Below are 57119 nucleotides of genomic sequence, written 5' to 3'. Positions count from 1 at the left end.
CACGCCGGGGCTGCGCGCGCTGCAGGGGCGGGCGCAACTGGCCGCGCTGCTCGAACGCCTGTCGGAGGCGCGCCGTGGACTGATCGCGCAGGGCCGGCGCCGCGTGCCGATCTTCGTCAAGATCGCGCCCGATCTGGAGGAGGGTGCGCTCGACGACATCGCCGCCGAGGTCGCCGCCAAGGACATGGACGGCATGATCGTCTCCAACACGACGCTGGCGCGCACCGGGCTCGCACGTGATCCGGGCCAGGCGGGCGGGCTGTCGGGCCGGCCGCTGTTCGAGCGCGCGACGATCATGCTCGCAAGGACGCGGCAGCGGGTCGGCCCCAGGATGACGCTGATCGGCGTGGGCGGGGTCGACAGCGCCGCGGCCGCCCTTGCCAAGATCGAGGCGGGTGCCGATCTCGTCGAGCTCTATACGGGCATGATCTATCAGGGCCCGCAGCTTGCCGCGCGCATCCTGGGCGGGCTGTCCGACAGGCTGGACCGGGAAGGCGTTTCGTCGATCGCGGCGCTGCGCGACCGCAAGGTCGAGGAGTGGGCGGCGCGGCCCCTGCCGGGCGCCTGATCAGGCACCGAAGATCGTTCGCGCGCGGCGCGGCAGGAGGGCGGCGAGCGTCAGCCCGCGCAGGCCTAGGAACAGGTTGAGCGAGAACCACAGCGCGTGGTTGCCGAAGACCGGGATCAGCGCGAACGCGCTTGCCAGATAGATCGCCAGCGAAACCAGCATCATGTTGCGCATGTCGGCCGACCAGGACGCGCCGACATAGACCCCGTCCATCTGGAAGGCGAGCACGCCGGCAATCGCGGTGACCGCCGCCCAGACGAGGTAGGCTCGCGCCTCGGCGCGCACATCGCCGGCCGTGGTCATGATGTCGATGAAGACCGCGCCGGCGACCAGCACGACCAGCGTCGTGAAGCCGGCGAGCACGAAGCCCCAGACGGCGGTCAGCCGCACCGCGCGCCAGAACGCCGGCCGGTAGCGCGCGCCGACCGCGCGCCCGACCAGTTGCTCGGCGGCGACGGCGAAGCCATCCAGATAATAGCCGGCGATGAAGAAGAAGTTCATCAGGATGGCGTTGGCGGCGAGCGTGACCGCGCCGAACTGCGCGCCAAAGCGCGTGAACATGGCAAAGGCCGCCAGCAGCGCAAACGAGCGTATCATGATGTCCCGATTGACCGCGATCAGGCGCAGGAACAGCGTCTTGTCCATGACGCGCCCGAGCGAGGGCGCGGCCTGCCTGTCAAAGCCGCGCCACAACCAGACGAGCGCGCCGATGGCCACGCTCGTCTCGCCGATCACCGTCGCCCAGGCGACGCCGGCGACGTCCCAGCCTAGATGAAGCCCCAGAAGGATCGAAAGGGCGATGTTGATGCCGTTGATCAACGTCTGCAGCACGAGACCGGCAATGGCCCGCGCCTGTCCCAGCAGCAGGCCCAGGATCGCGTAGTTGATCAGCGTGAAGGGAGCGGCCAGAAAGCGGATCGCGACATAGGTGCTCGCCGCCGCGGCCACATCCTCGCCCGGCGCCATGAACCACAGGCCAAGACCGCCGATCAGCGGCGCGATCGGCACGAGGACCGCGCCGGCGATGGCGGCGATGATCACCGCGCGCCAGAACACGGCCTGCTGCTCGGCCTGGTCGGCGCGACCGACCGCCTGGGCGACGAAGCCGGTCGTGCCCATGCGCAGGAAATTGAAGGTGGTGAAGACGATGTCGAACAGGATCGCGCCGATGGCGAGCCCGCCGATCAGCGCCGCATCGCCGAACTGGCCGACCACGGCGGTATCGACGATGCCGAGCAGCGGCGTCGTCAGATAGGCCAGCGTCATCGGCACCGCGATGGCGAAGACCATGCGGTTGGTCACCTCGAAGGGGCGCGGACCGGTCTCGGCGGCGGTGCTCGTGTCCATGGCGCTGCCCTGCCCGATCGGCGCGGCCCCGGCAAGCCATGGCAGGGCGGGCGCGATTGCATTTGCGGTGGTCGGGCCTACCTTTTGCGGCGATGCCGCTGCCCATCGTGCACAACCCTTCCTATGACGCCCGCTTCCCGGCCGGGCACCGCTTTCCGATGCGCAAATATGCGCGCCTGGCCGAGGTGCTGATCGAGGAAGGGCTTGCCGCGCCCGGCACGTTCATCGTGCCGGGGCCGGCGCCGGCCGCATGGGTCAAGCTCGCCCATGAGGCGGCCTATGTCGACCAGGTCTTCGCCGCCGCCGTGCCCGAACAGGTCGGCCGCGAAATCGGCTTCGAGGTGAACGAACGCACGGCGCTGCGGGCCCGTTGCGCGACGACCGGCACGGTAATGGCCGCCCGCCTGGCGCTCGAGTGCGGCATTGCCTGCAACACGGCCGGCGGCAGCCACCATGCGCGCCGCGCGCAAGGGGCCGGTTTCTGCACCTTCAACGACGTCGCCGTGGCGGCGCTGGTGCTGCTGGCGGCCGGAGAGATCGCGAACGCGCTGGTCGTCGATCTCGACGTGCATCAGGGCGACGGCACCGCGGAGATCTTCGCCGGCGACGATCGCGTCTTCACCGCCTCGCTGCATGCCCAGAAGAACTATCCCGTGCGCAAGCAGGTCTCCGACTTCGACCTCGGCCTGCCAGACGCCATGGAGGATGCGGCCTATCTGAAGACGCTGGCGCTGGCGCTCGAGGAGCTGCGCGGGCGCGTACCGGCGCCGGACATCGTCTTTTACAATGCCGGCGTCGATGTGCATCGCGACGACCGGCTCGGCCGGCTGTCGCTGACCGATCACGGGCTGGAAGCGCGCGAGCGCATGGTGATCGCTCATTTCCGCGCGCGCGGCGTGCCGGTGTGCGGCGTCATCGGGGGTGGCTATGACCGCGATATCGACGCGCTGGCGCGCCGCCACGCCACGCTGCATCGCGTCGCCGCCGAATTCGCCTGGTGACCGGTCAGGTCGTCAGCACCATCGCCCAGTAGGGTCGGTTGTCGGTGTCCGGATTGCGCGCCACGGCGACGCCCAGCCCGGAAAAGTCGCCGAGCATGTTCCTGCGGTGACCGGACGAGCGGATCCAAACGGTCATCACCGTCTCGACATCGGGCTGGCCGCGCGCGATGTTCTCGGCCGCCCCGCCATCGACGCCGTTGCGGCGCACGCGGGTGAGGAAATCGCCATGCTCCATGCGCCCGCGCCGGGCCATGGTGCGCGCCGCATCGAGCGCGGCACGCTCGGCCGCCCGGTCCGGCCGCACCGGATCGAGGCCCTGGCTCCTGCGCAGATCGTTGATCTGACCGAGCGCCTTGCGCGTGACGACGTCGGCCGGCAGGTCGAGCGAGCCGAACAGTGCATCCAGCGAGGTGCAGCCGGCGAGCAGCGTCGCCCCGCCGCCGAGGACCAGCGCGCGCCGTGCGATCATCTCAGCTCCTTCGGTAGTTCAGAATGCGGATGACGATGAAGATCGGAATGACGACGCTCGCGCCCAGAATCAACCAGTCGCCGAACCGGCCGAGCGCTGCCCAGCCGCTTTCCCACAGATTGACGACGAAATCGCGCACCGCTACGAACACGTCGAGCGGGGCGATCTCGAACACGCTCATCACCATGCCGACGAGCAGCGATATCACCAGCAGCTTGATGATGGTGCGGCCAAGGCTGTCGCCGAGCAGGCGATTGGTGTTCATGGCATGCGGCTCCATTGTCCTCGCGCCGCCGAGCTAGGCCGAAAATGCGGCGATGACAAGAAGCTCAATCGAGCATCGCCTCGAGCGTTTCGAGCCGGTCGGCCTCGTGCGGCGGCTTGTCCCATCTGAGCCGCGCAATGCGCGGAAAGCGCATGGCGACGCCCGATTTGTGCCGCGCCGACCGGTTCAGCCCCTCGAAGGCAACCTCCAGCACCAGGCCATGGTCGGGCTCGGCGCGCACCGAGCGCACCGGGCCGAACCGCTCGATCGTATTGTCGCGCACATATTTGTCGATCTGTCTGAGCTCGGCGTCGGTGAAGCCGAAATAGGCCTTGCCGACCGGCACCAGGGCCGGATCGTCCGCCGCGCCGGTCCAGACGCCGAAGGTGTAGTCCGAATAGAAGGACGATCGCTTGCCGTGCCCGCGCTGGGCGTACATCAGCACCGCGTCGATCAGGAACGGGTCGCGCTTGTACTTGAACCAGGGCCCCTTGGGCCGGCCGGGCACATAGGCGCTGTCGCGCCGCTTGAGCATCAGCCCCTCGATCACCGGTTCGGGCGCGGCGTTGCGCATCCGGCCGATCTCGTCCCAGGTGGAGAACGGCACCAGCGCCGACAGGTCGAACCGGTCGGCCGGCAGGTCGGCGACGAACGCCTCGAGCCGGGCGCGGCGGGCTTCGAAGGGCAGTGGGCGGAGGTCGTCTTCGCCCTCCTGCAAAAGATCGTAAGCGCGCACGAGGGCGGGGAACTTCGCCTGCTGCTTGGCTGAGACCGTCTTGCGGTTCAGCCTTTGCTGCAGGTCGCCGAAGGCGCCGACGCGGATCGCGCCGTCCTCGTAATGGCCGACCAGCAGTTCGCCGTCGATCGCGCCGTCGAAATCCATCGCGGCAAGAAGGTCCGGAAAGGCGTGCGAGATGTCATCGCCCGTGCGCGAATAAATCCGCGCGACGCCGCGCTCGGCGGTCGCCTGCACGCGGATGCCGTCCCATTTCCATTCGGCGAGATAATCGGCCGGATCGTAGCGGGCCAGTTCATCGAGATCGGTCGGATTGGCCAGCATGACCGGCCGGAACGGCGCGGCCGCCGCGCTTTCGGGCTTGGGACCGGTGCCGTCGAGCCAGGCGAACAGGTCGGCATAGGGGATCTGAAGCCCGTGCCAGAGTTCCTCGATCTCGGTGACGTCCTTTTGCCCGTAATCGGCCAGCGCCTGCTTGACCAGGCGCGAGGACACGCCGACGCGCATGCCGCCGGTGATCAGCTTCAAAAGCGCGTAGCGGCCGGGCGGATCGAGCGCATCGAGCATCGCCGCGACCAGCTTCGGTGCGTCTGAACGGGAGGTCTTCTGCAGGGTTTCGACGATGGTGGCGAGGGAGAGGTCCGCATCCTTCACCTCCCCCTTGAGGGGAGGTCGGTGAGGATCGCGTAAGCGAGCCGAACCGGGTGGGGGTTCTTCACCATCGCTCACCCCCACCCCGACGCTGCGCGTCGACCCTCCCCTCAAGGGGGAGGGTGACGGGGGCTCTCGCTCGCCCGGCCAGATCAGGCTCACCGTCTCCGCCAGATCGCCGACGAAATCATACGAATAGCCGAACAGCACCGGATCGACGCGCTCGGCGACCAGTGCGCGGATCATCGCCGGCTTGACCGAGGGAATGTCGAGATCGCGGGTGATCGCGGCGATGGCATAGCCGCGGTCGGGATCGGGCGTCGCGGCGACATAGTCGACCAGCAGACGCAGCTTGGCGTTGCGCGACGGGGTGAGGACCAACCGGTCGAGCAGTTCGGCGAAGGGTTTCATGCCGCCAGCCATCGTGCCGACACGACGACACCCCCCTCTGTCGGCATAGCCGACATCTCCCCCACAAGGGGGGAGAGCAGGCGGGTGTTGCGGACCCCGGCTCCCACTCTCCCCCCTTGTGGGGGAGATGTCCCGTCAGGGACAGAGGGGGGTGTTGCCGCCGCGCAAACCATCACTCCGCCTCGTCCTCATAACCGACCAGATTTAGCGGCCGGGCCCGGATCTGGTGCAGTTCGCACCAGCGCACCAGCGCCTCCTCGCGGCCGTGCGTGACCCAGACCTCGGACGCGCCGGTGTCGCGGATGGTCTCGGTCAGCTCGTCCCAGTCCGAATGGTCCGAGATGATCAGCGGCAGTTCGACGCCCCTTTGCCTGGCGCGCTGGCGCACGCGCATCCAGCCCGAGGCGAAACAGGCGACCGGATCGGGAAAGCGCCGTGCCCAGCGGTCGGCAAAGGCAGAAGGCGGGCCGACGATCACTTTGCCGGCAAACTGGTCCTTTGCGCCCTTTTCGATCGTCGCCGGCGCCAGCGGACCCAGATCGATGCCGCGGTCCCGGTAGTAGGCGCAGAGCTTTTCCATCGCGCCGTGGATGAAGATGGTCTCGGCGTAACCGGCCTGGCGGATCAGCGCGATGACCCGCTGCGCCTTGCCGAGCGCATAGGCGCCGACCAGATGGGCGCGCTCGGGAAACCGGGCAAGGCTTTCCATCAGACGGGCGATTTCGCCGGCATCGTCGGGATGGGTGAAGACCGGCAGGCCGAACGTCGCCTCGGTGATGAAGACATCGCACGGCACGAGGTCGAACCCCGTGCAGGTCGGATCGGGCCGCCGCTTGTAGTCGCCCGAGGCGACGATGCGCGTGCCACCCTTCTCGACGGCGATCTGCGCCGAGCCGAGCACGTGGCCGGCCGGGTGCCAGGAAACGGTCACGCCATTGATCGTGACCACCTCGCCATAGGCGGCTTCCTGCGTGGCGCCGGCGAAATTTTCGCCATAGCGGATACCCATGATGTCGAGCGTCTCGCGCGTCGCCATCACATGGCCGTGGCCGGCGCGCGCATGGTCGGCATGGCCGTGCGTGATCAGCGCCCGGTCGACCGGCCTGACCGGATCGATGTAGAAATCGCCGGGCGGGCAGTAGAGCCCCTTTGCGGTCGGATGCAGAAGCGCTTCGGGTTTCATGGGCCCGAAGATAGATGCCGGCCTTTTTCACGCAAGCCGATTGCGGAACTTTTGGCGAACGCTATGGTCGGCGCCGATGCGCTCCGTCACACCCCCCAACACCGCCCAGGCGGACATGGTCTCGCTGCCCGAGCCGTTCCTTGGCTGGTTCGCCACAAGGGGCTGGCAGCCGCGCGCGCACCAGCTCGAACTGCTGGCCAAGGCCGAGGCGGGCCTTTCGACGCTGCTGATCGCGCCGACCGGGGCGGGCAAGACGCTGGCCGGGTTCCTGCCGGCGCTGGTCGATCTCGCCCGCCGCGGCAAGCCCAGGCCCGGCACGATCTGGCCCGGCGTGCACACGCTCTATGTCTCGCCGCTCAAGGCGCTGGCGGTGGATATCGCGCGCAATCTGGGCATGCCGATCTCGGACATGGATCTGCCGGTGAAGATCGAAACGCGCACCGGCGACACGCCGGCCTCCCGGCGGCAGCGCCAGAAGCTGAACCCGCCCGACATATTGCTGACGACGCCCGAGCAGGTGGCGCTGCTGTTGTCGCACAAGGATGCCGACCGGTTCTTCGCCGATCTGCGCTACGTGATCTTCGACGAATTGCACTCGCTCGTCACCTCCAAGCGCGGGCAGTTGCTGGCGCTGGGGCTGGCGCGGTTGCGCGCATTGCGGCCATCGCTGCAGACCATCGGCCTGTCGGCGACGGTCGCCGAACCGGACGAGCTGCGCCGCTGGCTGGTGGCGCAGGCGCCGGACCGGCGGCCCATGGCCGAACTGATCACGGTCTCGGGTGGCGCGAAGCCCGAGATCACGATCCTGAAATCGGTCGAGCGGGTGCCGTGGTCGGGCCATTCTGCGCGCTATGCACTGCCCGAGGTGTATGAGGCGATCAGGGCGCACCGGACGACGCTGGTCTTCGTCAACACACGGTCGCAGGCCGAACTGATCTTCCAGGCGCTGTGGACGCTGAACGAGGACAGCCTGCCGATCGCGCTGCACCATGGCTCCCTCGATGTCGGCCAGCGGCGGCGGGTGGAGGCGGCGATGGCGCAGAACGCGCTGCGCGCGGTGGTCGCCACCTCGACGCTCGATCTGGGCATCGACTGGGGCGATGTCGATCTGGTCGTCCATGTCGGCTCGCCCAAGGGCGCCAGCCGTCTCGCCCAGCGCATCGGCCGCGCCAATCACCGCATGGACGAGCCGTCCAAGGCCATCCTGGTGCCGGCCAACCGGTTCGAGGTGATGGAATGCCAGGCCGCGCTCGACGCCAACTATCTGGGCGCCCAGGACACACCGCCCATCGGCCGGGGCGCGCTCGACGTCCTGTGCCAGCACATCCTGGGCATGGCATGTTCGGCGCCCTTTCACGCCGACGCGCTGTTCGCCGAAGTCACCAGCGCCGCGCCCTATCAGGACCTGCCGCGCGAGACCTTCGACCGGTGCGTGCATTTCGTCGCCCATGGCGGCTATGCGCTCGCCTCCTATGAGCGCTATGCACGCATCAGGCACGGCAAGGACGGTCGCTGGCGCATCGCCCACCCTTCGGTCGCCCAGCAATACCGGCTCAATGCCGGTACGATCATCGAGGCGCCCGAACTCGCCGTGCGGCTGACGCGCCCCGGCGCCGGCGGCAAGGCACGCGGCGGCCGCGTGCTCGGCAAGATCGAGGAGGTGTTCCTCGAACAGCTGACCTGGGGCGACACCTTTCTGTTCGCCGGCAAGGTGCTGCGCTTCGAGGGCATCCGCGAGAACGAATGCTACGTCTCCAACGCCGACACGCGCGATGCCAGGGTGCCAGCCTATATGGGCGGCAAGTTTCCCACGACGACCTATCTTTCGGCGCAGGTGCGCGCCATGCTCGCCGACCCCGCCCGGTGGCACCGGCTGCCCGAGCAGGTCTCCGAATGGCTCGGCTACCAGAAGCTGAAATCCGTTGTGCCCGGCGCCGACGACATGCTGGTCGAGACCTTTCCGCGCGGCGACCGGTTCTACATGGTCGCCTATCCGTTCGAGGGGCGGCTGGCGCACCAGACGCTGTGCATGCTGCTCACGCGCCGTCTGGAGCGCGCGCGGGCGCGGCCGCTCGGCTTTGTCGCCTCCGACTATGCGATCTCGATCTGGGGCCTGCGCGACATGGGCGCGATGATCGCCGACAGGAGCCTGTCGCTGACCGAGCTGTTCGCGCAGGACATGCTGGGCGACGATCTGGAGGCCTGGCTCGACGAAAGCTTCGTGTTCAAGCGCACCTTCCGCCATTGCGCGCTGATCGCCGGGCTCATCGACAAGCGCCATCCGGGCAAGGAGAAGTCGGGCCGGCAGGTGACCGTCTCCACCGACCTCGTCTACGACGTGCTGCGCAGCCACGAGCCCGACCACATCCTGCTGCAGGCGACCCGCAACGATGCGCGCGCGGGCTATCTCGATGTCGGCCGGGTCAATGACCTGCTCTCTCGCATCGAGGGGCGAATCGTGCATAAGAGGCTCGATCGCATCTCGCCGCTGGCCGTGCCGGTGATGCTGGAAATCGGCAAGGAGCCGGTGATCTCGGCTGAGACGGACGACGCGCTGCTCGCCGAAAAGGCGGCGGCGACCGAGGATCTCGTGCGCGAGGCGATGGGAGAGGACATGGTGGGCGGAACCGATGCAGCCGGCGATTGACGTTGGCCACACAATGCAGACGGCGCAGGCATTTGCGCTCGATCTGGGCGGCGAGCGCGCCCTGCTCGACCCGGCCGGCATCGCCTATTTCGTTGCGCCGCGCATGCTGGTCGTCGCCGATCTGCACCTTGAAAAGGGTGCATCGTTCGCGCGCCGGCGCATGTTCCTGCCACCCTACGACACGACCGCCACGCTGGCGCGGCTGGCCGCCCTCGTCGCCAAATACGATCCCAAGGTGATCGTCAGCCTGGGCGACGGCTTCCACGACGACCAGGCGAGCGACAGCCTCGAGGCGTCGGCAGTGCGGGCGATCGAGGCGCTCGCCGCCGGGCGAACCATGGTCTGGGTCACCGGCAATCACGATCCCTCGCCGCCGCGCAACGTGCCCGGCGAGGCCGCCAGCAGCCTGACGCTCGGCGCGCTGACCTTCCGCCATATCGCCGAGCCCGGCCATGACGGAGCGGAGGTCTCTGGCCACTACCACCCCGCCGCGATCGCGCGCGGGCGCGGCAAGTCGGTGCGCCGGTCGTGTTTCGCCTGCGATGGCACGCGGCTCGTCATGCCCGCCTTCGGCGCCTATGCGGGCGGGCTGAACGTGCGCGACCGCGCCTTTTCCGGCCTGTTCAGGCCGGCGGCGCTGCTGGCCTACATGCAGGGGGTCGACCGGATCTTTCCCATCGCGGCCCGGGATCTGATCGGATAAGGCGCCTTCACACGATTTGCGAAAGCGCCGCCGCCAGCATGGTCGGCGTCACGAGCCAGGTCAGCACGGTGCGCAGCAGGCCGAACCAGCGCGGCGCCCCGCCCTTGGCGACCAGCGCGCGGTCCCACCAGCCCATTGCGGCGAATCCTGCCGCGAACATGACGAAACCCCAGCCGGACGGCGCAAAGAACGCGGCCCAACCCCAAAGCGAGGGCATGACCGACACGAACAGCGCCGGCACCGCCGTGTCCCGCTCGGCGTGGTTGACGGCAATGCCCCAGCGAATGCCGCCCAGGAACGACAGGATGATCGCCGCATACACCTTGAGCGCGACCAGGCCGGTCGTCTGGGCGAAGGTCGCGCCCGGAACGAACTGCGCGCCGGTGAGCACCGCGAACGGCACGAAGCCCGAAAGCGCGAGCGCAAGCGGAATGCGGCTTTCCCAGGCCTGGCGGTTCTTCAGGACCACGTCAGTCCCTCCTGAACAGGATGCGCCCCAGCCAGCCGACGATCAGCGCCAGCAGAACGGCCGCAAGGCCGTAATACAGCGGCTGGTTGCGGGCGAAATCGGAGACCGCGAACTCGAAGCCCGCCTTGGCGATGCGCACGGGCGCGCCGGTCTGCGCGACCAGGACGCCGTTGCGGAACAGATAAGCCTGGGCGCGATGGGTGCCCAGCGGCACATTGGCCGGCAGGCGCAGTTCGGCCCGAAACAGCGACTGCGAAATGAACTGCACGCCCCCCGGAAACTCCTGGTACAGGCCGGCGCGCCGCTTGAGCCGCCGCAGCGCGGAGACGAACATGTCGACATCGTGCACATGGGGTTCGGCGGCGCTCGGCCTGAGGCGAACGTCATCGACATTCAGCGCCAGCCGGGACAGCGTCTCGCCGGCGGCGATGTCGCGGGCAAAGCGCGTCGAGGCGATCAGGTAGGATTGCGGCGCGGTTTCGAATGTCTGGCTTTCGACGTTCATCCAGATACCGAACACGCGCGCCTTGCGGCGGGTGACCAGATCGGCGCGCGGCCCTTCGAGAACCACGAAGATGTCGTAATGGCCCTGGCGCTGGACCCGCGTGTCGGCATTGTCGATCGCGCCAAAGATGATCAGCGCCTCGCCGGCGAAGTCCGAGGTGATCTCGACCACCTCCTTGGACAGGCCGATATCGATGCGTTCGGGCGTGCGGGCCTGCGCGGCCGCGTTGGCGCGCGCGGCCTCCTCGTCGGCCGGAGCGACGGGCTCGGCCTGCGCCGGCGGCTGTTCGGCCCCCTGCGGCTGGGCGCGGGCAGGCCCGCCGGCCATCGCGGCGATGGCGAGCAGGACGAGCATGCCGATCATCGGGCAGCGCGCGCTCATGGCAGGCCTCCCACGGTGATGCTGAACAGTTCGTTGGGCACCACGAACAACTCATAGGCAAGGCGCAGCGCGACCAGCAACACGAGAATGGCAAGCATGGCGCGCAGCTGCTCGCCGCGCAGGCGCTGGCCGGCCCGGGCGCCATATTGCGCGCCGGCAACGCCGCCGATCATCAGCAGCAGCGCCAGCACCACGTCGACGGTCTGGTTGGCCACCGCCTGCACAACCGTGGTGAAGGCGGCGACGAAGATGATCTGGAACAGCGAGGTCCCGATGACGACATTGGTCGGCACCTTGAGCAGGTAGATCATCGCCGGCACCATGATGAAGCCGCCGCCCACGCCCATGATCGCCGCCAGCATGCCGATGATCGCGCCCAGCCCCAGCACCGGGATCACGCTGACATAGAGCCGGGAGGCCTTGAAGCGCATCTTGAAGGGCAGCTTGTGGACCCAGTTGTGCTGTCCGGGCCGCCGCAGCGAGGGCGTTCGGCCGGTGCGCGCCCGGCGCAGCGCCCGAACGCTCTCGAACAGCATCAGACCGCCGACCGTGCCCAGAAAGATGACGTACAAGAGCGAGACGATCAGGTCGAGCTGGCCGACCCCGCGCAGGAGCGAATAGATGTAAACGCCCAGCGACGAGCCGGCGAGACCGCCGACCAGCAACACCGTGCCCAGCTTGAAGTCGACCCCGCCGCGCTTGAGGTGGGACAGCACGCCCGAAACCGAGGAGGCGACGATCTGGTTGGCGCCGGTCGCCACGGCCACGGCGGGGGGGATGTTGTAGAAGATCAGGAGCGGGGTGATCAGAAAGCCGCCGCCGACGCCGAACATGCCCGAAAGAAATCCGACAGCCGCACCCATGCCGAGCAGAATGAGCATGTTCACCGACATTTCGGCGATCGGCAGGTAAAGCGCCACGGTTCACTCCAGGGCGGGCGGCCACGGGTTTGCGGCCCGACACCGGATCTGACACCGAGCGCGGCAAGCGTGTTCGATGATGGCGGCCGGTTCCGGGCCAGATGCATTCGGAGCGTGACCGGGACCGTCGGGCCCGCATATCGGTCACGCAGCCGACACGCCGCCCGCAGGCCGGATCAGCCGATGGCGGACCCGATCGCGCTCAGAGGATTTCGCGCACCCTCATGCGCCGCGCGGAACGGCAAGTCAATTGCGGTGCACAAATCCACGCCAGTCTCCGGCGTTCGATGGCCGAAGGGCGCGCCGGCGCGCAGGATCGGGCGCGGGCGATCAGCCGCTGGCGCCGTTGATCGCGATGAGCTTTTGCACCAGCGCCTGGTCGACCGTGCCGGTTGGCTGCATGCCGTTCTGCCGCTGGAAGGCCATGATGGCGTTGCGCGTTCGCTGCCCCATGATGCCGTCGACCGGGCCGGCGTCGAAGCCGTTGCTGTTCAGGATCGCCTGGATGTTGCGGATCGCCTGGCGCATGTCGTCATCGCTCAGTTCGCCGGTGGCGGCGGTGCGCTGGGCGTCGGTGCGCCATGCATCGGGGACGGTGACGACATTGGCCTGCGGGTCGACCTGCCTGGGCTCCCACAGTTCGGTCGCGCCGCGCGCGGTTTCGAGCTGGTCGGGGCGCAGAACGTTGGCGATGTCGTCGCGCTTGGCCGCCGCGTCCTCGTCGCCGCTCTTGGCGGCGAGCGCGAACCACTTGTAGGACTCGATCAGGTTCTGCTCGACGCCCTGCCCCTTGGCGGCGAGAATGCCCAGATTGAACTGGCTGTCGCGGACGCCCAGTTCGGCCGCCCGCAGGAACCAGCGCGCGGCGGAATCGAAGTCGGGCTGGCCGTCGACGCCGCTGGCAAACAGCACCGCAAGATTGTGCATGGCACTGGCATTGCCCTGTTCGGCGGCAAGCTGATACCAGGCCTTTGCCGCGGCGTAGTCGCGCTCGGTCCCAAAGCCCTTTTCGTAGAAGTTGCCGGCCCGATACTGCGCCGGCGCAAAGCCCAGTTCGGCCGAACGTACATACCATTTGAGCGCCTCGGCCATGTCGCCGTCGCCGCGATCGGTGAAATGATCGCCCAGGACGTAAAGCGCCTTGGGGTCGCCGTTCGCGGCGGCCTCGCGCAGGGCGATCGGGCCGGCACTGTCGGGGATCTCGGCGATCGGGAACATGGTCCGGGCGGGCGCGGTTTCGGCCTGCGTGGCGCCGGCTGCGGGCGCGGAGACATCGACGACCGCCGGTGCCTCGGCTTCGGGCTGCCCGGTCGACTGTCCAAGCCCCGCCGCCTGCGACATGGGCGTGCTGCCATCGGCGCCCGGCAGCATCGGACCGGCCGGCCCGGGCGCGCCGCCGATGACCTGCGGTCCGACGGCAGCGTCCGCACCGGTCTGGGCCGTGGTGTCCTGAGCCTGCGGCCGATCGCCGGCGGCGGGCGTGACGTCCACCACGGCGGCCGGCTCCTGGGCAACGCGGCTTGCCTGCACTTGCGGGTCGACGAACAGGCCGCGGATCAGCGGTACCGACAGCAAGGCCAGCAGGATCGCCCCGGCACCCATCAGGAGCGGTTTGCGGCGCCTGGCCAGCATTGCGGTCAGCGATCCCCTGGCGGCGTTGCCCTTGCCTGCCGGAGGCTTGGGCGCAGCGACCGTGGCGTCGGCGGCGGCGGCCTTTGCAGCACGGCGCGCGGCGGCAATGAAGTCGGACTTGCCGGCGCCGCCCGCCGCCTTGGCCGCCGGCCCGTTCCCCGGCTCGCCCGAGCGCTCCTGGCGCACCCTCGCCATGATGTCGGCGAGCGCCATCTGGTCGTTGCTGGGCTCGATCGGCTGGTCATCGACGACATCGGGCGGTGCCGTGTCGGCCGATTGCTGCGCCTGCTCGGACCATTGCTGCGGTGCCGTTTCGCCACGGCCCTTGCCGATGGCAAGCTTGTCGGTGACGTTGCGCAGGATCGAACGCCTTTCCTCGCCCGGGGGCGGCGACGTGCGCGGCCCGGCCGCCTCGTCGAGCGCGGCTAGCGCGGCCGCCGCGGCGGCGCGGGCGGGCGAAGGCGGCCCGCCCCGCGCGCCCATGTCAGCGGCCAGCGGCGGAGCATCGTCGATCCGCATGGGCTCGAAGCCGGACGCCTCGTCATGCGGCGGCTCGGCATGGGGGTGGCGGCCATTGCCATCGACGTCGATCGGCCGGCCTTCGCGCAGATTGCTCTCGAGGCTCGCCAGGTGGTCGACGACCTTCAACAGCGTGTCGTGGATCGCCTCGAAGGTCTGGCTGTTGCGGGTGTCGGTGTCGCGCGCCAGCGTCTCGAGGGCACGCAGATCGCCGGTCAGCCGGTCCAGCGCTTCGGGCGCGGCGCCATCGCGGGCGGTGGCGCGCGCCATGGCTTCCTCGGCGGCCATGCGGGCAACGGTCAGGATGTCGCTGTCGTCGAGCGCGGTGGCGCCGCGGTCCGCGTGCAGGCCGGCGGTAAGCTGGGCGATCTGCGCTTCCAGACGCTCCGTGTCGATGGCCTGTACGGAAGCGCTGGCCGCGCCGTCGGCAAGGGCGGCGGCGATGTCCTCCAGCTGGCGCTCGATATGGGCCATGGAGGGCGGGTCCGCCGCGGTGCGCCCATTGTGCTCGATCAGCCGGGCCAACTCGTCCATGCGCGTATCCACCGAGCGCATGACGTCCTGGGCCGAACGCTCGGCGATGGCTGTCGTCGTCTGCAGCTGAGCATCAAGAGCCGACAGCCGCTGGTCGACATGATGGGCCAGATCGGGCGCGACCTGGGCATGATGAATGCCCATATGGCCGATTTCCTCGACCGCCGAAGCGATGTCCTCGACGCGGGCGGTCAACGCATCCATGGCCTCGCCGGGCACCGTGCCCACGGTCATGCCATGATGGCGGAGCGCGTCGATGCGGCTGGCGAGCGCATCGAACTGCGCCTCCAGATCGGTGCCGGCCTGGTTTTCGGCGACGCGGTCGATCTGATTGGCCAGGGCGGCGACGCGCGCCTCGATGCGGTCGATCGTATCGGCGTCGACCGAGGGGGCCGGCTGCGCAGCCGGGATCGTCGAGATGGCGCGGCTGATCTCGTCAAGACGCGCCTCGATCGCGGCGTGTCGACCATGGCCGGAATCATCGTCCTGGGCAACGAGCCGCTCCACGGCGAGAGCCAGCGCGCGAAGCTGGTCCTCGAGCGAGTCGAGCGCGGTGGAGCGCGGCAGATCCTGGATGGCGTCGTAGACGCCGTCGATCCGCCCCGCCATCGCCGCGAGATCGTCATGCGAGGCGAGCGTGTGGGGCATCGCCGCGATCTCGCGTTCGATGACGCTCCAGCGGTCGCTCAGATCGTGCATCGCGTCCTGGCGCACGACGTCGGCCAGGTCGGCCTTCAGTGCGTCGATCTGCGCACGGATCATCGAAAGATCGTCGCCAAGGGGGCGAATCGCGCGAATCTCGTGACGCAGTTCGTCGACATTGCCGGTCGCGGCCTGCAGCGAACGGATGTCCTCGCGCAAGGCCTGATGATCCCCCGACGCATGGCGCAGGGCGGCGATCTCGTCGCGCAGGGATGACAATGTGCTGCCGGACGATCGCAGCGCCCGGATGTCCTCGCGCAGTTCGTCGACGCTGCCGGCCGATGCCTGCAGCGAGCGGATGTCCTCGCGCAGGCCATCGATGTTGCCCACCGAGGCGCGCAATGCCCGGATTTCCGCCCGAAGGCCGTCCAGATTTCCGGCCGACCCGCGCTCGGACCGGAAATCCTCGCGCAGTCCTTCGGGATCGGCGGCAGGGCGGGCCTTGAAGTGCCTGTCGACGTCCTGGCGCAGACGCGCCAGTTCGTGCCGCAGCATCTCGGCACGGTCCCTTTCGGCATTGAGCGAGGAATTGCGGGCGCGAATGGCCTCCACGTCGACGTCGCGGGGACGCGGCCGCGGCGCCTGGCGGCGCGGGCGGGCCATGCCCACGCGATCCTCCAGCGCCTCGAGCGCATCGCTCAATCGATCCAGGGTCTGGCTGGATTGCTGGTTGCGCTCAAGGCGGTCATATCGATCACGCATGGATGCCCTGTTTCCCCCGGGTGTCGGACCGTGGCCGTAAAGGCCGACATCGACTGACATGCCGGACTGCCGCCAAGAAAGGTAAGCGAACCGGCCCTGAACAACTCTTTAACCAACGTGGTAAACATAGTGTTAACCATCGCCAGGATGCGTTGCCGGGCGTCGCGGCGGCCGGCGCCACCTTGCCCATCGCGCCGCCTGGGGCGCGTGTAACCTCCGCGTAACGTCCGGAAACCTGTCGCCGCGATCTGGCCTGAAGTAGGGCCAGGGATGTGCGGGCAGTCACCGCCCGCAGGGCGCAACCACGCTCCGGCCACGCCTATCGTGGCATCCGGCCCAGGTCGGCCGGCGCTGGCGCCAGACAACAAGAAGACGGGAAGGAACACGACATGACATCCATGGCACCCGCCGCCCAGGCCTCCAGATTCGACGACATCTACCGGATCGGCGAACTCGCCGCCGAGTTCGGCGTCACCCTGCGCACGCTTCGCTTTTATGAAGACAAGGGGCTGCTGGAACCACGCCGTGTCGGCAACACCCGTCTTTACACGCGCCGCGATCGCGCGCGCCTCAAGCTGATCTTGCTGGGCAAGCGCGTCGGTTTCTCGCTGCACGAGATCCGCATGCTGCTCGACATGTACGAGCCCCATGGTGACAATCGGCGGCAACTGGAGACCGCCGCCGAGATGGGCGAGAAGCAGCTTGCCCGTCTTCATGCCGAGCGCGAGGCGATCAGCAATTCGATCGATGAACTGGTGAGCACCCTGCGCATCGTCCGCCAGATGATCGCCGAGCGCCGCTGACGGGCGACCGCACCGGGCGCTGCCCGCGCCTTCGCGCCCTTCGTCCACCAACCGCGCCAGGCTTTCGGCGAATGCCCCCGACGCGCCGCGCCGGGGGCCATGCATTCGTGCGTGCCGCGCCGATGGGTTCTCGCCCCCGCACCGGTGCGCGCGCCATCGAGCGCCTTCACAATCGCGTTGACCGACACCCGTTTGACGTTTACGCAAACGTCAAAATTTGATAGTGGCTTGACGACGCCCGACCCGGCCCTGCCCAGGCGGCACCACCGGCTGCGGGCCAGCGAATGCCAGACGCCTTGGAGGCTCCCATGCCGAGCTACACCGCCCCGGTGAACGATACGCTGTTCGTCCTCAACGACGTTCTCAAATACGAGCGCTACAACAACCTGGCCGGCTTTGCCGACGCCACGCCCGAGATTGTCGAAGCAGTGCTGCGCGAAGCGGCACGCTTTTCGGAGAACGTGTTCTTTCCGCTCAACCAGGTCGGCGACCGGCAGGGTTGTACCCGGCACGACGACGGCTCGGTGACGACGCCGGACGGCTTCCGGCAGGCCTATCGGACCTGTATCGAGGGCGGCTGGAACGGGCTCGCCTTCGACCCCGATTACGGCGGCCAGGGCCTGCCCTATGTGCTGCACACCGCGGTGGGCGAGTACTTCATCTCCGCCAACATGGCGCTGACCATGTATTCGGGCCTGACGCAGGGCGCCATGGCCGCCATCCTGACCCATGGCACCGACGCGCAGAAGTCGACCTATCTGCCGCCGCTGGTCGATGGCCGCTGGACCGGCACGATGAACCTGACCGAGCCCCATTGCGGCACCGATCTGGGTCTGTTGCGCACCAAGGCCGTGCCGCAGGGCGACGGCACTTACAAGATTTCCGGCCAGAAGATCTTCATCTCGGCCGGCGAGCACGACATGAGCGAGAACATCGTCCACCTCGTGCTTGCCCGAATCGAGGGCGCGCCCCAGGGCACCAAGGGCATCTCCATGTTCATCGTGCCCAAATACCGGGTCCGGACCGACGGTTCGGTGGGCGAGGCGAACGGCGTCACCTGCGGGTCGATCGAGGACAAGATGGGCATTCACGGCAATGCCACCTGCGTGATGAACTATGACGATGCGGCGGGCGAATTGATCGGCGAGGAACACAAGGGCCTCAGAGCCATGTTCGTGATGATGAACGAGGCCCGGCTGTGGGTCGGCCTGCAGGGGCTGGCGGTCGCCGAGACGGCCTGTCAGAACGCGGCCGGCTACGCCCGCGAGCGGTTGCAGGGCCGGGCGATGTCCGGACCCAGGCACCCCGACCGGCCCGCCGACCCGATCATCGTGCACCCGGACGTGCGGCGCAATCTGATGACCATGCGCGCCTTCAACGAGGCGGGGCGCGCCCTCGTCCTGTGGGCGGCGCTCAAATCGGACATCGCCCATCGCGCGCCCGACGAGCAGGACCGCGCGCTCAGCGAGGAGATGATGGGCCTGCTGACGCCGGTGATCAAGGGCGTGCTTTCCGACAAGGGCTTCGACCATGCGGTGATGGCGCAGCAGATCTTCGGCGGGCACGGCTATGTCGAGGAATGGGGCATGAGCCAGTATGTGCGCGACGCCCGCATCACCATGATCTACGAGGGCGCCAACGGCATCCAGGCGCTCGACCTGGTCGGCCGCAAGCTGGCGATGAATGGCGGCCGCGCCGTTCAGGCGTTCTTCAGGGAAGTGAGCGATTTCTGCGAGGCCAACCGCCATGACGAGAAGATGGCCTTCTTCACCAAACATCTGAAGAAGGGGCTGAACGACCTTCAGGCGGCGACCATGTGGTTCGTGAACAACGCGATGGCCAAACCGGAAAACGCCGGCGCGGGCAGCCACGACTACATGCACCTGTTCGGGCTGGTCGCGCTGGGCTACATGTGGGGCCTTCAGGCCAAGGCGGCGCAGGAGAAGATCGGGGCCGGCGCCAATGGCGACGCGGCGTTCTACGACAACAAGCTGGTGACGGCGCGCTATTTCTTCGAACGCGTCATGCCGGAAACCTCGGCCCATGTGGCACGCATCGAGGCGGGCGCCGAAACGATGATGGCACTGCCGGAGGCGGCGTTCTAGGGTTGTGCCTTCTCCCCGCTTGGGGGGAAAGACTGGATGCGCCGGTTCGTCGAACCGGCGCAGACGGATGAGGGGCGGTCGCCGCATGACGGGTTTCGTCTACATCCTCGCCAACAAGCGGAACGGAACACTCTATGCCGGTGTCACCTCGGACCTCGAAAGCCGGATGCATGATCACAAGAACGGACTGACGCCCGGCTTCGCGACAAAATACGGCTGCGATCGTCTGGTCTGGTTGGAGCGACATCCGAACATCGTGCTGGCGATCCGTCGAGAGAAGTCTCTGAAGGACTATAAGCGGGCGTGGAAACTCGATCTGATTGCAAAGCTGAATCCGAATTGGGACGATTTGACCGACCGCATCCATGTCATCGACAATCCATACAATCCCGGAGCCGGCTCCAGATGGAGCGAATTCTATGAGTGAAGCACCGCACACACCTGCGTCATTCCGGAACTTGATTCCGCAATCCATCGTCTCGGTTGGCGCCGTGGATTCCGGAATCAAGTTCCGGAATGACGCGTCCGTGTTCGGTGAAGCGTGTTCTGCTTCTGATTTGCTGTTCACCCGTATCCCGGCAACAAGTGCCGGGATCACGGAAATGCGCGGAAACCACCCATGACCCAATTCACCCTTCATGGCTTCTGGGAGAGCGGCAATGCCTACAAGGTGGCGTTGATGCTCGAACTGAACGGAGCCGACTGGCAGTGCCGGCGCGTGGCCTTCTTCACCGGCGAGACCCGGCGCGCGCCGTTCCGGGCGCTCAACGTCATGGGGGAGGTGCCGGTGCTGATCCATCACCGCGACGATGGCGATGTTACGCTGACCCAGTCCGGTGCCTGCCTGACCTACCTGGCCAGGCATTTCGGCACCTACGGCCCGACGACCGAGGCCGAGGACTACGATGTCCTGCGCTGGCTGCTGTTCGACAGCCAGAAGGTGTCGGGCTATGCCGGCCCGCTGCGCTTCCTGCGCCATCTGAAGAAGACCGGCGAGACGCCCGAGGTCGGCTTCCTGCACGGCCGTTTCCTGGCGGCGCTGGCCGTGCTCGACGCCGCGCTCGACGGCAGGGACTGGCTCGTCGGCGAGCGGGCGACCATCGCCGATCTCGCCTGCCAGGGCTATCTGCACTGGCCCGAGCAGATCGGCGTCACCTATGACGACACGCCCCATGTGGCGGCATGGCTGGAGCGCATTCGCACCCTGCCCGGCTACAGGCGGTCGGAAGACCTGATGCCTTCGGGCCGCGAGCCGGACACGGCGACCGCCTGAAGGCCGAGCAGCAACGGAGAGACGACCATGGCACAGGCCTATGTGTATGACGCGGTGCGCACGCCGCGCGGACGCGGCAAGAAGGATGGCAGCCTGCACGAGGTGCCGACGCCGCGCCTGGGCGCGCACGTGCTCAATGCGTTGCGCGCGCGCAACGGGCTCGACACCCGAAAGGTCGACGACGTCATCTTCGGCTGCGTCGATCCGGTCTACGAGGCCGGCGGCGACATCGCCCGCGCGGCGATCTTCGAAGCCGGCTACGACACGGCAGCCCCAGGCATGCAGATCAACCGGTTCTGCGCCTCCGGCCTCGACGCGATCAATTTCGGCGCCGCCAAGATCGCGCAGGGAGCCGACGACATCGTCATCGCCGGCGGGGTCGAGAGCATGAGCCGCGTCGGCATGGGGGCATCGGGCGGGGCCTGGTACATGGACCCTTCGGTCAACATCCCCGCCTATTTCATGCCGCAGGGCGTTTCGGCGGACCTGATCGCCACCAAGTACGGCTTTTCGCGCGACGATGTGGACGCCTATGCCGTCGAAAGCCAGAGGCGCGCGGCGCAAAGCTGGGAGAAGGGGCATTTCGCGCGATCGGTCATCCCGATCCGGGACCAGAACGGGCTGACCATCCTCGAGCATGACGAGCACATGCGCCCGGGGACCGACATGCAGTCGCTCGGCCAGCTCGACCCGTCCTTCGTCATGCATGGCCAGATGGGCGGATTCGAAGCGGTCGGCATCGCCCGCCATCCGGAAATCGAGGCGATAGAGTACGTCCACCATGCCGGCAATTCGTCGGGCATCGTGGACGGCGCGGCCGGCGTGCTGCTGGGCTCGCGGAAGGGCGGAAAGACCCTCGGGATCGCCCCGCGCGCGAAGATCACCGCATTCGCCAATATCGGCTCGGACCCCACGCTGATGCTGACCGGCCCGGTGGACGTGACCGAAAAGCTGCTCAAGAAAGCGAAGATGTCGCTCGACGACATCGACCTGTTCGAGTTGAACGAGGCGTTCGCCGCCGTCGTTCTGCGCTACATGCAGGCCTTCGACATCGACCATGACAGGATCAACGTCGCCGGCGGCGCGATCGCCATGGGCCATCCGCTGGGCGCGACGGGCGCCATGGTCTTCGGCACGGTGCTCGACGAACTCGAGCGCCGCGATCTGAACACCGCGCTGGTGACGCTGTGCATCGGCGCGGGCATGGGCACGGCGACGATCATCGAGCGGGTGTGAGCGATGTTCCAGCCCGACGAACACAGGCTCGACGACCCCCGAGCCATTGCCGAAGCGGCCCGGGCCATCCAGTTCGCCTGCATCGTGACGTCGAGCGGTGGAGCCCTGCACGCCTCGCACGTGCCCTGTATCGTCAAGCACGAGGACGGGGCGACAGCCGTCGAGTTCCACCTGGCGCGTGCCAACCCGCACTGGAAGCATGCCATGGACGGGCCGACCATCGCGATCTTCCAGGGCGAGCAGGCCTACATCCATCCGGGCTGGTATCCGACCAAGGCCGAGACCGGCAAGGCGGTGCCGACATGGAACTACGTCACCGTCCACCTGCACGGCACGCTCGAGGCCATGCGGCCGGGCGAGGAGCTGCATCGGCATCTTGAGGAACTGACCGACCTGAACGAGGCGCACCGCACCGAACCGTGGGCGATCAGCGACGCCCCCGAACGATACATCGAAACCATGAAGCGCGGCATCGTCGGGCTGCGTCTGAAGGTGACCCGGGCGCATGGCGCCATCAAGCTCAGCCAGAACAAGAACGATGCCGACCATGCCGGCGTGGTTGCCGGGCTGACCGCGGCCGGCGGCGCGGCCGGATCGATGGCCGCGCAGATGGCGGACATCCGGGGCCGGCAAGACACGGGAGAAAACCAGTGACCTACACCAACTTCACGCTTGAAACCGGCGAAGACGGCATCGCGCTCGTCACCTGGGACATGCCGGAACGGTCGATGAACGTGATCACGGTCGCGGTGATGGACGAACTGGAAGCGATCGTCGACCGGGTCGCGGGCGAGGATGCGATCAGGGGCGTCGTCGTCACCTCGGGCAAGAGGGAGTCGTTTTCAGGCGGCGCGGACATCACCATGCTCAACCGGATCTTCGCGATGTTCGAGGCGGAGAAGGCGCGCAATCGGGACGGCGCGACGAAGGCGCTGTTCGACCAGGCCGGGCGGCTGAGCTGGCTGTACCGGAAGCTCGAAACCTCGGGCAAGCCGTGGGTGGCCGCGATCAACGGCACCTGCATGGGCGGGGCGACGGAACTGGCGCTCGCCTGCCATGGGCGCGTCGCCGCCGATTCCGATGCGGTCAAGATCGGCCTGCCGGAGGTCAAGATCGGCATCTTTCCGGGCGCCGGCGGCACCCAGCGGGTGCCGCGCCTGGTCAACCAGCAGGACGCGCTGCAGATGATGACCACCGGCCAGACCCTCAAGCCGGCCCGCGCGAAGGCGATGGGGCTGATCGACGAAGTCGTACCGCCCAAGAAGCTGATCGATGCGGCCAGAGCGATGATCCGCGATGGGCTCAAGCCGGTCCAGCCCTGGGACCGGCCGGACTTCAAGCTGCCGGGCGGCAAGGTCTATTCGCCCGCCGGGGCCAATGTCTGGCCCGCGGCCTCGGCCATCCTGCGCCGCGAGACGCACATGAACTATCCGGCCGCGGAGGCGATCCTCAAATGCGTCTATGAAGGCCTGCTCGTGCCCTTCGACACCGCGCTGAGGATCGAGCAACGCTATCTCGCCGAGATCCTGCAGACCAAGGAGGCAAAGGCGATGATGCGCTCGCTGTTCGTCTCGCTGCAGGAACTCAACAAGGGCGCGCGGCGGCCGGCCGACGTCAAGCCGAGCAGGTTCAAGAAGATCGGTGTCGTCGGCGCCGGTTTCATGGGCGCGGGCATCGCCTTCGTCACCGCCAAGGCCGGCATCCCGGTGGTGCTGATCGACCGCGAGCAGGAGGCGGCCGACAAGGGCAAGGCCCATTCCGCCGAGCTGATGAAGAAGGCGATGCAGAAGGGCCGCGCCACGCAGGACGACGCCGACAAGCTGCTCTCGCTGATCACGCCGACAACCGACTATGGCGCGCTGGACGGCTGCGATCTGGTCATCGAGGCGGTGTTCGAGGATTCCGGCATCAAGAAGGCGGTCACCGAACAGGCCGAAGCCAATCTCAAGCGCACGGCCGTGTTCGCCTCCAACACCTCGACCATTCCGATCACCGATCTTGCCAAGAACGCGGCCCGGCCGAAGAACTTCATCGGCATCCACTTCTTCTCGCCCGTCGACAAGATGATGCTGGTCGAGGTGATCGTCGGCAAGAAGACGTCCGACAAGGCTCTCGCCGTCGCGCTCGACTATGTGCGCGCCATCAAGAAGACGCCGATCGTCGTCAACGACACGCGCGGCTTCTACGTCAATCGCTGCGTGCTGCGCTACATGTCCGAGGCCTACAACATGCTCATCGAGGGCGTGCCGCCGGCGATGATCGAGAACGCGGCGAAGATGGCCGGCATGCCGGTCGGCCCGCTGGCGCTGAACGACGAGACGGCAATCGACCTTTCCCAGAAGATCCTCAGGCAGACGCTCAACGATCTGGGCAAGAAGGCCGTCGATCCGCGCCACGTCGCACTCGTCGACACCATGGTCGACAGGCACGGCCGGCTTGGCCGCAAGAACGGCAAGGGGTTTTACGACTATCCGCAAAAGCCGGCCCAGAAGCATCTGTGGCCGGAGCTGAAGACGCTCTATCCGCAGCAGGATCCCGATGCGATCGACTTTGCCGAACTCAAGGAGCGGTTCTTGTACGTCATCGCGCTCGAGGCGGCGCGGGTGATGGGCGAGGGCATCGTCACCGATCCGCGCGAGGCCGATGTCGGCTCGATCCTCGCCTTCGGCTTTGCGCCCTATACGGGCGGAACGCTGTCCTTCATCGACGGCATCGGCGCGGAGGCGTTCGTCGCCCGCGCCCGGCAGTTGCAGCGCAGATACGGGCCGCAGTTCAAGCCGCCGCGGGTGCTGACCGACATGGCCAGGACGGGAGAGACCTTCTACGACCGCTTCGGCGACCGGGCCGACACGGATGCGGCCGAGGCGGCGTGAACCTGCGCTTCAGGCGCAGCCGCCATCCTTGAGGGGATCGTGGCCCCAGTTCATCAGCGAATAGCGCCAATCGCTGGTCTCGACGTCATGGTCGGGACCGGTCTGGGCGCAATGACGCTTGATGTAGCCGACGACCCTGGCCATGTGATCCCACTGCTCGTCGCTGAGTTCGTCCTTGCCGGTACGCTCGATCTCGACGATGCGCCGCGCCGACTTGCGGCCGTTGGTGTCATCGCCTTCCATGATGCCGACGGACCGGCTCTGCTTGGTATCGAGCCATGCGTCGATCTCGTCGGCACTCATGTTGACCAGTTGGCGCCACTCGCGCCAGATCTGTTCGCGCGGCTTCGATGAGGTCATCATTTCCTCCGGCATCAGAGCAAACCCGTCGCGGAACGCTCTAACTGCGCAACGCCCGGCGCATTGCTGTTGTTCCATACATGGCGATGGCCGATTACTGCCGAGCCATGTCTTGAATCCGCCATCAAGCTGTGTGCATGCTTGGGTCTATCGAGAGTTTCGGCCGATCGGAAACAGCCTAACCGCCGCTTCAGAAGCGTCACGCCTAATCCCGTGTCCAGACATCGATGACCACCGGCAGGCCAGCCTGCCAGACTTGTATTGACTGTCTTGAAAGGACACGACCATGGCAAACGGAACCGTGAAGTGGTTCAATACCACGAAAGGGTACGGGTTCATTGCGCCCGAAGATGGCGGGAAGGATGTGTTCGTGCACATCTCCGCGGTGCAGCGCTCGGGGATGGAGACCCTGACCGAGGGCCAGCAGGTTTCCTACGAACTCGTCACCGACAAGCGCACCGGCAAGATGGCGGCCGGCAATCTCGCGGCCGGCTGATCGAACCGGCCATGACCACCATGCGCCGGCGCTGTCAGCGCCGGCGTCTTTCGTTCCGCGCGCCTCGCACGCGGACGCGGCCGATCACCGCCGGTGGCGGCGGCCCTGCCGATCCTTGCGATAGGCGGGCAGTCCTTCGAAATTCGGCCTGACCCGCTGCTCCCGAAGCCGGCGCTCATCCAGGGCAAGCTGGAAATGACGGGTGATCATGGCAAGGAACGTGGCGGCGCTGAAGGCGATCATCCAGTCCAGACCGGCAAGCAGCCCCAGAATGTTGAAAAGGGCGAAGTCGACAAAGAAATTGCTGCTCATCGCGCATCTCCATGGCTCCTGCACAGCGCCAATGGCCGCGATCGGGCTCGGCGCGGCGCGATATTCACCCGAAGTAGTAGGGTCGACCCGCTTGACAAGTCGGTAGCGGCCGTTTCCGGCAAACGCGCATCGCGGCTCGCGGCCGGCGCCGTCAGTTGCGAAGCTGCAACACGTCCAGCAGCAGCACAAGCAATGCGCCCATCGAGAACAGGAAGGCGGTGCGCAGCATGGCGTATTTCGACAGAAGAATGCGCGAGACAGCCGAATTGCTCAACGATACGGACTGGACGAGCTGAGAGACCTCGGCGGTCTGCATGAAGCGGATGAATTCGGCATTCATCGCGGGACTGGAGGCAAGGGCAGGCCACGACCATCGGTCCCGGCGGGCCATGTCGGCGCGCTGGTCGCGGGCGGGATAGCGCGGGATGACTGCCAGGAGGCAGAAGAAAAGGCCGGCAAAGCCGAGCACGAAAAAGCCGACATGCAGCCAGTTCGCCACGTCGAAGCTGCCCGGCGCGATGGGGCCACGAAACAGCATCACGCCGATCAGCGTGACAAGGGCAATGGCCTTGGCGTCGGCGAACTGGACCTGGGTGAGCAGCGCCTGATGCTGGGCGAACAGATACTGCGTGCGGATGCGACTGATGTAATTGACATTCAGCCCCTCATTTCCGGCGAGCGGCCTATCGAGGTCGACGTGCTCGATTTCCGGGATCACGTCAGTGCGCTGGTCCATCGCCTCGTCCCCCGACGGCAGAGCGAACGCGCTCCATATCACGCGAAATCGCACCAACGTCCAGTGGTTGAAGCGCGGCAACGGCAAATTTCCCGGCCAGGCCGACGCCCGTCGGTCTTTCGCCTTGCGAACCATTGACCGGCGAGGTATTTTTTCCTTTGAGATGTCACACATTCGCAACCGCACCGTGCTGTCGCATGAGCGCGTGTGGGCCGCCATCGACAGGCTCGCCGCTCTCAACGATCTGACACCATCGGGCCTTGCCAAGCGCGCCGGGCTGGATTCGACGACCTTCAACAAGTCCAAGCGCTTTGCCGCCGATGGGCGCGCGCGCTGGCCGTCGACGGAATCCCTCGCCAAGGCACTGGCCGCAACCGGCATGTCGTTCGACGAGTTCACCGCATTGCTGGGCACGTCCGGCAGTGAACGGCGCGCGGCGGCGCAGGCAATTGCGGGCTTTTCCGAGCCCGGCGCGACGGCCTACGCGGCGCCGGTGCGGCAGATCCCGGTGCTCGGGCTGGTCCAGGCCGGGGCGGGCGGCTATTTCGACGATGCGGGCTTTCCCGTCGGCGAGGGCTGGGATCACGTGCAGTTCCCCGACGCGGACATGGGTGAACATGTCTATGCGCTGGAGATCACCGGCGATTCCATGGAACCGCTGTATCGCGACGGCGACACGATCATCGTCGCGCCGACCGCATCGATCCGCCGCGGCGACCGCGTGGTGGTCAAGACGCGCGACGGCGAGGTGATGGCCAAGATATTGAAGCGACGCACGGCGGAGACGATCGAACTGTCCTCGGCCAACCCCGATTTCGCCGACCGCAGACTGACGCCTGCCGATATCGAGTGGATGGCACGGATCCTGTGGGCAAGCCAGTAGCGGGGCGCCATCGTCGCTCGCCTTGCCCTCGTCCCGCGCCTGTCGCAGGGAAAGGCGAGACCGGCCCGGGGATGCGCCGCGACCGCCAGCCGCCGCCCTATTTCTTGCCGGCCAGTTCGCCTGCCAGCGCCTTTTCGATGAGCGCGCGCGTTTCGTCGACGCCGTAAAGCGCGATGAACGAACCCAGCCGCGGCCCGCGTACCTGGCCCAGAAGGATGCGGTACAGCGCGTTGAACCAGTCGCCGGTGACCGCCGGGCGACCGTCCGGGCTCTTCCGGGCCGGATCCTGATAGCGCGCGAATGCCCGCCCCACATCGAGCAGCGCGTCCTGGATCACGGCAGCGTCGGCACGGGTCTGGGGCGGCAGCGCGGCCAGGTCTTCGGCGAGCCTTGACAGCGCCTGGCGCTCGGTCTCGTCGGGCGGGTGGAACACCTTGGTGGGGCGCACGAAATCCTCGTAGTAGCGGATCGCATAGCCGGCCAGGGCATCCAGATGCGGATGCGTGTCAGCGGTCACGCCGGGCGTGTAGCGCGAGATGAACCCCCACAGAACGTCGCGATTCTCCGCGTTCGACGCGCTGACCAGATTGAGCAGCATGGCAAACGGCACCGGCATGTCCACCTCGGGCGGGTTGCCCGAATGGATGTGCCAGACCGGGTTGGACAGCCGCTGGGCCGCATCCTGGCGCCGATAGGCGGCCAGGTGCGCATAGTATTCGTCGACGGCCTTGGGGATGACGTCGAAGTACAGCCTTTTTGCCGTACGCGGCTTGCCGAACATGAACAGCGCCAGGCTTTCGGTGGGCGCGTAGGTCAGCCACTCGTCGATGGTCAGCCCGTTGCCCTTGGACTTGGAGATCTTCTCGCCGTTCTCGTCCAGAAACAGCTCATAGACGAAGTGCTCGGGCGGTCGGCCGTCCAGGATCGCGCAGATGCGGTCGTAGATCGCCGCATTGGTCTGGTGGTCCTTGCCGAACATCTCGAAGTCGACACCGAGCGCCGCCCAGCGCATGCCGAAATCGGGCTTCCACTGCAACTTCACCTGCCCGCCGGTGACCGGCAGCGTTGTCTCGGCCCCATCCTCGTCGTCGAAGGTGATCGTGCCTTCGCCCGGATCGACATGCTTTAGCGGCACGTAAAGCACGCGCCCGGTCTTCGGCGAGATCGGCAGGAAGGGCGAATAGGTCGCCTGGCGCTCCTCGCCCAGCGTGGGCAGCATGACCGCCATGATCTCGTCATAGCGCTCGGCCGCGCGCCTGAGCACGGCGTCGAACCGCCCGGACCTGTAGTAGTGCGTTGCGCTCGCAAACTCGTAGTGGAAGCCGAACGCGTCCAAAAAGCGCCGCAGCATCGCGTTGTTGTGGTCGGCAAAGCTCTCGTGGTCGGTCTCGAACGGGTTGGGCACCGCCGTCAGCGGCTTGTGCAGATGCGGCCGGAGCGCCTCGGGGTCGGGCACGCTGTCGGGGATCTTGCGCATGCCGTCCATGTCGTCGGAAAAGCAGATCAGCCGGGTCTTCACCGTCCCGCCGGTCAGCACCTCGAAGGCATGGCGCACCATGGTGGTGCGCGCCACCTCGCCGAAGGTGCCGATATGGGGCAGACCCGACGGGCCATAGCCGGTCTCGAACAGCACGGCTTCGGGGTAGCCGGTCTTCTCGTAGCGCCTGACGATCTTGCGCGCTTCCTCGAACGGCCAGGCCCTGGCGGTCTGCGCCGCCGATACCAGGTCGGCGTCGAATTCGATGGCAGGCTGTGTCGCAGCGCTCATGGCGTGTCCTCGGGCATGGCTCAAGGCCGGTCAGTTAGACCATCGCCGACCGGTTGGAAAGGGTCTGGCCACGCGCCGACGCCGCGCTTGCGCGGGCGCGGTTGCCGCAATAGACAACGCCCAATACGTCGGGGCAAAGGACGATTCAATGGCAAAGCTCGATGAAGCGCGCGCGCTGATCTACATCATGGTCACCATGGCCGCCGCGGACGCGCAGCTGTCGGACCGCGAACTCAATCGGATCGGCTCGATCACCGATACGCTGCCCATCTTCGAGGGCATCGACCGCGACGTGCTGGTCGAGCAGGCGAATGCATGCTGCGCGATCCTGCGCGAGGAGGACGGGCTCGACACGATCCTGACGCTGGTGCACGACACGATCCCGCTGCGCCTTTACGAGACCGCCTATGCCGTCGCCGTCGAAGTCGCCGCAGCGGATCTGCATGTCGAGCAGGAGGAGCTTCGTTTCCTGCAGATGCTGCGCGATGCCCTCGACATCGACGCGCTGGTGATCGCGGCGATCGAGCGCTCGGCGCGGGTGCGTTTCCGGCTGCCCTCGGCGCGCTGATCCTCACGACATTGTGGCATCGTGGCACGTTGACGGTCGGGCCGGCCGGGGCCATTTGACGGGCAGCACAAAAGCGAGTGCGCGCTTGCGCGTCTTGTCATGGAATACGAACCGTTCATCCGTTTCGGCGCCTTCGTCGCCATCTTCGCCGCCATGGCGGCGTTCGAGCTCGCCTCGCCGCGGCTCGAACGGGCCGAGATGGCCGGCGCGTTGCGCACACGCCGCTGGGTCGTCAACCTGTCCATGGTCGTCATCTCGTCGGTCTGCCTGCGGATCCTCTTTCCCGCCGCGGCAGTCGGCACGGCGATCTACGCCAACGCGCAGGGCTGGGGCCTGTTCAACTGGGCCGGCGTGCCGCCGGTCCTGGGCGGGCTGATCGCCTTCGTCGTGCTCGATTTCGCGGTCTGGCTCGAACATGTGGTCAGCCACCGCTGGCCGCTTCTGTGGCGCATTCACCGCATGCACCATTCCGACCAGGGCTTCGATCTGACGACCGCGCTGCGCTTTCATCCGCTGGAGATCGTCATCTCGATGGTCTGGAAGGCAGCCGTGATCGTCGCGCTCGGGGCGCCGGTGATCGCGGTGCTGATCTTCGAGATCGTGCTCAACGGCATGGCGATGTTCAACCATGCCAATGCGCGCCTGCCCGAACGCCTCGATGCGGTGCTGCGCCGGATCATCGTCACTCCGGACATGCATCGGGTGCACCATTCCGCCGTGCGCGAGGAAACCGACAGCAATTACGGTTTCAATTTCTCGATCTGGGACCGGATGCTGGGCACCTATATCGCCCAGCCGGCGGCGGGCCATGACGGCATGCGGATCGGTCTTGAGCAATATGACGGCCCGCAGACGTCCAATCTGGGCTGGGCGCTGATCCTTCCTTTCCGCAAGTCGTAAGGGCGCTTCAACGGCCGTAGGGGTCGACGGGGAAATAGCGCGTGTAGATCTCGTCGTAAACGCCATTGCCCTCGATCGCCTTGAGCGCGGCGTTGATCGCATCCAGCAGGAGACGGTCTTCGGGGCGCGTGACCGCGACCATGCCAAGGCCCAGGAAATGGTGCGACAGATAGGGGCCCGAGACGAACTGGCAGCAGGCTTCCGAGACGGGCGCGGCCAGCCAGAACGACAGCGTGACGCCATCGCCGAAGATGAAATCGGCATCGCCGCCCGTCAGCGCGTCATAGACCTCGATGATCTCGGGCCGCGCGACCGGCTCGGCACCGGGAAAGAAGGCCGCGAGCATGGCCTGGTGCGCCGAGCCCGCCACAACGGCGACGCGGCTGCCATTGACGATCTCCGCAAAACCTTCGTCGGCAATGGCGGCGCCGCGACGGCCGACGAAACGCGCCGGAAAGCGGAAATAGGGTTCGGACACACCGAAGCGGGCGCGCAACTCCGCGCCCGGCGTGCTGCCGGCCAGGATCACGTCGCCGCGTTCGGCCTCCAGCGCGCCTTCCAGTTCGTCCCACGGCATGGCCTGGATCTCGCAGCGTTCGGTCGCGTCCAGGTGATCGCAGATGGCGCGTGCCAGATCGACATTGAAGCCGGTCGGCCGGCGGGTGGCATCGGCGAAATTGAAGGGCGGAAAGTCCAGGCTCGTCAGAAACCGCAGCCGGCCAACGCCCGACAGGTCCGGCAGCACGGTCCGGTAGCCAGGGTCCCAAAGGCGCGGCGGCTCGGCGCGCGCGCCGGGTGCGGCCGCCAGCAACAAAAGCCCTGCAAGCAGGCAAAAGCGTGCAAGTTCATCGCAAAAACGCATCATGCGCGATCGAAAGCCGGCTGCTTCGTCTTGACAGATGGCATGGTTGGCGCCCTCAATTCGGCTTGGCGTCCTGGTGCTGCCGATCTGGCACCTGCGTCAGCGGTGCTGGGTGGAGTCTTGCGTGTCATCGGTTTCTCAAAGCTCAGGCGTGCGTGGCGCCGGACCTGCCAGCAGCTTTCCGGCCGGCGATCCCGATGCCTTCGACCGGCCCGCCACTTCCGGACCTGTCTATAATCGTGCCAGCGGGCAAGGCAAGCGGGCGTTCATCGGCAGCGCGCCGATCGGCGGCACCCGGCGCAAGGCGCGCGGGGACGCGTTGCCCGATCTGTGTCCAAGCTGCGCGTTCCTGGCCGGCTACGGCTTTGCCGTCCGGCTGCTCGCGCGGGCGACACGCATGGCGGCCGAAAACGGCACCAGCGCCGGCGCGGAGCTCATGGCCCATGGCGCGATCACCGAGGATGCCTACTACTCGGCGCTGGCCGACCATCTCGGCGTGCCTTTCCTGGAGCCGGGCGACATCGCCGCGATCATGGCCGAACGATCCGGACCGCCCGATCTCAACGCGCCGCTCGTCTGGTGCCGGCTGACGAACGGTGACGCCCGCGCCGTGGCGGCGCCCGACCCGCGCGCCGTGCCGGCCATCGAGGCGATGGTCGCAAAGGGGCGCGACATGCAGCGCATCGCCATCGCCACGCCGCGGGCTCTGCGGGCGCTGACCGAGCGGCAGTTCCGCCCCGCTTTGCTCGACCAGGCCATCCATTCGCTGGCCTTCAGGAAGCCGGCCATGTCGGCCCGTTCGGGGGCGCGCTTCTGGCAGGGCTTCGCGGTCGCCGCCGGAGCGGCCGCCACCGGGCTCGCCTTCTGGCTCGCGCCCGGTCCGGCCGCGCTCGTGCTGCATCTGGCCATGTCGGCCTTCTTCTTCGGCTGCGTTGCGCTGCGGGTCGCCGCCGCGACGGGATTCGAGCCGCAGGAGCAAAGGCCGCTCGCCATGCTCCACGCGCGCGGGCGACCGCGCTATTCGGTGCTGGTGTGCCTTTACCGGGAGGCCGATGTCGTTCACGACCTGATCGTCAGCCTCAAGCGGCTGAACTGGCCCAGGTCCAAACTGCAGGTGCTGCTGATCTGCGAGGCCGACGACGAGCCGACGCTCGCCGCGCTCGAGGCGGCCGACCTGCCGCCGGTCTTCACCATCGTCAGGGTGCCGAAGGCGACGCCGCGCACCAAACCCAAGGCGCTCAACTACGCCCTGGCCTTCGCGCGCGGCGATCTGATCACCGTCTACGACGCCGAGGACCGCCCGCATCCGGACCAGCTCGAGGAGGCGTGGCAGACCTTCGATGCCAGCGAAACGCGTGTCGCCTGCCTGCAGGCGCCGCTCGTCAAGGCCAATGCGGGGCGCAACGCGCTGACCGCGCTGTTCCATCTCGAATATGCAGGGCTGTTTCACGGCATGCTGCCCTGGTTGGCGCGGAACGGCTGTCCGATCATGCTGGGCGGCACGTCCAACCATTTCAGACGCCGGGCGCTCGACCAGGTCGGCGGCTGGGACCCGTTCAACGTCACCGAGGATGCCGATCTGGGCCTGAGGCTTTGGCGGCACGGCTATCGCACCGGCGTGTTGACCCGGCCGACGCTGGAGGACGCGCCGCATACGATGAGCACCTGGCTGCCGCAGCGCACCCGCTGGCTCAAGGGCTGGATGCAGACGCTTGTCGTGCACACGCGCGAGCCGATGCAGCTTTACCGCAACATGGGGGTGAAGGCCTTCGTCGTCACCCAGGTCCTGCTGCTGGGGACGCTGGTTTCTGCGCTGCTGCATCCGCTCATCCTGGTCAACGCGATCGCGATTGGCGTGTGGATGCTCGTCCAGTCCCCGCACGATGTCTATCTCGGCGCGATGGCCTGGCTCGACTGGGGGATGATCCTTACCAGCTATCTCGCCTTCGGCACGCTTTGCTGGCGGGCGACGAACCCGCCCGAACGGGCCATCGTCGGCTGGCGCGTCGCGCTCGTGCCGCTTTACTGGCTGATCCAGTCGCTGGCGGCATGGCGCGCGGTCGGCCATCTGCTGCTCAAGCCGTTCCACTGGGAAAAGACGCCGCACGGCGCCCATCAGGGCCGCTACTGACACCGGCCCGACCGCATGGCTCCCGGTCGCCGGCGGCCACGCTTTCATTCGCCGCGGCACCGCATATATATGGCGGACGCCGCCTCGATCCGTGAACGGTGCCGCATGGAACGCCTGAAGACACTCGTGGAAAGCCAGCGCTTCGAGCGCGCGATCATCGCGCTGATCGTCATCAACGCGGTCACGCTGGGACTCGAGACCTCCAAGCCGGTCATGGAGGCCGTCGGCCCATTGCTGCTGACGATCGACACGCTGATCCTGGGCGTGTTCGTGGTCGAACTGGCGATGAAGTTCGCCGTCTATCGCCTCGACTTCTTTCGCAGTCCGTGGCGCGTCTTCGACCTGATCATCGTGTCGATCGCGCTGATCCCGGCGGCGGGTCCATTCTCGGTGCTGCGCGCGCTGCGCATCCTGCGCGTGCTGCGTCTGATCAGCGCCGTGCCCTCGATGCGGCGGGTCGTCGGCGGGCTTCTGACCGCCCTGCCCGGGCTCGGCTCGATCGTGCTGCTTCTGCTTCTGGTCTTCTATGTCTTCTCGGTGATGGCGACCAAGCTGTTCGGCGGCACGTTCCCGCAATGGTTCGGCTCGATCCCCGCTTCGGCCTATTCGCTGTTCCAGATCATGACGCTGGAAAGCTGGTCGATGGGCATCGTGCGCCCGGTCATGGACGCCTTCCCCTGGGCCTGGGCGTTCTTCATCCCGTTCATCGCGGCAACCACGTTCACGGTGCTCAACCTGTTCATCGGCGTCGTCGTTTCGGCCATGCAGGCCGAGCACGACGCGCAGGCGGCCGACGAGCGCGAGACGCTGCACAACGACCAGACGATGATCCTGGAGGAGCTGCGCGCCCTGCGCGAGGAGGTGCGCGCCCTGCGGTCCGAGCGCGAGCCGGGCGCGGTCAAGCGCGGAAGTGCTTCGACAGCTTGAGGCCCTGAGCCTGATAGTTCGACTTCAGCTCGGCCCCATAGAGCGCGCGCGGCCGCGCGGCCATGCGCTCATAAACCAGGCGACCGACGATCTGGCCGTCTTCGAGCACGAAGGGCACCTCATGGCTGCGCACCTCGAGCACGGCGCGGCTGCCCATGCCGCCGGCGGCCCAGTGGCCGAAGCCGGGGTCGAAGAAGCCGGCATAGTGCACCCGGAACTCGCCCACGAGCGGGTCGAACGGCGTCATCTCGGCGGCGTAGAGCGGGGGCACATGCACCGCCTGGCGGCTCACCAGGATGTAGAATTCGTCCGGATCGAGGATCAGTTCGGCTCTGTCGCGCACGCGCACCGGTTCCCAGAAGTCGAGCACGTCATGGGCGGCGGGCTTGTCGACATCGACGAGCCCGGTGTGGCGCTTGCCGCGATAGCCGACAAGGCCTTCGCCATCGCCGGACAGGTCGACCGACAGCGCGACGCCGCTTTCGGCGATGGACGGCGCGTCGTCGGCGACCAGCGTTTCGGCCGCGTGCAGGGCGCGCAGTTCGGCCGCATCGAGCATGGCCTGGCCGCGCCGGAAGCGGATCTGCGACAGGCGCGAGCCGGTGCGCACGACGATCGGAAAGGTGCGCGGGCTGATCTCCAGATAGAGCGGGCCGGCATAGCCGGGCGGCACATGGTCGAACTCGACCGCCTGGTCTGCGATCACGCGGGTGAAGATGTCGAGCCGGCCGGTCGAGCTCTTGGGGTTGGCCGAGGCGGCGAGATCGTCGGGCAGCGCCAGGGCCTCCAGAAGCGGCACGACATAGACGCAGCCGGTCTCCAGCACCGCGCCGCCGGTCAGGTCGATGCGGTGCAGTTCGTACCGGTCGAGCTTGGCGGACACGGCATGAGCCTTGCCGGGCATGAAGCCGGCGCGCACGCGATAGGCGGTCTCGCCCAGGCGCAGATCGAGGCTCGCCGGCTGGATCTGATCGTCGTCGAGTGAGCGCGGGGCGGCAATGGCGCCCGCAGAAAACAGCGCCTCGATCTCGTGGTCGGCCAGTATGCCGTTTTCGCACTGTTGCGCCATGGCTTCGTTGTGGCGAGCGCCCACGATTGACGCAAGCGCGCCGGCGCCTTATGGACAGGTTTGATCGTGGTGATTTGGCCGGTCGGCTTGCAGCCACGTTAAACAAGTCGCTAAAAGACCGCGGACAGGCCGAGATGCATCGATGGCGTTGACCCGGTTTCATGGCGGCATGGAACCGGGATTTTTGCGCGAGGGATGTGATGGGCAGCGAACGCGAGACATGGGGACCGGCAACGCGCATGGTGCATGAGGGCACCGCGCGCTCGGCGTTCGGCGAGACATCGGAGGCGCTGTTTCTCACCCAGGGCTTCGTCTATGACAGCGCCGAGGCGGCCGAGGCGCGCTTTCTCGGCGAGGAGCCCGGCTTCATCTATTCGCGCTATGCCAACCCGACAGTCGACATGTTCGAAAAACGCATGTGCGCGCTCGAAGGTGCCGAAGCGGCCCGCGCGACGACGTCGGGCATGGCCGCCGTCGCCGCCGCCATGCTCTGCCAACTCCGCGCGGGCGATCACGTGGTGGCCGCGCGCGCGCTGTTCGGCTCCTGCCGCTGGATCGTCGAGAAGCTGCTGCCGCGCTATGGCATCGAAACCACGCTGATCGACGGCACCGATCCGGCCGCCTGGGAGCGGGCGGTCAGGCCGAACACCCGGGTCTTCTTCTTCGAAAGCCCCACCAATCCGACGCTCGAGGTGATCGACATCGCCCATGTGGTCGCCGTGGCGCGTTCGTGCGGCGCGCGCGTGGTGCTCGACAACGTGTTCGCCACGCCGATCTATCAAAAGCCGGTCGAACTGGGTGTCGACATCGTGGTCTATTCGACGACCAAGCACATCGACGGCCAGGGGCGCTGCCTGGGCGGCGTCGTGCTCGGATCGCAGGACTGGATCGACGAGCGGTTGCACGACTATTTCCGCCATACCGGGCCGGGCATGAGCCCGTTCAACGCCTGGGTGATGCTCAAGGGGCTGGAGACGCTGCCGCTGCGCGTGGCGCGCCAGACCGAGAGCGCCGGCCGCATCGCCGATTTCCTGGCCGGGCACGGTGCCGTCTCACGGGTCAATTATCCCGGCCGGCCCGACCATCCGCAGGCCGACATCATCGGCAGGCAGATGAGCGGCGGCTCGACCCTGGTGGCCTTCGATGTCCATGGCGGAAAGCGCGCCGCCTTCGCGCTCGAGAACGCGCTTGAGGTCATCGGCATCTCCAACAATCTGGGCGATGCCAAGAGCCTGATCACCCATCCGGCGACGACCACGCACAAGAACCTTTCGGACGAGGACCGGGCGGAGCTGTCGATCGGCGGCGGCACGCTGCGCCTGTCGGTCGGCCTCGAAGATGCCGACGACCTGATTGCCGATCTGGAACAGGCGCTAGCGCAGCGTCCGTGAGGCCAGGACGATGCGCGAGAGCGCGGTGTAAAGGCAGATTGCCGCAAACACCCAGGCGATCGCCGGGAACCAGGCGGGAAACAGGCACATGAGCACGAATACGGCGATCGTCTCGGTGGCCTCGGCCAGTCCGGTGGTGAAGAAGATCGACTTGTCGCCATGGCGTTCGGACGTCAGTCCGTGCCGCTCGGCCATGATGGCATAGGCTAGAAAGCTTGCCCCGTTGACATAGAACGACAGCACCAGAACCGCGCCGGGGACCGCATTGGCGGCCGGATCGGCGAAGACGAAGCCGACCGGGATGGCGCCGTAGAAGGCGAAGTCGAGCACGATGTCGAGATAGCCGCCATAATCGGTCTTGCCGCGAAGGCGCGCCAGCGGCCCGTCCAGCCCGTCGCAGAGCCGGCTCGCCAGCACCAGGACAAGGCCGAGCCAGAACCAGTGCAGCGCGATCGCCGCGGCCGCACAAAGGCCAATCACCAGGCCGGCAATGGTGACCTGATTGGCGGTGATGCCGGCACGCGCCAGATGGGCCGCCAGCCGGTTCATGGCGGGATCGATCTTCGGGCGCAGGGCAGCGTCGAGCATGGTGCGTGCTCACTTGGATCGGACGCAGTTCAGATAGGCCAGACGAGCCCGCAAGTCAGCGCCGGCTTTCACGGTGCTGCCATCAATACCGCTCACTTTCGCGTGGCTCGCCGCCTTGCGCGCGCATCGGGTTTGGATACTCTGGAACCATGTATCGCGAGACGACAGACGGGATCGAAATCACCGTGCGGCCGGATTTCCTCGACCAGGAATCCGATCCGGAGGAAGGCCGCTGGTTCTGGGCCTACACGGTGGTCATCGCCAACCATTCGGCCGACACGGTCCAGCTCGAAAGCCGCTACTGGCGCATCACAAACGCCGTTGGCCAGGTGGAAGAGGTGAGCGGTCCGGGCGTGATCGGCGAAAAGCCCGTGCTGTCGCCCGGCGACAGCTTCCAGTACACCTCCGGCTGCCCGCTCAACACGCCGTCGGGCACGATGGTCGGCCATTACGTGCTGCGCCGGCAGAGCGGCGGCATCGTGCGCGCCCGGGTGCCGGCGTTCTCGCTCGACATCCCCAACGCGGTGCGCACGATCAACTGAGCGGACACCGGCCGGTTCACTCGCCGGGCAGCGCTTGCGGCCCGGTGCGGCGGCGATCGCCATAGATGGCGACCAGTGCACCGCGGACATCATCGCCGATGCCGATGAAGGCCGGCACCAGGAACAGCACCAGAAGCGTTGCCGTGGCCAGGCCGAACACCATGGTGATCGCCATGGGCAGCAGGAACTGCGCCTGCAGCGAGGTCTCGAACAGAAGCGGGATCAGGCCGCCAATGGTGGTCAGCGAGGTCAGCAGAACGGCGCGGAACCGGTCGCAGCTCGCGCCGACCGCCGCGGTGCGGATGTCCTCGCCGCCGCGCAGGCGCTCGTCGAGCCGCGTGACCAGGATGATGGAATCGTTGACCAGGATGCCGGCCAGGCCGAGCAGGCCGATCATCGACAGCATGGTGAGCTGATAGCCCATCAGCCAATGGCCGACCACGGCACCGACCACGCCGAAGGGGATGATGGCCATGACCGCAAAGGGCCGGAAATAGCTGCCGAACACCCAGGCCAGGATGATGTAGATCACGCTGAGCGCGACCAGCGTGCCAAAGCCAAGATCGCGGAAGGCCTCGCGCTGCTCCTGGCTGCGGCCTCCGAAGGCGTATTCGATGCCGTATTGCCGGGCGACGGTGTCGAGCGCGCCCGAACTGACCAGCCGGTCGACGACGCCATCGGTCGTGTTGATCGCCGCGTCGATCTCGCCGGTCACCGAGATCGTCGTCTTGCCGTCCTTGCGCTGGATCGCCGAAAAGCCCTGCTGCTCGCGCATCTCGACCACCTCGGCCAGCGGCACGGCGTTGCCGCCCGGCGCGGTTAGCATCATCGAACGCAGCGCGGCCGTTCCTTCCTGCGCCATCGCCTTGGTGACCCGGATGGCCACCTCGTCGTCGCCGCGCGCAAACCGGCGCGGCACCATGCCCTCGACGGCGTTGCGGACCTGCGTGCCGACCTCGTCGAGCGAGAAGCCGAGCGCGGCGCCGCGCGCGGTCAGCGTCATGACGAGCTCGGGCTTGCCGTAGGGCAGATCGTCCTCGACGCCGGAGACGCCCGGTATGGCGGCGACGATGTTGGTGACGTCGACGGCGGCCTGCTTGAGCACGGCGATGGACTCGCCCCTGAGCTCGACATCGATATCGGCGCCGGGCGGGCCGCCACGCGCCTGGCGGACGGCAAAGCGACGCACGGAAGGCAGTTCGGGCGCCTCGGCCTGCCAGGCACGCACGATCTGGGGCGTGCGCACGCTGCGGCGCTCGGACAGGGTGAGCTGCACCTTGATGCGCGCCAGATTGTCGCCCTGCGACCGCCCCGACGAGCCCAGCGTGACGAACACCGCATCGATCAGTTGCTCGCCATTGTCGGCGGTCAGCCTGTCCTCGGCGCGCTGCAGTGCCAGCTCGAACTGTCGCACCGCCTCGATGGCCTCGGCTTCGGGCGTGCCCGGATGCATGATCACCGAACCGGAGATCGAGTCCGATTCAGGCGAGGGAAAGAAGACGAAACCGACATGGCCGCCGGCGCGAAGGCCCCAGGCAAAGACCATGATCAGGCCGATGGCCATGGCGATCGTCACATAGCGCCAGTTGAACGACAGACCGACCAGATAGGCGAACGGGCCGCGCCGGACCCAGTCGAAGCCGGCATCGAAATTGCGGCGAAACCAGCCATCCTCGGGCAGTTCGTCCGGATCGTAGGGCCGTCGCCGCGCGCCGAAGCCGACGCGCATGGCGTAAAGCGCCAGTTCTACCAGCACCGCAAGCACCAGCGCCAGCGATGCCGCCACCGCACCGAAGACAAGCGGGCTGACGGAAAGGCGCCATTGATCGAGCGCGGCGAGCATGCCCAGCGAGGCCGCCACGCCGCCCTCGCCGCCGGCGCGGGTGAAGAAGGCGGCCAGGAACAGCGTCACGACAAGCGCGACGATGAAGACGCGCCAGTGCGACCAGCGCGGCGCCCGGCGGCCGTCAAGCGCATGGCTGATATGGCCCGGCAGGATGAAGAAGCATTCGACGATGGAGGCGATGGCCACGGCGATGACGACCATCGGCAGGACCGACATGATCTGTCCCATCGTGCCGCCGATCATGAACAGCGGCGCGAAGGTGGCGATGGTGGTGGCGAGCGCGGCGGTGACCGGCGTGAACATCGCGCCGACACCGTTTTCGGCCGCGGTGATCGGGTCGTCGCCCATGGCCAGGCGCGTGTCGGTGTGTTCGCCCACCACGATCGCGTCGTCGACGATCACGCCGAGCATCATGATGAGCGCGAACAGCGAGAACATGTTGATGGTCTCGCCGAAGACATACATCAGCCCGACCGTGGCCAGCAGTGCCACCGGGATGCCCGCCGCGACCCAGACCGCGATGCGCGCGTGCAGGAAGGCGAACAGCACGACCAGCACGATGACGAGCCCGCCAAGGCCGTTCTTGACCAGCAGCATGATGCGCTCGTTGAGCGCGTCCGCGCGCACCTCATAGACCTGCAATTCCAGATTTGCCGGAAGCTGCGGGCGGATCTCGGCCACATAGTCCTGCAGGATCGCGTTGGTGGTCAGCGTGTCGGCGGTGGCGGTCGATTGCACGTCGATCTCGATCGCCGGATAGGTCCTGGAAAACCCCTGAATGGAGCCATCCTCGAAGCCGTCGCGGATCTGGGCGATCTCGCCGAGCAGCACCTTCTCGCCGCTTGCGAAGGACCGGACCTCGACCTCGCCAAGCGCACGCGCCGAGCCGACATCGGCCACGGTTCGCAATTGCCGCTCGATGACGCCGTCGAGATTGCCCGAGGGAAGATCGCGCGAATTGGCCGCGATCGCGCGCGAGACGTCGTCGACCGTCAGATCGAGGCGCCGCAATTCGCGTTCGGGCACGACCACCTGCAATTCGGGATCGCGCATGCCGGTGAACGACACCTTGTCGATGCCGCGCGCGATCAGGTCGTCGCGGATGCGCTTGGCCCACTGGCGCAATGTCGCTTCGCCGACATCGCCGCCGATGGAGATCGAGGCGACGCGGTCGAACCACTGGCCGGTCGTCACTTGCGGATCCTCGTCGCCCTCGGGCAGATTGCCGATGGCGCGCGCGGCCTCCTCGACGTCGGCGACCGCCTGGGTCATGTCCGCGCCCTCGCGGAATTCGAGCCGGATCGAGCCCGATCCCTCGCGGGCGTAGGAGTTCATCTCCTTGACGCCCTCGATGAAGCGCAGGGCCGGTTCGGCGACCGCCAGCACGTTGCGCTCGACATCCTCGGCGCTGGCGCCGGACCAGGCGATGGAGACCGACACAGTATCGGTCTGGATGGTCGGGAAGAACTGCGTGTTGATCCGCGCCAGGGCGAAGATGCCGAACAGGATCATCAGCACCATCAGCAGGTTGGCGGCGTTGTTGTGGCGCAAGAACGCGCCGATCAGGCCGCGTGGCGAGGCATTGTCGGGGGCGCGCGGGGCCACGGCTCAGCCTTCCTCGCCGTCAGCCGCGGGTCGACCGCCGCCGGCCACGGGTCCGTCGCCTTCCGGCGGCGCCTGGCCGGGCACGGTGACCTTCAGACCGTCCTCGACATTGGAAAGCCGCGTGGTCAGCACGCGCTCGCCGTCGACCAGCCCGTGCGAGATGATCGCGTCGGCGCCATCGAAGGCACCGAGCGTCACCTCGCGGCTGTGAAGGGCGCCATCGGCGATGACATAGACGGTGTCGGTGCCATAAAGCGCGGTTTCGGGCACACGCGCCGCATTGCGGTAGAGCCGGTCGGGCACGGCGACCTCGACGAAGGCACCGGGGCGAAGCTGCACCGGCGCATCGGACGGGGCCAGGCGCGCGAAGACGTCGACACCGCCGCGGTCGGCCGCGATGTCCGCGCCGATGCGCGTGACGGTCCCGGTATAGTCGTAATCGACGCCGCCGACGGTCCAGACGATGTCGACCTGGCGGCCGATCAGCGGATCGGTATCGGTGGCGATCCGGCCATACTGGCTGTCGGTGAGGGTAAAGCGCACGTCGAGCGCGGTGTCGTCATAAAGGGCGACGGCGACATCGTTGGCGGCGACGATGCGGCCGACCTCAACGGTCGAGGAGCGCACCACGCCCGAAAAGGGCGCGCGCACCCTCGAGTCCTCGAGATTGCGCCGGGCGCGCTGGACGCCCAGTTGCTGGCGGTCGCGCACGGCGCTCTGCTGCGCGAGCCGGGCCTGCTCGATGGCGATGTTGTTGACGCGCTGGGAGACGGCCTGCTCGCGCTGGGAGACGATGAGCTCGCGATCCTCGACCTGCTTGGCGGTCAGCGTGCCGTTCTCGCTCAGCTGCCGGGCGCGCTCGAGATCGGTGCGGGCCAGGGCCAGTTGCTGCTCGGCGATGTCGCGCTGGGCGCGTTCGGAGGCAAGACGAGCGCGATTTTCGGCGATGGTGGCCTCTGTCTGCGCCAGGTTGGCACGCGCCTCGGCCAGGGCAACCTCGAGATCGAAGGGATCGATGGCGAACAGAACCTCGCCCTGGGCGACGGACTGGCCGGCCGACAGGTCGGGATGGACTTCGGTGACCTCGCCGGAGACCGCCGGGCGAATGTCGATGGCACGGGCCGAGGCCACCTCGCCGTAAAGGCGCACGGTCGGTCGCTGGTCCGCGAGGGCGACGGTCGTCGCGGCGACCGGCAGCGACACCTCGAATTGCGGGCGAGCGGTGCGCTCGGGCGCGGCGGCGATCAGGCGGTTCATGACCACATAGGAGCCGGCGAGAATGGCGAGCATCAGCGCCGCCTGCACGATCGCGCGCGCAAGCGTCACCGACGTTCGCGGGCCGGTGGCCGGAGGCGGCCGGTCGCGATCGCCATCGGTCGTTGCGGCATCGCCACGGGGCTCGTGCAGGGATTTGAGCATGAAGCGAACCTCTCGGCCTCGAAACTAAGGATAGCCGCGGGCGGTACAAGTTAAAGTTTGTCCATTATACCCGCCAGGGGCGGCTTCGGATCAATGCGCGCGGTCCGCGCCCGGTGCATTCGGCCTTGCGACGCTAGCCGGCTTCGCTCTGTCCCGTATCGTCCTTGTCGAATTCGTAGACGGTCGAGCAGAATTCGCACTTGATCGCGATCGTGCCGTCCTGGGCCGCCTCGGCACGGTCTTCGTCCGAAAGCGAGGCGAGCACCGCGCGCACCCGGTCGCGCGAGCAGGTGCATTGCTCGCGCACGTCCTGCGGGTCGTAAACACGCACGCCGCGTTCGTGGAACAGCCGGTAAAGGAGCGCGTGAACGCCGACCGCCTCGTCGACCAGTTCGTCGTCGTCGACCGTGCCGACCAGCGCCTTGACCTCGGCCCAGGCGTCGTCGTCCTCGACCTCGTCGACGACCGCGCCCTCGGGCACCTCGCCCGGATGCAGATCGGGCGCGCGCATGCGCTCGGGTGCTTCTGGCAGAAACTGGACCAGCACGCCGCCGGCGCGCCAGGACCGGTGCATCTGCCCGTCGGCGCCGCGCAGGCTCTGGCGGCCGACGGCAAGGCGCAACTCGGTCGGCAGTTGCTCGGACTGGCGGAAATAGTTGCGCGCGATCTCCTCGAGCGAGGCGCCGTCGAGCTGCACGATCCCCTGGTAGCGGTGCATGTGCGCGCCCTGGTCGACGGTCAGCGCCAGCGTGCCTTCGCCCAGCAGGTCCTCGGGCCGGTCGCGACCGCCGCGCCGACGGCGTCGGCGTCGAAACGGGCATAGCCACGAATGCGGTCGGGAGTGACGAAGTCGACGACGAGCAGCGAGACCGGACCGTCGGTCTGGGCCTGCACGATGAACTTGCCGCTGAACTTGAGCGAGGTGCCGAGCAGCACCGTGAGCACGACCATCTCGCCGAGCAGCCGCGCAACCGGCTCGGGATAGTCATGGCGTGCCAGCACCGCATCGAGCGCATCGCCCAGCAGCACCGCACGGCCGCGCGCTTCCAGCGCATCGACCGAGAACGGCACGACGGCGTCAAGGCCCACGGGGGCCGGACCGCCGGTGACGTCGATCCCGGCCGGCTTCGAAAGGGGATTGCTCATTTCTTCCGCTTTCCGTCTGCGCCCGTCTCAGGCGGCGCCGGAAAGGCACCACCGGATGATCGCCTTTTGCACATGCAGCCGGTTTTCCGCCTCGTCCAGAACCACGGACCGGGGACCGTCGATGACCGCGCTGGTCACCTCCTCGCCGCGATGGGCCGGCAGGCAGTGCATGAACAGGGCATCGGCGCCCGCTTGCGCCATCAGCGCCTCGTTGACCTGATAGGGCATGAACACATTGTGGCCGCGCGCCCGATCCTCCTGGCCCATCGAAACCCAGGTGTCGGTGATCACGGCATCGGCGTCGCGCACGGCCTGACGAGGATCATGGGTCACCTCGACCCGGCCGCCCTGGCCGCGCGCCCACGACATATAGGTCGCGTTCGGCTCGTTGCCATCGGGCACGGCGATGGAAAGGTCGAACCCGAAGCGCGCCGACGCCTCGATCATTGAGTGCAGCACGTTGTTGCCGTCGCCGCTCCAGGCCAGCTTCCTGCCGGCGATCGGGCCGCGATGCTCCTCGAAGGTCATCACGTCGGCCATGATCTGGCACGGATGGGTGTCGTCGGTCAGCCCGTTGATGACCGGCACGGTCGCCGCCTCGGCCAGTTCGGTCAGGCGGCCGTGCTCGGTGGTGCGGATCATGATGATGTCGACATAGCGCGAGAGCACGCGCGCGGTGTCGGCGATCGTCTCGTCGCGTCCGAGCTGCATCTCCGCGCCGGTCAACACGATCGTCTCGCCGCCGAGCTGGCGCATGCCGACATCGAAGGAAACGCGGGTGCGCGTGGACGGCTTTTCGAAGATCATGGCGAGCGTCTTGCCCTGCAGCGGCCGGTCGGCCTGGCCCGCCTTGAGCGCGCCCTTGGTCGTTCGCGCATCGTCGATGATGGCGCGCAGGTCGGATGCAGAGACCTCGGAAAGGTCGAGAAAGTGGCGCACATTCATGGCGGTCATCCAACGCCTTCGCTGTGACGATTGCGCGACAGGGTGGCGGCCGCGGCCTCGAGCCGGCCCAGGCCGTCGACGATCTCGTCCTGGCTGGCGATCAACGGCGGCAGCACGCGCACGACATTGTCGCCGGCCGGCACGGCCAGCATGCGTTCGTCGAACAGGGCAGCGACCACCTCGGTGTTCGGAACGACGCATTTGACGCCGGTCAGCAGGCCGGTGCCGCGCACCTCGGCGAAGATGTCCGGAAACCGGTCGACAAGCGAGGCAAGGCCCTGCTTGAGCCGCAGCGCCTTGCGCTCGACGGCCTGAAGAAAACCCTCCTCCAGCATCACGTCGAGCACGGCATTGCCGACGGCCATGGCCAGCGGATTGCCGCCATAGGTGGTGCCGTGCACGCCGGCGGTCATGCCGCTGGCCGCATCCTCGGTGGCAAGGCAGGCGCCGACCGGAAAACCGCCGCCCAGCGCCTTTGCGGACGCCATGATGTCGGGGGCGATGCCGGCATGTTCATGGGCGAACAGCCGGCCGGTGCGGCCCATGCCTGTCTGCACCTCGTCGAACACCAGCAGGATGCCGCGCTCGTCGCACAACTCGCGCAGGCCCCTCAGGCAGTGCAGCGGGATCGGTCGCAGGCCGCCCTCGCCCTGGATCGGCTCGACGAGGATGGCCGCGGTCTCGCCGGTGATCGCCGCATGCAGGGCGTCATGGTCGCCGAAGGGAACCTGGTCGAAGCCCTCGACCTTGGGGCCGAAGCCCTCGAGATATTTCGGCTGGCCGCCGGCGGCGATGGCCGCCAGGGTGCGGCCGTGAAAAGCGCCCTCGACGGTTATGATCCGGTAGCGCTGCGGATTGCCGCGCACATAGTGATAGCGCCGCGCGGTCTTGATGGCGCATTCGATCGCCTCGACGCCCGAACTGGTGAAGAACACCTTGTCGGCGAAGGTCGCTTCGACCAGGCGCCTGGCAAACCGCGTCTGCTCGGGGATCTCGTAAAGATTGGAGGTGTGCCAGACCTTGCGCGCCTGCGCGGTCAGCGCCTCGACCAGATGCGGATGGGCATGGCCGAGCGCGTTGACGGCGATGCCCGAGCCGAAGTCGAGAAAGCGGGTGCCATCGACATCGTAGAGCCAGGCACCCTCGCCGCGCCCGACGGTGAGCGCTGCGCGAGTGTAGGTGTCGAATTGCGGTGAGGGCGTGCTCATCGTGCTGGTGTCCCGCCGCGTGAAACGGTACCCGGATCGGCGATCGCGGAAACGAAAAAGGCCGCCCTTGCGAGCGGCACTCCTGCATAGGCCGGACGCCGGTGATAGTCAATCGAGCGGGCCGTAGGCGGGGCCTTCGGGCCCGGCGCGGCGCGAAAGGCCAAGTTGGGGAAAAAGACAAAAATCGATTCAGGGATTCGGGGGGACTCTTGAACTGGAGTCAACCGCTATTGTACCTTCGGCTGCAAGGGCGGAGCCCACGCAGATTTTAGTCTCCTCGTCGCGCGTATCTTGGCCGGTTCGATTGAAGAAGCCGAGCAACGGAGGCGGATTCTGCCAGTGAAAACGGAGACTATCGTGAGCTGGACCGACGATCGCGTTGAACTTCTCAAGAAACTGTGGACCGAGGGGCTGAGCGCGAGCCAGATCGCGGCCAAGCTGGGCGGGGTCAGCCGCAACGCAGTCATCGGCAAGGTGCATCGACTGAAGCTGTCGGGCCGCGCAAAGTCCACCAAATCCAGCGCCACCAAGCCAAAGCGTCCGGCCTCGGGACGGGCCATGGGGGCGCCCGGCGGCCATGGGGGCGGCATGCGCACCCATGCCTATGCGTCGGGCGCCCCGCGCGGCGGCGGGCCGGTGGGCCGGTCAATGGCGGCGACGGCGCTCAAGCAGGACGCCGAGGCCGAAGCGCTGCAGGCGCCCGATCTGCGGCCGATCGAGGATATCGTTGTGCCCATTCCCAAGCGGCTGCCGCTGATCGATCTGAACGAACACACCTGCAAGTGGCCCTATGGCGACCCGCTGACGGAAGAATTCTACTTCTGCGGCCATTCCAGCGAGGAAAAGTCACCCTATTGCGAATATCACGGTCGGCTGGCGTTCCAGCAGAACGACCGCAAGCGCAGCCGATAAGCCTTTCTCCCCAAGAACGTCGTGTCCAAACCTGACCGCGGTGCCCGCACCGCGGTCTCTTTTTTGCGCCGCAAGCGGATTGGCCCGGGGTCGCGGCGGGCGTTGCGGCGGCGGCGGTCAGTTGCCCTCGAGCGCGTAGCCGGCACCGCGCACGGTGCGGATGGGATCGCGCAGCCGGCCGTAATTGATCGACTTTCGCAGCCGGCCGATATGCACATCGACCGTGCGGTCGTCGACATAGATGTTCTCGCCCCAGACACCGTCGAGCAACTGGCCGCGCGAGAAAACCCGGCCCGGCGCCTGAAGGAAGAATTCGAGCAGGCGGAACTCGGTCGGACCGAGCTTGATCTCCCGGCCATTGCGGTAGACCCGGTGCGTCTCCCGATCGAGCTCGATGTCGCCGACCTTGAGCAGGGAGGCGACGATCTCGGGCCGCGCCCTGCGCAGCATGGCCTTGACGCGGGCCATCAGTTCGGGCGTGGAGAACGGCTTGACGACGTAATCGTCCGCACCCGTCGAAAGGCCGCGGATGCGTTCGCTCTCTTCGCCGCGCGCGGTGAGCATGATGATGGGCAGCCGCTGGCTTTCGGACCGGGCGCGCAGGCGGCGGCACAGTTCGATGCCGCTCAGGCCCGGAAGCATCCAGTCCAGGATCAGAAGGTCAGGCGGTGTCTCCTGCAGCGCGACCTCGGCCTCGTCGCCGCGCAGCAGAGCCTCGACCTTGTATCCCTCCGCCTCGAGATTGTAGCGAAGAAGCACGCTCAGGGCTTCCTCGTCTTCCACCACCATGATCGTTGGAACTGCACCCATGGCCGTCGTCACCCGTCGGTATGTCTGCTGAAGCCTAGTTGTCGTCCTCGACCGCATCGACGCTCACGCGGTGGCTCTTGTCTTCCTTGGGCCGGTAGGTGGGCATCTTCTCGCCCTCGACCATGTAGTAGACGGCCTCGGCGATGTTCGTCGCATGGTCACCGATGCGCTCGATGTTCTTTGCACAGAACAGAAGATGCGTGCAGGTCGTGATGTTGCGCGGATCCTCCATCATATAGGTGAGCAATTCGCGGAACAACGAGGTGTACATCGCATCGATCTCGTCGTCGCGATCGCGGATCATCGACAGCTTGTCGGTCGACCGCGTGCCGTAGGCATCGAGCACTTCCTTGAGCTGGGCAAGCGCCAGTTCGCACAGGTGGTCGATGCCGCGCGCCAGGCGTATTGCATGCGTGCCTTCATTGATCGCGTAGACGCGCTTGGCGATGTTCTTGGCGAGATCGCCGATACGCTCGAGATCGGTCGAGATGCGGATTGCGGCGAACACCTCGCGCAGATCGCTGGCGACGGGCTGGCGCTGGGCGATGACCAGGACCGACTTGTCGTCGATCAGCCGCAGCGCCTCGTCGAGCACCAGATCGTCGGTGATCACCCGGCGGGCCAGATGCAGATCGCTTTCGACCAGCGCGCGCACGGCCTGTTCGAGCATGCGCTCGCCGTGGCCGCCCATCTCGGCGATCTTGTGGGCGAGGAAGCTCATGTCCTCTTCAAACGCCGTAACGGTGTGCTGCGCCATTATCGTGCTTCCAATTCGTGTTTGGCTCCGGCCGGACGCCCGATGCCGCGTCAACCGAAGCGGCCGGTGATGTAGTCCTGCGTGCGCTTTTGCGCCGGATTGGTGAACATCATCTCGGTATCGCCGACCTCGACGAGTTCGCCCAGATGGAACATCGCCGTGCGCTGCGACACGCGGGCGGCCTGCTGCATGGAATGGGTGACGATCGCGATCGTGTAGTTCTGCCGCAGTTCGTCGATCAACTCCTCGACGATCGCGGTCGCGATCGGATCGAGCGCCGAGCACGGCTCGTCCATCAGGATGACCTCGGGCGAAACGGCAATGGCGCGAGCGATGCAAAGGCGCTGCTGCTGGCCGCCGGACAGGCCGGTGCCGGGCTCCTGCAACCGATCCTTGACCTCTTCCCACAGCCCCGCGCTGCGCAGGCTCTGCTCGACGAGATCGTCGAGTTCGCCCTTGTTCTTGGCGAGACCGTGAATGCGTGGACCGTAGGAGACGTTCTCGAAGATCGACTTGGGGAACGGATTGGGCTTCTGGAAGACCATGCCGACACGGGCCCGCAGTTCGACCACGTCGATGGAGGGATCGTAGATATCCTCCTCGTCCATCGTGATCTCGCCGGTCACGCGGCACCCCTCGATGGTGTCGTTCATCCGGTTCAGGGCGCGCAGATAGGTGGACTTGCCGCACCCGGACGGGCCGATCAGGGCCGTCACCTCGCGCTCGTGAATGTCCAGATCGACATCGAAGATCGCCTGCTTGTCGCCATAGAAGACGTTGACGCCGCGGCCGCGCATCTTGACCGGATGCTGGTTGCTTCCCTGGTGCGGCACGGCCTGGTCGGCAAAGGCCTTGTCCGTATCGACTTTCATCGGTGTCGTCCTCGTGGTTCGCTTACCAGCGCCGCTCGAAGCGCCGGCGCAGAATGATTGCCGTGATGTTCATCACCGCAAGGAACATGAGCAGGATGATGATCGCGCCGGAGGTGCGTTCGACAAAGGCGCGCTCGGCCTGGCCCGACCACATGTAGATCTGCACGGGCAGCGCGGTGGACGGATCGAGCGGCGTCGACGGATAGTCGGCGACGAAGGCGACCATGCCGATCAGCAGCAGCGGCGCGGTTTCGCCGAGCGCCGTGGCAAGGCCGATGATCGTTCCGGTGAGAATGCCAGGCGCGGCCAGTGGCAGCACATGGTGAAACACGGTCTGCATCCTGGAGGCGCCGACGCCAAGCGCGGCATCGCGGATCGATGGCGGCACGGCCTTGAGGGCGGCGCGGGTGGCGATGATGATCGTCGGCAGCGTCATCAGTGTCAGGACCAGCCCGCCGACGATCGCCGCCGAGCGGGGCAGGCCGGTGAAGTTGATGAACACGGCAAGCCCGAGCAGGCCGTAGACGATGGAGGGCACGGCGGCGAGATTGTTGATATTGACCTCGATCAGGTCGGTCAGCCGGTTCTTGGGCGCAAATTCCTCCAGATAGATGGAGGCGGCCACGCCGATCGGAAGCGCCAGCACCAGCACGATCAGCATCATCCAGAACGAGCCGATGATCGCCACGCCCATGCCGGCGGTCTCGGGCCGGCTCGACGCGCCAAAGGTGAAAAGCCCCGTATTGAAGCGCCCCTCGAGCGCGCCGGCCTGCTCGAGCTGTTGCATGTACTCAAGCTGCAGATCGGAGACACGGCGGCGCGATTCCTCGACGGTCAGGTCGAACTGGCCCTTCTGCGCCGAGTCGATATCGCCATGGGCGAGCACCCAGACCGACTGCGTGGTGCCGATGATGTCGGGGTCGGCCGTCACCATGTCGCGGAGTTGGGTGCGCACGCCCTGCGACACCAGTCCATCGGCGGCGCGCGTTGCCTCGCGGTTGTCGGGATCGATATCGAGCGCGTCATACAGCGCGCGCTGGGCCAGCAGCGGATAATTGGCCGTGAGCATGGCCATCGACCCGGTGTCGCGCGTTCCCTCCGGATCGACGATCTCCTCGTCGAAGGTGACGTCGAGCAGGATCGAGGTCTGCCAGAAGGCCGTATAGCCCTGCGAGACGATCGAGGCCAGAAGGATGAACAGGAAGCTCAGCCCGACGATGATGGCGGCAAGGCCATAGGCGCGGAAGCGGCGCTCGGCGGCATAACGCGCCTTCAGGCCGATGTCCCGGCGGCCGGCCTTCGCCTGGGTGGCCGCGCCGGTGGTCAGCGTGGCGTCGGTCATTCGTACTGCTCCCGATACTTGCGCACGATATAAAGCGCATAGACGTTCAGCGCGAGCGTGATGAAGAACAGCGTCAGCCCGAGCGCAAAGGCCACCAGTGTCTGCGGCGAGGTGAATTCGAGATCGCCGGTGAGCTGGCTGACGATCTTGACGGTCACGGTCGTCATCGGCTCGAACGGGTTGATCGACAGCCGCGCGGCGACGCCGGCGGCCATGACCACGATCATCGTTTCGCCGATGGCCCGCGACGCGGTCATCAGCAGAGCGCCGACGACGCCGGGCAGCGCGGCCGGCAGGATGACGCGGCGCATGGTCTCCGAGCGCGTGGCGCCAAGGCCGAGCGAGCCGTCGCGCATGGCGCGTGGAACCTGCGTGATGATGTCGTCGGACAGCGAGGACACGAACGGGATCAGCATGATGCCCATCACCAGTCCGGCGGTCAGCACCGAGGTGGCGCTGACGAAGGCGGCGAAATCGCCCGTGGTGATGCCGGCGAGCTGGGCCGAGATGTCGCGCAGGAAGGGGCCGACCGTAATCAGTGCGAAAAAGCCGTAGACGATCGTCGGGATGCCGGCGAGCACCTCGAGCAGCGGCTTTGCCAGCGAGCGAAAGCGCGAGCCGGCATATTCGGCCATGTAGATGGCAGCGAACAGACCGATCGGCACGGCGACCAGCATCGCCACGAAGGCGATGTAGAGCGTGCCGGCGAGCAGCGGGATCAGACCGAACTGGCCGGCGGCGTCGGGATCCTCGGCGTTGGCGAAGCGCGGGTCCCACACCGTGCCGAAGAAGAATTCGGCGGGCGGGACGGAACTGAAAAAGCGCCCTGTCTCGGAAACCATCGACAGGACGATGCCGATCGTGGTCAGGATGGCGACGGTCGACGCCAGAATGAGCGCGCCGTGGATGACGGCCTCGACGCGGTTTCGCGCCCGCAGCCGCGCGCGGATCTGGACCAGGGCAAAGCCCAGCCCGACAAGGGAGAAACCGATCACCGCGATCGATCGCCACAGGCGGTTGGCATCCGTCAGCCGGTTGAGCAGCAGCGCCGAGCGGATCATGTAGTCCTCGCCATTGCCGGCGAGCGCGACGCCCTTTTCGGCCAGCAGTGGCCGCAGCTCAACGAAGCCAGCGGTCGCCTGGGTGCGCTCGCGCTCGTCGAGCAGGCGCAGGCCGCGGGCGATGCTCTCGACCATGTTCATCGACAGGTTCTGCTGGTTCGGGCTCTGCTGCATCTGCACCGTTTCGGGAAAGCTCGCCCGCACCTGGTTCTCGATGACGATGGGGGCGGTGGCGGCCCAAACGGCCAGCACGAGCAGCGCCGGCAGGCAGGTCCAGACCAGGACGTAGGAGCCGTAATAGCCGGGTCGGGAATGAAGCTGCGCGGTCTCGCCGCCGACGACGGAGCGCGCGCGTTGCAGTCCCACGACATAGCCGATGGCGGCCAGAACCAGGACTATGGCGACAAGCGTCGTCACGCTCATTTGCTGATACCTTCCGGCCGGTCGGCGCGATGGCGCGCGGCGGCCCTGAAAATGCGGAGCGTTTCAAGTCGGTGGTCCACCGCACGGCCTCCGGCACACCGGGACGATGGATGAAAACGCGGCCGAAACGGCCGCGTTTCTGATAGCGCGTTCGGCGACCCCTAAAGGGTCTCGCCGGCGCCAAAGCCTTCGCGGACGGCTTCGCGCTCGTCGTCGGGAGCAGCAACCAGGCCGTAATTGGCAAGCGGGCTGTTCGGACCGATCATCGCGTCGGAGACGAAGAACTGCACGTATTCGCGCAGGCCCGGCACGACGTCCAGATGCGCCTTCTTGACGTAGAAGAACAGCGGACGCGAGACCGGATACTCGCCCGAGGCAATGGTTTCGGTGCTCGGCGTCACGCCGCTCATCGTGGCGACCTTCAGCTTGTCGGTGTTGTTCTCGTAGAACGCCAGGCCGAACACGCCCATGCCTTCCTTGTTGGCATCGATGCGGGCGAGGGTCTCGGTGTAGTCGCCGTCGATGTCGACGGCAGCACCGTCCTTGCGGACCGCGTAGCAGTCTTCCTCGGCGGTGTCCTCGTCCATGCCGGCATCCATGCGGGCCTGCATGTCACCGGCCGCTTCACAGCCGACCAGCAGCACCTTTTCCTCGAACACTTCGCGGGTGCCGTGCTTCTCGCCGGGAATGTAGGCGGCGATTTCCCAGTCGGGGAAATCGGGGTTCACATCGGCCCAGGTTTCGTTCGGGTTGTCCACCAGTTCGCCGTCGACGACGATCTGGTTGGACAGGGCCTTGTAGAGATCGATCGGCTCCAGTGCGAAATCCGGGCCATCGATGTCGCTAGCGAACACGATGCCGTCATAGCCGATGCGGATTTCCTGGATCTCGGTAACGCCATTGGCGGCGCACTCCTCGACTTCGCTGTCGCGGATCTGGCGCGAGGCGTTGGCGATGTCGATGAATTCGGTGCCCACGCCGCGGCAGAATTCCTTCAGGCCAGCCGAGGAACCGCCCGACTCGACGATCGGAGTGGGGAAGTTCGGGAAGGTTTCGCCGAAGTTCTCGGCAACGATCGTGGCATAGGGCAGAACGGTCGACGATCCGGCGATCTGGACCTGGTCGCGTGCATGGGCTGCAGTGGTCAGCGCGGTCGCGCCGAGGGCTGCAATGAGTGCAACTTTCAAGGATTTCATTGGTAACTCCCGTCAGGGCTCGTGTCCAAAATGCCGACATGCGGCTGTGGAGGCCGGCATCGCCGGCCGGCCCCTTTCTGCGGCGGCCCGATGCAGCTTTTATGACAAACGCAATACAGTTTTATGACAACTCATGTCTCTGATATTGCGAGTTTTTCCGGGTTCGCTTCAGCTTTGTCCGCGACCGTTGCCGGGAAGGTGACACTGCATGTCGTGCCCTCACCAAGGCGTGACTGGATGATCAATCGGCCCTCGTGTCGGGTGACGATGTGCTTGACGATCGCAAGCCCAAGGCCGGTGCCCTGCTTGTCCCGGCTCGAGGCCACATCGACCCTGTAGAAACGTTCGGTAAGGCGCGGAATGTGCTCCTCGTCAATGCCGGGGCCGTGGTCGCGCACCGCCACGGCCCAGGCATCGAGACCGCCGAGCTTTGCCGGGCTGATCGTAATGTCGACGCGCTTGCCGGCGCCGCCATACTTGATGGCGTTCTCGACCAGGTTCTCGAAGAGCTGGATCAGTTCGTCGCGGCTGCCGTGGACGGTGGCGATGCCGCCGGGGACCGCGCTTCGGTCGAGCTTGATGACGATATCGGAGCGCGCGGCGACCGGCTGCAACGCGCCGACGACGTGCACGAGCGCATCGACCAGATCGACCTGGGCGAAGTCGGACCGGCCAAGCGCCGTCTCGAACCGGCTCAGCGACAAGAGGTCGTCGATCAGGCGCGACATGCGCTCGGCCTGATTGAGCATGATGTCGAGGAACTTCTCGCGCGCTCCCGGGTCATCGCGCGCGGGACCGGCGAGGGTCTCGATGAAGCCGGTCAGCGAGGCCAGCGGCGTGCGCAGTTCGTGGCTGGCATTGGCGATGAAATCGGTGCGCATGCGCTCGGCACGGCGCAACTCGCTGAGATCGCGGAAATGCAGCACATGGCCGATGAGCGGCCGCGAAGCCGGCTTCAGCGGGGCGATGGAGACCATGAACCAGTGCTCGCGCGGCGAACGCTCGACCAGTTCCACCGGGTCGGGCTGCTGGCCGGCGAATGCGCGCTGGATCATGTCGAGCATTTCCGGCGAGCGGAAACGGATGAGCACCGACGCGCCCGGCTGCATCGTGCCGAGCACGCGGCGATATTCGCGATTGGCGTGCTGGACGACGCCGCGCTTGTCGATGACCAGCACCGGGTCGGGAATGCCGTCAAGGGCGGCGCCATAGACCCGGAATTCGGGGCTGGCCTCCTTGCGCCGGCTGCGGGCGGCACGGCGCGCCGAGGCGGTGCGCACCGGTGCGAACAGGCTGACCGCGACCATCACGGCCGAAAGCAGCACGAAGGCGAGCGGACCGATCGCACCGGCGGCAAGAAGCAGCACGAACAGGCCCACCGCCGCCGCCAGCGGAAAGCGGTTGGAAACCAGCCGGCGCCTGAGATCGGCCATCATGTCCGGGGCTCTCTTGCCTGATTGTGCATTCGCTTCGGCGCACATGGCGCGCGCCAGCCATCGCCCATGTCGTGACGACACCGTGTAACTAGGCCTTGCGGGCGGCGAACGGAAGGCCGACACCGAGCCGGTGCATTTGATTTGCCGCGCACAAGGCCTAGGCTCTGCCGAGAATCACCGCGCGGACCGCGTCGCAGCCAGGATTGGCCCGGTCCGGAAGCGAGGACGAAGGACATGCAGAGCACATTCAGGCACGAGCGTCGCCGACCGGGCGGAATTGGGCGCGGCGCTTCGGGTTGGGCCGAGGCTTGGGCCGAAATCGCCGGCCAAGGCGTCGAAGATACCCGCAAGGGGACCAGCACCTGCTTGCGCCTTTGTCCTGTTGGCCGGCAAGTTCGGGCACCAACCCAGCCTTGCGTGCTGGTGGTCGGCCCCTGGAACGCTGGATTGGTCACGGCAAGATCACAGGACAATGGCACAAGGGGGTGCAGACATGGCCGAGCAGGCAAAAGGCACGCGCACGGTGGAGTTGACCATCGCAGACCGCAAGCGACGCTTCGATATCGACGATCCGAAGCTGCCCGACTGGATTGACGCCAACGAGTTGTCGGCGGCCGACTATCCCTATGGCGAAAAGCTCGACCGGGATATCTATCGCGACCGGCTCGAGGCGCTCCAGCGGCAGCTCGTGCGCCTGCAGACCGACATGCAACGCACCGGCAAGCGCATGATCATCGTCTTCGAGGGCCGGGACGCGGCCGGCAAGGGCGGCACGATCAAGCGTCTTCGCGCCTATCTCAATCCGCGCAACATGCGCGTGGTAGCGCTGCCCAAGCCGTCCGATCGCGAGCGCGGACAATGGTACTTCCAGCGGTATGTGGACCATTTTCCGACCCTGGGCGAAATGGTCGCCTTCGACCGGTCCTGGTACAACCGGGCCGGGGTCGAGCCTGTGATGGGCTTTTGCACACCGGCCCAGCATGGCCGCTTTCTGGCCGACACGCCCGAGTTCGAGCGCATCATCGTCGATGAGGGAATCGTCTTCTACAAGTTCTGGCTGAACATCGGCCGCGAGACACAGCTCAAGCGGTTCCACGACCGTCGCCACTCGCCGCTCAAGCACTGGAAGCTTTCGGGCATCGACATCGTGGGCATGGAAAAGTGGGACGACTACACCACGGCACGCGACCAGATGATCGCCGCAACGCACCGTTCGCACGCGCCATGGACCGTGGTGCGCTTCAACGACAAGCGTCGCGGCCGGCTGGAAGTGCTGCGCCACGTCCTCGCAGGCGTCGACTATGACGGCAAGGACGAGACCATCATCGGCGAGGCGGACCCGAAGATCGTCGGCGAAGGACCCGATTTCCTGCCGCAGGGCGGCGACTGACGCCGGCCGGCGTCAAGGGGCGCCGCGAATGCGCGCCACGCTCAGCCTTATGGGGCCGGCCAGATCGCCGGTGCCGGTGGTGATCTCGACCGCGCCGGGGCTCTGCGGAACCATGCCGCCGGACAGATCGAAGCGGAACAGGTACTCGGTCTCGGACTGGCTCAGGCTGAAGCGGCGCCGGCCGCAGTCGCCCAGCATGCCGAAGTCGCAGGTGATCGCCATCTGCGATGCGCCGCTGCCGTCGGTGCGTGCCCTGAAGCTGATCTCGGCCTGGCCGCCGGCGAGCCGCTGCAGCGTACCGACGGGAACGTCAATGCGCACCGAGCTGTCGACGGTGGGCGTCAGCAGCCGGGCATAGGCGCCGAAGGGGTCGGACTGGATCGAGGCGGTCGCCCCGCCCGAGACGGCCAGCGTGGTCGGATCGGACGGCGTGAACAGGACGATCCAGCCATCGGGTGTGAAGGTCGGCGGCTGGACGGTGACGGTGCCGTTGGCGGGCGCGGCGCTCGAGCCGACGAAATTGTCCTCGCGCAGCTGCGGCGGCGGGTTGGGCACCGAGGTGTCGCGTGCCTGGCGGCTGGTG

Annotated in this window: 49 protein-coding genes, 2 pseudogenes and 1 riboswitch (1 of these 52 running past the window's edge); of the genes and pseudogenes, 22 read left to right on the top strand and 29 right to left on the bottom strand. The window is 67.0% G+C overall.

The annotated features are described in order from the left end of the window. Positions 1-568, top strand: the 3' portion of a protein-coding gene (locus RBB34_RS14925; protein WP_306120053.1) for a quinone-dependent dihydroorotate dehydrogenase. 521 nt of this gene lie to the left of the window's left edge; the window shows 568 of its 1089 coding nt (coding positions 522-1089); the start codon falls outside the window, past its left edge; its stop codon occupies positions 566-568. Here the strand turns inward: RBB34_RS14925 and RBB34_RS14920 are convergent, their stop codons facing one another. Continuing rightward, the gene (locus RBB34_RS14920; protein WP_306120029.1) at positions 569-1915 is read right to left on the bottom strand and encodes an MATE family efflux transporter; all 1347 of its coding nucleotides are present in this window, start codon (positions 1913-1915) and stop codon (positions 569-571) included. Positions 1916-2007: 92 nt separating this feature from the next. On the opposite strand from RBB34_RS14920, the gene RBB34_RS14915 reads away from it, so the two are divergent. Then, positions 2008-2916: a histone deacetylase gene (locus RBB34_RS14915; protein ID WP_306120028.1), complete on the top strand. Its 909-nt coding sequence runs from the start codon at positions 2008-2010 to the stop codon at positions 2914-2916. A 4-nt stretch (positions 2917-2920) separates the two neighbouring features. Here the strand turns inward: RBB34_RS14915 and RBB34_RS14910 are convergent, their stop codons facing one another. The 4 genes from RBB34_RS14910 to RBB34_RS14895 all read right to left on the bottom strand — a co-directional run bounded on the left by RBB34_RS14910 (position 2921) and on the right by RBB34_RS14895 (position 6631). Beyond that, entirely contained in the window at positions 2921-3385 is a 465-nt protein-coding gene (locus RBB34_RS14910) for a CAP domain-containing protein (protein ID WP_306120027.1), read from the bottom strand. Position 3386: 1 nt separating this feature from the next. Further along, positions 3387-3650 carry a DUF6460 domain-containing protein gene (locus RBB34_RS14905; RefSeq protein WP_306120026.1) on the bottom strand — a complete coding sequence of 88 codons (264 nt, stop codon included), beginning with the start codon at positions 3648-3650 and terminating at the stop codon, positions 3387-3389. Positions 3651-3714: 64 nt separating this feature from the next. Next, complete coding sequence (locus RBB34_RS14900; protein ID WP_306120025.1) at positions 3715-5448, bottom strand: cisplatin damage response ATP-dependent DNA ligase; 1734 nt, start codon at positions 5446-5448, stop codon at positions 3715-3717. A gap of 172 nt (positions 5449-5620) precedes the next feature. Continuing rightward, on the bottom strand, positions 5621-6631 hold the full coding sequence (locus RBB34_RS14895) for a ligase-associated DNA damage response exonuclease (protein ID WP_306120024.1): 1011 nt from the start codon (positions 6629-6631) through the stop codon (positions 5621-5623). Positions 6632-6707: 76 nt separating this feature from the next. Here RBB34_RS14895 and RBB34_RS14890 point away from each other — a divergent pair, with 76 nt between their 5' ends. Together RBB34_RS14890 and pdeM are read left to right on the top strand one after the other, a co-directional pair. Further along, complete coding sequence (locus tag RBB34_RS14890) at positions 6708-9278, top strand: ligase-associated DNA damage response DEXH box helicase (protein ID WP_306120023.1); 2571 nt, start codon at positions 6708-6710, stop codon at positions 9276-9278. A 13-nt stretch (positions 9279-9291) separates the two neighbouring features. Continuing rightward, the gene (pdeM, locus tag RBB34_RS14885) at positions 9292-9981 is read left to right on the top strand and encodes a ligase-associated DNA damage response endonuclease PdeM (RefSeq protein WP_306120022.1); all 690 of its coding nucleotides are present in this window, start codon (positions 9292-9294) and stop codon (positions 9979-9981) included. 7 nt (positions 9982-9988) lie between these two features. Here pdeM and RBB34_RS14880 read toward each other — a convergent pair whose 3' ends face one another. The 4 genes from RBB34_RS14880 to RBB34_RS14865 all read right to left on the bottom strand — a co-directional run bounded on the left by RBB34_RS14880 (position 9989) and on the right by RBB34_RS14865 (position 16345). After that, positions 9989-10450, bottom strand: coding sequence for a DUF3429 domain-containing protein (locus RBB34_RS14880; RefSeq protein WP_306120021.1), 462 nt, complete (start codon positions 10448-10450; stop codon positions 9989-9991). Between the two features lies 1 nt (position 10451). Beyond that, positions 10452-11336: a TIGR02186 family protein gene (locus RBB34_RS14875; RefSeq protein WP_306120020.1), complete on the bottom strand. Its 885-nt coding sequence runs from the start codon at positions 11334-11336 to the stop codon at positions 10452-10454. Then, positions 11333-12256: a sulfite exporter TauE/SafE family protein gene (locus tag RBB34_RS14870; RefSeq protein WP_306120019.1), complete on the bottom strand. Its 924-nt coding sequence runs from the start codon at positions 12254-12256 to the stop codon at positions 11333-11335. Before RBB34_RS14870 ends, RBB34_RS14875 begins: the two co-directional genes overlap by 4 nt. 330 nt (positions 12257-12586) lie before the next feature. Beyond that, positions 12587-16345 carry a peptidoglycan-binding protein gene (locus RBB34_RS14865; protein WP_306120018.1) on the bottom strand — a complete coding sequence of 1253 codons (3759 nt, stop codon included), beginning with the start codon at positions 16343-16345 and terminating at the stop codon, positions 12587-12589. Between the two features lie 389 nt (positions 16346-16734). Here RBB34_RS14865 and RBB34_RS14860 point away from each other — a divergent pair, with 389 nt between their 5' ends. The 8 genes from RBB34_RS14860 (at position 16735) to RBB34_RS14825 (ending at position 24635) form a co-directional block, all read left to right on the top strand. Beyond that, positions 16735-17148 (top strand): MerR family DNA-binding transcriptional regulator, encoded by a 414-nt coding sequence (locus RBB34_RS14860; protein WP_306120017.1) that lies wholly within the window; start codon positions 16735-16737, stop codon positions 17146-17148. Between the two features lie 308 nt (positions 17149-17456). Next, positions 17457-19253: an acyl-CoA dehydrogenase C-terminal domain-containing protein gene (locus RBB34_RS14855; protein WP_306120016.1), complete on the top strand. Its 1797-nt coding sequence runs from the start codon at positions 17457-17459 to the stop codon at positions 19251-19253. An 85-nt stretch (positions 19254-19338) separates the two neighbouring features. Next, positions 19339-19680: a GIY-YIG nuclease family protein gene (locus tag RBB34_RS14850; protein WP_306120015.1), complete on the top strand. Its 342-nt coding sequence runs from the start codon at positions 19339-19341 to the stop codon at positions 19678-19680. Next, the gene (locus RBB34_RS14845; RefSeq protein WP_306120014.1) at positions 19673-19876 is read left to right on the top strand and encodes a hypothetical protein; all 204 of its coding nucleotides are present in this window, start codon (positions 19673-19675) and stop codon (positions 19874-19876) included. The genes RBB34_RS14850 and RBB34_RS14845 overlap by 8 nt, the downstream gene beginning before the upstream one ends. Then, positions 19873-20526: a glutathione S-transferase gene (locus RBB34_RS14840; RefSeq protein ID WP_306120013.1), complete on the top strand. Its 654-nt coding sequence runs from the start codon at positions 19873-19875 to the stop codon at positions 20524-20526. The genes RBB34_RS14845 and RBB34_RS14840 overlap by 4 nt, the downstream gene beginning before the upstream one ends. Before the next feature lie 27 nt (positions 20527-20553). Then, on the top strand, positions 20554-21762 hold the full coding sequence (locus RBB34_RS14835; RefSeq protein WP_306120012.1) for an acetyl-CoA C-acetyltransferase: 1209 nt from the start codon (positions 20554-20556) through the stop codon (positions 21760-21762). 3 nt (positions 21763-21765) lie between these two features. Beyond that, entirely contained in the window at positions 21766-22416 is a 651-nt protein-coding gene (locus RBB34_RS14830) for an FMN-binding negative transcriptional regulator (protein ID WP_306120011.1), read from the top strand. Next, positions 22413-24635, top strand: a complete 2223-nt coding sequence (locus tag RBB34_RS14825) for a 3-hydroxyacyl-CoA dehydrogenase NAD-binding domain-containing protein (RefSeq protein WP_306120010.1) — start codon at positions 22413-22415, stop codon at positions 24633-24635. Before RBB34_RS14830 ends, RBB34_RS14825 begins: the two co-directional genes overlap by 4 nt. 9 nt (positions 24636-24644) lie before the next feature. Here the strand turns inward: RBB34_RS14825 and RBB34_RS14820 are convergent, their stop codons facing one another. Then, positions 24645-24995, bottom strand: coding sequence for a DUF3140 domain-containing protein (locus tag RBB34_RS14820; RefSeq protein WP_306120009.1), 351 nt, complete (start codon positions 24993-24995; stop codon positions 24645-24647). 286 nt (positions 24996-25281) lie between these two features. Between RBB34_RS14820 and RBB34_RS14815 the strand changes: the two genes are divergently transcribed. Then, complete coding sequence (locus tag RBB34_RS14815; protein WP_306120008.1) at positions 25282-25491, top strand: cold-shock protein; 210 nt, start codon at positions 25282-25284, stop codon at positions 25489-25491. Positions 25492-25575: 84 nt separating this feature from the next. On the opposite strand, the gene RBB34_RS14810 is transcribed toward RBB34_RS14815, so the two are convergent. Beyond that, positions 25576-25803: a hypothetical protein gene (locus tag RBB34_RS14810; protein WP_306120007.1), complete on the bottom strand. Its 228-nt coding sequence runs from the start codon at positions 25801-25803 to the stop codon at positions 25576-25578. Positions 25804-25954: 151 nt separating this feature from the next. After that, a complete protein-coding gene (locus RBB34_RS14805) occupies positions 25955-26674 on the bottom strand; it encodes a hypothetical protein (protein WP_306120006.1) in 720 nt (239 codons plus the stop codon). 52 nt (positions 26675-26726) lie between these two features. On the opposite strand from RBB34_RS14805, the gene RBB34_RS14800 reads away from it, so the two are divergent. Then, a complete protein-coding gene (locus tag RBB34_RS14800) occupies positions 26727-27422 on the top strand; it encodes a helix-turn-helix transcriptional regulator (RefSeq protein WP_306120052.1) in 696 nt (231 codons plus the stop codon). A 97-nt stretch (positions 27423-27519) separates the two neighbouring features. On the opposite strand, the gene RBB34_RS14795 is transcribed toward RBB34_RS14800, so the two are convergent. Then, complete coding sequence (locus RBB34_RS14795; protein ID WP_306120005.1) at positions 27520-29190, bottom strand: lysine--tRNA ligase; 1671 nt, start codon at positions 29188-29190, stop codon at positions 27520-27522. 148 nt (positions 29191-29338) lie between these two features. Here RBB34_RS14795 and RBB34_RS14790 point away from each other — a divergent pair, with 148 nt between their 5' ends. Together RBB34_RS14790 and RBB34_RS14785 are read left to right on the top strand one after the other, a co-directional pair. Then, complete coding sequence (locus RBB34_RS14790) at positions 29339-29758, top strand: tellurite resistance TerB family protein (RefSeq protein WP_306120004.1); 420 nt, start codon at positions 29339-29341, stop codon at positions 29756-29758. Positions 29759-29857: 99 nt separating this feature from the next. Further along, the gene (locus RBB34_RS14785) at positions 29858-30658 is read left to right on the top strand and encodes a sterol desaturase family protein (protein ID WP_306120003.1); all 801 of its coding nucleotides are present in this window, start codon (positions 29858-29860) and stop codon (positions 30656-30658) included. 7 nt (positions 30659-30665) lie between these two features. Here the strand turns inward: RBB34_RS14785 and RBB34_RS14780 are convergent, their stop codons facing one another. After that, positions 30666-31523, bottom strand: coding sequence for a transporter substrate-binding domain-containing protein (locus RBB34_RS14780; RefSeq protein WP_306120002.1), 858 nt, complete (start codon positions 31521-31523; stop codon positions 30666-30668). A 121-nt stretch (positions 31524-31644) separates the two neighbouring features. Between RBB34_RS14780 and RBB34_RS14775 the strand changes: the two genes are divergently transcribed. Together RBB34_RS14775 and RBB34_RS14770 are read left to right on the top strand one after the other, a co-directional pair. Then, positions 31645-33651 carry a glycosyltransferase gene (locus RBB34_RS14775; protein WP_306120001.1) on the top strand — a complete coding sequence of 669 codons (2007 nt, stop codon included), beginning with the start codon at positions 31645-31647 and terminating at the stop codon, positions 33649-33651. Between the two features lie 105 nt (positions 33652-33756). Continuing rightward, the gene (locus tag RBB34_RS14770) at positions 33757-34578 is read left to right on the top strand and encodes an ion transporter (RefSeq protein WP_306120000.1); all 822 of its coding nucleotides are present in this window, start codon (positions 33757-33759) and stop codon (positions 34576-34578) included. Here RBB34_RS14770 and RBB34_RS14765 read toward each other — a convergent pair. Further along, positions 34550-35647, bottom strand: coding sequence for a 2'-deoxycytidine 5'-triphosphate deaminase (locus RBB34_RS14765; protein WP_306119999.1), 1098 nt, complete (start codon positions 35645-35647; stop codon positions 34550-34552). The two genes, RBB34_RS14770 and RBB34_RS14765, sit on opposite strands and share 29 nt — an antisense overlap. Positions 35648-35703: 56 nt before the next feature. Then, positions 35704-35781: riboswitch (SAM riboswitch) on the top strand. A 66-nt stretch (positions 35782-35847) separates the two neighbouring features. Between RBB34_RS14765 and RBB34_RS14760 the strand changes: the two genes are divergently transcribed. Then, a complete protein-coding gene (locus tag RBB34_RS14760; protein WP_306119998.1) occupies positions 35848-37038 on the top strand; it encodes an O-succinylhomoserine sulfhydrylase in 1191 nt (396 codons plus the stop codon). Here RBB34_RS14760 and RBB34_RS14755 read toward each other — a convergent pair. Beyond that, positions 37021-37626, bottom strand: a complete 606-nt coding sequence (locus RBB34_RS14755; protein WP_306119997.1) for a CDP-alcohol phosphatidyltransferase family protein — start codon at positions 37624-37626, stop codon at positions 37021-37023. The genes RBB34_RS14760 and RBB34_RS14755 overlap by 18 nt on opposite strands. Positions 37627-37775: 149 nt before the next feature. Here RBB34_RS14755 and apaG point away from each other — a divergent pair, with 149 nt between their 5' ends. Next, entirely contained in the window at positions 37776-38168 is a 393-nt protein-coding gene (gene apaG, locus RBB34_RS14750; RefSeq protein WP_306119996.1) for a Co2+/Mg2+ efflux protein ApaG, read from the top strand. Between the two features lie 16 nt (positions 38169-38184). Here the strand turns inward: apaG and RBB34_RS14745 are convergent, their stop codons facing one another. The 5 genes and pseudogenes from RBB34_RS14745 to RBB34_RS14725 form a co-directional block, all read right to left on the bottom strand. Next, complete coding sequence (locus RBB34_RS14745; protein WP_306119995.1) at positions 38185-41619, bottom strand: efflux RND transporter permease subunit; 3435 nt, start codon at positions 41617-41619, stop codon at positions 38185-38187. Positions 41620-41622: 3 nt separating this feature from the next. Continuing rightward, a complete protein-coding gene (locus RBB34_RS14740) occupies positions 41623-43038 on the bottom strand; it encodes an efflux RND transporter periplasmic adaptor subunit (protein WP_306119994.1) in 1416 nt (471 codons plus the stop codon). Positions 43039-43171: 133 nt separating this feature from the next. Beyond that, positions 43172-44184: pseudogene (locus RBB34_RS14735) on the bottom strand (Hsp33 family molecular chaperone). Positions 44185-44211: 27 nt separating this feature from the next. Further along, positions 44212-45129, bottom strand: coding sequence for an ornithine carbamoyltransferase (gene argF / locus RBB34_RS14730; RefSeq protein ID WP_306120051.1), 918 nt, complete (start codon positions 45127-45129; stop codon positions 44212-44214). 5 nt (positions 45130-45134) lie between these two features. Further along, positions 45135-46337 (bottom strand): aspartate aminotransferase family protein, encoded by a 1203-nt coding sequence (locus RBB34_RS14725; RefSeq protein ID WP_306119993.1) that lies wholly within the window; start codon positions 46335-46337, stop codon positions 45135-45137. 357 nt (positions 46338-46694) lie between these two features. Here RBB34_RS14725 and RBB34_RS14720 point away from each other — a divergent pair, with 357 nt between their 5' ends. Beyond that, positions 46695-47249 carry a GcrA family cell cycle regulator gene (locus tag RBB34_RS14720; RefSeq protein ID WP_306119992.1) on the top strand — a complete coding sequence of 185 codons (555 nt, stop codon included), beginning with the start codon at positions 46695-46697 and terminating at the stop codon, positions 47247-47249. Between the two features lie 117 nt (positions 47250-47366). Here RBB34_RS14720 and phoB read toward each other — a convergent pair whose 3' ends face one another. The 7 genes from phoB to RBB34_RS14685 form a co-directional block, all read right to left on the bottom strand. Beyond that, the gene (phoB, locus tag RBB34_RS14715) at positions 47367-48059 is read right to left on the bottom strand and encodes a phosphate regulon transcriptional regulator PhoB (RefSeq protein ID WP_306119991.1); all 693 of its coding nucleotides are present in this window, start codon (positions 48057-48059) and stop codon (positions 47367-47369) included. Positions 48060-48093: 34 nt separating this feature from the next. After that, positions 48094-48819, bottom strand: coding sequence for a phosphate signaling complex protein PhoU (phoU, locus tag RBB34_RS14710; RefSeq protein ID WP_306120050.1), 726 nt, complete (start codon positions 48817-48819; stop codon positions 48094-48096). Positions 48820-48866: 47 nt separating this feature from the next. Next, the gene (pstB, locus tag RBB34_RS14705) at positions 48867-49688 is read right to left on the bottom strand and encodes a phosphate ABC transporter ATP-binding protein PstB (RefSeq protein ID WP_306119990.1); all 822 of its coding nucleotides are present in this window, start codon (positions 49686-49688) and stop codon (positions 48867-48869) included. Between the two features lie 22 nt (positions 49689-49710). Then, on the bottom strand, positions 49711-51030 hold the full coding sequence (pstA, locus tag RBB34_RS14700; RefSeq protein ID WP_306119989.1) for a phosphate ABC transporter permease PstA: 1320 nt from the start codon (positions 51028-51030) through the stop codon (positions 49711-49713). Then, positions 51027-52514, bottom strand: coding sequence for a phosphate ABC transporter permease subunit PstC (gene pstC / locus RBB34_RS14695; protein ID WP_306119988.1), 1488 nt, complete (start codon positions 52512-52514; stop codon positions 51027-51029). The genes pstA and pstC overlap by 4 nt, the downstream gene beginning before the upstream one ends. Before the next feature lie 161 nt (positions 52515-52675). Continuing rightward, positions 52676-53710, bottom strand: coding sequence for a substrate-binding domain-containing protein (locus RBB34_RS14690; RefSeq protein ID WP_306119987.1), 1035 nt, complete (start codon positions 53708-53710; stop codon positions 52676-52678). Positions 53711-53841: 131 nt separating this feature from the next. Then, the gene (locus RBB34_RS14685; protein WP_306119986.1) at positions 53842-55146 is read right to left on the bottom strand and encodes an ATP-binding protein; all 1305 of its coding nucleotides are present in this window, start codon (positions 55144-55146) and stop codon (positions 53842-53844) included. A gap of 493 nt (positions 55147-55639) precedes the next feature. Between RBB34_RS14685 and ppk2 the strand changes: the two genes are divergently transcribed. Further along, positions 55640-56536: a polyphosphate kinase 2 gene (ppk2, locus tag RBB34_RS14680; protein ID WP_306119985.1), complete on the top strand. Its 897-nt coding sequence runs from the start codon at positions 55640-55642 to the stop codon at positions 56534-56536. A 12-nt stretch (positions 56537-56548) separates the two neighbouring features. Here ppk2 and RBB34_RS14675 read toward each other — a convergent pair. Next, positions 56549-57119: pseudogene (locus tag RBB34_RS14675) on the bottom strand (hypothetical protein); the annotation flags it as partial.

The organism is Roseitalea sp. MMSF_3546 (genome assembly GCF_030732865.1).
Lineage (GTDB): Bacteria > Pseudomonadota > Alphaproteobacteria > Rhizobiales > Rhizobiaceae > Roseitalea.
The sequence above is the reverse complement of the archived record's forward strand: the minus strand, read 5'-3'. Positions and strand labels throughout refer to the sequence as shown.

Excerpts from the sequence above, each read along its gene's own strand:
- RBB34_RS14760 (WP_306119998.1), top strand. The coding sequence starts at position 35,848 with ATGGGCAGCGAACGCGAGACATGGGGACCGGCAACGCGCATGGTGCAT.
- RBB34_RS14820 (WP_306120009.1), bottom strand. The coding sequence starts at position 24,995 with ATGACCTCATCGAAGCCGCGCGAACAGATCTGGCGCGAGTGGCGCCAA.
- RBB34_RS14780 (WP_306120002.1), bottom strand. The coding sequence starts at position 31,523 with ATGATGCGTTTTTGCGATGAACTTGCACGCTTTTGCCTGCTTGCAGGG.
- RBB34_RS14805 (WP_306120006.1), bottom strand. The coding sequence starts at position 26,674 with ATGGTTCGCAAGGCGAAAGACCGACGGGCGTCGGCCTGGCCGGGAAAT.
- pdeM (WP_306120022.1), top strand. The coding sequence starts at position 9,292 with ATGCAGACGGCGCAGGCATTTGCGCTCGATCTGGGCGGCGAGCGCGCC.
- RBB34_RS14765 (WP_306119999.1), bottom strand. The coding sequence starts at position 35,647 with ATGGCGCAACAGTGCGAAAACGGCATACTGGCCGACCACGAGATCGAG.
- RBB34_RS14845 (WP_306120014.1), top strand. The coding sequence starts at position 19,673 with ATGAGTGAAGCACCGCACACACCTGCGTCATTCCGGAACTTGATTCCG.
- RBB34_RS14795 (WP_306120005.1), bottom strand. The coding sequence starts at position 29,190 with ATGAGCGCTGCGACACAGCCTGCCATCGAATTCGACGCCGACCTGGTA.
- apaG (WP_306119996.1), top strand. The coding sequence starts at position 37,776 with ATGTATCGCGAGACGACAGACGGGATCGAAATCACCGTGCGGCCGGAT.
- pstA (WP_306119989.1), bottom strand. The coding sequence starts at position 51,030 with ATGACCGACGCCACGCTGACCACCGGCGCGGCCACCCAGGCGAAGGCC.
- RBB34_RS14755 (WP_306119997.1), bottom strand. The coding sequence starts at position 37,626 with ATGCTCGACGCTGCCCTGCGCCCGAAGATCGATCCCGCCATGAACCGG.
- RBB34_RS14910 (WP_306120027.1), bottom strand. The coding sequence starts at position 3,385 with ATGATCGCACGGCGCGCGCTGGTCCTCGGCGGCGGGGCGACGCTGCTC.
- RBB34_RS14860 (WP_306120017.1), top strand. The coding sequence starts at position 16,735 with ATGACATCCATGGCACCCGCCGCCCAGGCCTCCAGATTCGACGACATC.
- RBB34_RS14830 (WP_306120011.1), top strand. The coding sequence starts at position 21,766 with ATGTTCCAGCCCGACGAACACAGGCTCGACGACCCCCGAGCCATTGCC.
- RBB34_RS14810 (WP_306120007.1), bottom strand. The coding sequence starts at position 25,803 with ATGAGCAGCAATTTCTTTGTCGACTTCGCCCTTTTCAACATTCTGGGG.
- RBB34_RS14835 (WP_306120012.1), top strand. The coding sequence starts at position 20,554 with ATGGCACAGGCCTATGTGTATGACGCGGTGCGCACGCCGCGCGGACGC.
- RBB34_RS14770 (WP_306120000.1), top strand. The coding sequence starts at position 33,757 with ATGGAACGCCTGAAGACACTCGTGGAAAGCCAGCGCTTCGAGCGCGCG.
- RBB34_RS14790 (WP_306120004.1), top strand. The coding sequence starts at position 29,339 with ATGGCAAAGCTCGATGAAGCGCGCGCGCTGATCTACATCATGGTCACC.
- RBB34_RS14690 (WP_306119987.1), bottom strand. The coding sequence starts at position 53,710 with ATGAAATCCTTGAAAGTTGCACTCATTGCAGCCCTCGGCGCGACCGCG.
- pstB (WP_306119990.1), bottom strand. The coding sequence starts at position 49,688 with ATGAAAGTCGATACGGACAAGGCCTTTGCCGACCAGGCCGTGCCGCAC.
- RBB34_RS14865 (WP_306120018.1), bottom strand. The coding sequence starts at position 16,345 with ATGCGTGATCGATATGACCGCCTTGAGCGCAACCAGCAATCCAGCCAG.
- phoB (WP_306119991.1), bottom strand. The coding sequence starts at position 48,059 with ATGGGTGCAGTTCCAACGATCATGGTGGTGGAAGACGAGGAAGCCCTG.
- RBB34_RS14920 (WP_306120029.1), bottom strand. The coding sequence starts at position 1,915 with ATGGACACGAGCACCGCCGCCGAGACCGGTCCGCGCCCCTTCGAGGTG.
- RBB34_RS14895 (WP_306120024.1), bottom strand. The coding sequence starts at position 6,631 with ATGAAACCCGAAGCGCTTCTGCATCCGACCGCAAAGGGGCTCTACTGC.
- ppk2 (WP_306119985.1), top strand. The coding sequence starts at position 55,640 with ATGGCCGAGCAGGCAAAAGGCACGCGCACGGTGGAGTTGACCATCGCA.
- RBB34_RS14890 (WP_306120023.1), top strand. The coding sequence starts at position 6,708 with ATGCGCTCCGTCACACCCCCCAACACCGCCCAGGCGGACATGGTCTCG.
- argF (WP_306120051.1), bottom strand. The coding sequence starts at position 45,129 with ATGAATGTGCGCCACTTTCTCGACCTTTCCGAGGTCTCTGCATCCGAC.
- pstC (WP_306119988.1), bottom strand. The coding sequence starts at position 52,514 with ATGAGCGTGACGACGCTTGTCGCCATAGTCCTGGTTCTGGCCGCCATC.
- RBB34_RS14905 (WP_306120026.1), bottom strand. The coding sequence starts at position 3,650 with ATGAACACCAATCGCCTGCTCGGCGACAGCCTTGGCCGCACCATCATC.
- RBB34_RS14815 (WP_306120008.1), top strand. The coding sequence starts at position 25,282 with ATGGCAAACGGAACCGTGAAGTGGTTCAATACCACGAAAGGGTACGGG.
- RBB34_RS14740 (WP_306119994.1), bottom strand. The coding sequence starts at position 43,038 with ATGCTCAAATCCCTGCACGAGCCCCGTGGCGATGCCGCAACGACCGAT.
- RBB34_RS14840 (WP_306120013.1), top strand. The coding sequence starts at position 19,873 with ATGACCCAATTCACCCTTCATGGCTTCTGGGAGAGCGGCAATGCCTAC.
- RBB34_RS14685 (WP_306119986.1), bottom strand. The coding sequence starts at position 55,146 with ATGATGGCCGATCTCAGGCGCCGGCTGGTTTCCAACCGCTTTCCGCTG.
- RBB34_RS14855 (WP_306120016.1), top strand. The coding sequence starts at position 17,457 with ATGCCGAGCTACACCGCCCCGGTGAACGATACGCTGTTCGTCCTCAAC.
- RBB34_RS14785 (WP_306120003.1), top strand. The coding sequence starts at position 29,858 with ATGGAATACGAACCGTTCATCCGTTTCGGCGCCTTCGTCGCCATCTTC.
- RBB34_RS14875 (WP_306120020.1), bottom strand. The coding sequence starts at position 11,336 with ATGAGCGCGCGCTGCCCGATGATCGGCATGCTCGTCCTGCTCGCCATC.
- RBB34_RS14850 (WP_306120015.1), top strand. The coding sequence starts at position 19,339 with ATGACGGGTTTCGTCTACATCCTCGCCAACAAGCGGAACGGAACACTC.
- RBB34_RS14900 (WP_306120025.1), bottom strand. The coding sequence starts at position 5,448 with ATGAAACCCTTCGCCGAACTGCTCGACCGGTTGGTCCTCACCCCGTCG.
- RBB34_RS14725 (WP_306119993.1), bottom strand. The coding sequence starts at position 46,337 with ATGAGCACGCCCTCACCGCAATTCGACACCTACACTCGCGCAGCGCTC.
- RBB34_RS14915 (WP_306120028.1), top strand. The coding sequence starts at position 2,008 with ATGCCGCTGCCCATCGTGCACAACCCTTCCTATGACGCCCGCTTCCCG.